General features: G+C 65.5%; 47 protein-coding genes, 1 tRNA gene and 2 pseudogenes. 35 read left to right on the top strand and 15 right to left on the bottom strand.

Annotated elements, in window-relative coordinates; translation table 11 throughout:
- Window positions 1-343 precede the first annotated feature (343 nt).
- Window positions 344-913, top strand: coding sequence for a LysE family translocator (locus O6X71_RS15445; RefSeq protein ID WP_435368500.1), 570 nt, complete (start codon window positions 344-346; stop codon window positions 911-913).
- Between the two features lie 165 nt (window positions 914-1,078).
- Window positions 1,079-1,324, top strand: coding sequence for a hypothetical protein (locus O6X71_RS15440; RefSeq protein ID WP_353466618.1), 246 nt, complete (start codon window positions 1,079-1,081; stop codon window positions 1,322-1,324).
- Between the two features lie 159 nt (window positions 1,325-1,483).
- Here the strand turns inward: O6X71_RS15440 and O6X71_RS15435 are convergent, their stop codons facing one another.
- Entirely contained in the window at window positions 1,484-1,675 is a 192-nt protein-coding gene (locus O6X71_RS15435) for a hypothetical protein (protein WP_353466617.1), read from the bottom strand.
- Between the two features lie 108 nt (window positions 1,676-1,783).
- Window positions 1,784-2,782 (bottom strand): 2-hydroxyacid dehydrogenase, encoded by a 999-nt coding sequence (locus O6X71_RS15430; protein WP_353466616.1) that lies wholly within the window; start codon window positions 2,780-2,782, stop codon window positions 1,784-1,786.
- 121 nt (window positions 2,783-2,903) lie between these two features.
- Between O6X71_RS15430 and O6X71_RS15425 the strand changes: the two genes are divergently transcribed.
- Entirely contained in the window at window positions 2,904-3,398 is a 495-nt protein-coding gene (locus O6X71_RS15425) for an SH3 domain-containing protein (protein ID WP_435368499.1), read from the top strand.
- A gap of 240 nt (window positions 3,399-3,638) precedes the next feature.
- Here O6X71_RS15425 and O6X71_RS15420 read toward each other — a convergent pair whose 3' ends face one another.
- The gene (locus O6X71_RS15420; protein WP_353466615.1) at window positions 3,639-3,887 is read right to left on the bottom strand and encodes an endonuclease domain-containing protein; all 249 of its coding nucleotides are present in this window, start codon (window positions 3,885-3,887) and stop codon (window positions 3,639-3,641) included.
- A 102-nt stretch (window positions 3,888-3,989) separates the two neighbouring features.
- Entirely contained in the window at window positions 3,990-5,183 is a 1,194-nt protein-coding gene (locus O6X71_RS15415) for an acetyl-CoA C-acyltransferase (protein ID WP_435368498.1), read from the bottom strand.
- 88 nt (window positions 5,184-5,271) lie between these two features.
- On the opposite strand from O6X71_RS15415, the gene O6X71_RS15410 reads away from it, so the two are divergent.
- The 9 genes from O6X71_RS15410 to O6X71_RS15370 all read left to right on the top strand — a co-directional run bounded on the left by O6X71_RS15410 (window position 5,272) and on the right by O6X71_RS15370 (window position 19,536).
- Window positions 5,272-5,523, top strand: a complete 252-nt coding sequence (locus tag O6X71_RS15410) for a hypothetical protein (RefSeq protein ID WP_165886453.1) — start codon at window positions 5,272-5,274, stop codon at window positions 5,521-5,523.
- Window positions 5,516-6,271, top strand: coding sequence for a prepilin peptidase (locus O6X71_RS15405; RefSeq protein WP_353466613.1), 756 nt, complete (start codon window positions 5,516-5,518; stop codon window positions 6,269-6,271). The genes O6X71_RS15410 and O6X71_RS15405 overlap by 8 nt, the downstream gene beginning before the upstream one ends.
- Window positions 6,268-6,714 (top strand): hypothetical protein, encoded by a 447-nt coding sequence (locus tag O6X71_RS15400; protein ID WP_353466612.1) that lies wholly within the window; start codon window positions 6,268-6,270, stop codon window positions 6,712-6,714. The genes O6X71_RS15405 and O6X71_RS15400 overlap by 4 nt, the downstream gene beginning before the upstream one ends.
- 94 nt (window positions 6,715-6,808) lie before the next feature.
- A complete protein-coding gene (locus tag O6X71_RS15395; RefSeq protein ID WP_353466611.1) occupies window positions 6,809-9,007 on the top strand; it encodes an autotransporter assembly complex protein TamA in 2,199 nt (732 codons plus the stop codon).
- Window positions 9,007-13,248 carry a translocation/assembly module TamB domain-containing protein gene (locus tag O6X71_RS15390; RefSeq protein WP_353466610.1) on the top strand — a complete coding sequence of 1,414 codons (4,242 nt, stop codon included), beginning with the start codon at window positions 9,007-9,009 and terminating at the stop codon, window positions 13,246-13,248. The genes O6X71_RS15395 and O6X71_RS15390 overlap by 1 nt, the downstream gene beginning before the upstream one ends.
- 69 nt (window positions 13,249-13,317) lie before the next feature.
- Entirely contained in the window at window positions 13,318-14,799 is a 1,482-nt protein-coding gene (locus O6X71_RS15385) for a flavin-containing monooxygenase (RefSeq protein ID WP_353466609.1), read from the top strand.
- 444 nt (window positions 14,800-15,243) lie between these two features.
- Window positions 15,244-16,596, top strand: coding sequence for an EAL domain-containing protein (locus O6X71_RS15380; RefSeq protein WP_435368497.1), 1,353 nt, complete (start codon window positions 15,244-15,246; stop codon window positions 16,594-16,596).
- 23 nt (window positions 16,597-16,619) lie between these two features.
- The gene (locus O6X71_RS15375; RefSeq protein WP_353466608.1) at window positions 16,620-19,079 is read left to right on the top strand and encodes an ATP-binding response regulator; all 2,460 of its coding nucleotides are present in this window, start codon (window positions 16,620-16,622) and stop codon (window positions 19,077-19,079) included.
- A 64-nt stretch (window positions 19,080-19,143) separates the two neighbouring features.
- Window positions 19,144-19,536, top strand: coding sequence for a response regulator (locus O6X71_RS15370; RefSeq protein ID WP_353466607.1), 393 nt, complete (start codon window positions 19,144-19,146; stop codon window positions 19,534-19,536).
- 1 nt (window position 19,537) lies between these two features.
- On the opposite strand, the gene O6X71_RS15365 is transcribed toward O6X71_RS15370, so the two are convergent.
- Window positions 19,538-20,389, bottom strand: coding sequence for a class I SAM-dependent methyltransferase (locus O6X71_RS15365; protein ID WP_353466606.1), 852 nt, complete (start codon window positions 20,387-20,389; stop codon window positions 19,538-19,540).
- A 60-nt stretch (window positions 20,390-20,449) separates the two neighbouring features.
- Here O6X71_RS15365 and O6X71_RS15360 point away from each other — a divergent pair, with 60 nt between their 5' ends.
- From O6X71_RS15360 to O6X71_RS15345, 4 genes and pseudogenes are all read left to right on the top strand, one after another.
- Window positions 20,450-21,172, top strand: a complete 723-nt coding sequence (locus O6X71_RS15360; RefSeq protein ID WP_353466605.1) for a ComF family protein — start codon at window positions 20,450-20,452, stop codon at window positions 21,170-21,172.
- Between the two features lie 32 nt (window positions 21,173-21,204).
- Window positions 21,205-21,459, top strand: a complete 255-nt coding sequence (gene grxC, locus O6X71_RS15355; protein WP_056063132.1) for a glutaredoxin 3 — start codon at window positions 21,205-21,207, stop codon at window positions 21,457-21,459.
- Entirely contained in the window at window positions 21,459-22,286 is an 828-nt protein-coding gene (locus tag O6X71_RS15350; protein ID WP_353466604.1) for a carbon-nitrogen hydrolase family protein, read from the top strand. Before grxC ends, O6X71_RS15350 begins: the two co-directional genes overlap by 1 nt.
- Window positions 22,283-22,713: pseudogene (locus O6X71_RS15345) on the top strand (DUF1178 family protein). Before O6X71_RS15350 ends, O6X71_RS15345 begins: the two are co-directional and overlap by 4 nt.
- A 28-nt stretch (window positions 22,714-22,741) precedes the next feature.
- On the opposite strand, the gene O6X71_RS15340 reads toward O6X71_RS15345, so the two are convergent.
- Window positions 22,742-22,831: transfer RNA gene (locus tag O6X71_RS15340), tRNA-Ser, on the bottom strand.
- Between the two features lie 118 nt (window positions 22,832-22,949).
- Here O6X71_RS15340 and O6X71_RS15335 point away from each other — a divergent pair.
- Entirely contained in the window at window positions 22,950-23,213 is a 264-nt protein-coding gene (locus O6X71_RS15335) for a hypothetical protein (RefSeq protein WP_353466603.1), read from the top strand.
- A gap of 4 nt (window positions 23,214-23,217) precedes the next feature.
- Here the strand turns inward: O6X71_RS15335 and O6X71_RS15330 are convergent, their stop codons facing one another.
- The gene (locus O6X71_RS15330; protein ID WP_253072287.1) at window positions 23,218-23,373 is read right to left on the bottom strand and encodes a hypothetical protein; all 156 of its coding nucleotides are present in this window, start codon (window positions 23,371-23,373) and stop codon (window positions 23,218-23,220) included.
- A gap of 160 nt (window positions 23,374-23,533) precedes the next feature.
- Between O6X71_RS15330 and O6X71_RS15325 the strand changes: the two genes are divergently transcribed.
- The 3 genes from O6X71_RS15325 to O6X71_RS15315 are packed head-to-tail and all read left to right on the top strand — an operon-like array spanning window position 23,534 to window position 25,966.
- Window positions 23,534-24,643: an acyl-CoA dehydrogenase gene (locus tag O6X71_RS15325; RefSeq protein WP_353466602.1), complete on the top strand. Its 1,110-nt coding sequence runs from the start codon at window positions 23,534-23,536 to the stop codon at window positions 24,641-24,643.
- Window positions 24,644-24,690: 47 nt separating this feature from the next.
- A complete protein-coding gene (locus O6X71_RS15320) occupies window positions 24,691-25,386 on the top strand; it encodes a PIG-L deacetylase family protein (RefSeq protein WP_353466601.1) in 696 nt (231 codons plus the stop codon).
- Window positions 25,376-25,966 carry an SAM-dependent methyltransferase gene (locus O6X71_RS15315; protein ID WP_353466600.1) on the top strand — a complete coding sequence of 197 codons (591 nt, stop codon included), beginning with the start codon at window positions 25,376-25,378 and terminating at the stop codon, window positions 25,964-25,966. The genes O6X71_RS15320 and O6X71_RS15315 overlap by 11 nt, the downstream gene beginning before the upstream one ends.
- Before the next feature lie 507 nt (window positions 25,967-26,473).
- Here O6X71_RS15315 and O6X71_RS15310 read toward each other — a convergent pair.
- Both O6X71_RS15310 and O6X71_RS15305 read right to left on the bottom strand, forming a co-directional pair.
- Window positions 26,474-26,842 (bottom strand): annotated as a pseudogene (locus tag O6X71_RS15310) (glycosyltransferase); the annotation flags it as partial.
- Window positions 26,843-26,889: 47 nt separating this feature from the next.
- Window positions 26,890-29,037 (bottom strand): catalase, encoded by a 2,148-nt coding sequence (locus O6X71_RS15305; RefSeq protein WP_353466599.1) that lies wholly within the window; start codon window positions 29,035-29,037, stop codon window positions 26,890-26,892.
- A gap of 170 nt (window positions 29,038-29,207) precedes the next feature.
- Here O6X71_RS15305 and O6X71_RS15300 point away from each other — a divergent pair, with 170 nt between their 5' ends.
- Genes O6X71_RS15300 through O6X71_RS15290 form a run of 3 tightly spaced genes read left to right on the top strand, consistent with a single transcriptional unit; the run spans window position 29,208 to window position 32,659 of the window.
- Window positions 29,208-29,999 carry a glucose 1-dehydrogenase gene (locus O6X71_RS15300; RefSeq protein ID WP_353466598.1) on the top strand — a complete coding sequence of 264 codons (792 nt, stop codon included), beginning with the start codon at window positions 29,208-29,210 and terminating at the stop codon, window positions 29,997-29,999.
- Window positions 29,992-31,827: a glycoside hydrolase family 15 protein gene (locus O6X71_RS15295; RefSeq protein WP_353466597.1), complete on the top strand. Its 1,836-nt coding sequence runs from the start codon at window positions 29,992-29,994 to the stop codon at window positions 31,825-31,827. Before O6X71_RS15300 ends, O6X71_RS15295 begins: the two co-directional genes overlap by 8 nt.
- A gap of 28 nt (window positions 31,828-31,855) precedes the next feature.
- Window positions 31,856-32,659: an SDR family NAD(P)-dependent oxidoreductase gene (locus O6X71_RS15290; protein ID WP_353466596.1), complete on the top strand. Its 804-nt coding sequence runs from the start codon at window positions 31,856-31,858 to the stop codon at window positions 32,657-32,659.
- Between the two features lie 163 nt (window positions 32,660-32,822).
- Here O6X71_RS15290 and O6X71_RS15285 read toward each other — a convergent pair whose 3' ends face one another.
- Window positions 32,823-33,926, bottom strand: coding sequence for an NADH:flavin oxidoreductase/NADH oxidase (locus tag O6X71_RS15285; protein WP_353466595.1), 1,104 nt, complete (start codon window positions 33,924-33,926; stop codon window positions 32,823-32,825).
- A gap of 179 nt (window positions 33,927-34,105) precedes the next feature.
- Between O6X71_RS15285 and glgX the strand changes: the two genes are divergently transcribed.
- The 5 genes from glgX to O6X71_RS15260 all read left to right on the top strand — a co-directional run bounded on the left by glgX (window position 34,106) and on the right by O6X71_RS15260 (window position 42,569).
- Window positions 34,106-36,205 (top strand): glycogen debranching protein GlgX, encoded by a 2,100-nt coding sequence (glgX, locus tag O6X71_RS15280; RefSeq protein ID WP_353466594.1) that lies wholly within the window; start codon window positions 34,106-34,108, stop codon window positions 36,203-36,205.
- Window positions 36,202-37,911: a malto-oligosyltrehalose trehalohydrolase gene (treZ, locus tag O6X71_RS15275; RefSeq protein WP_353466593.1), complete on the top strand. Its 1,710-nt coding sequence runs from the start codon at window positions 36,202-36,204 to the stop codon at window positions 37,909-37,911. The genes glgX and treZ overlap by 4 nt, the downstream gene beginning before the upstream one ends.
- A 74-nt stretch (window positions 37,912-37,985) precedes the next feature.
- Complete coding sequence (gene malQ / locus O6X71_RS15270; protein WP_353466592.1) at window positions 37,986-39,881, top strand: 4-alpha-glucanotransferase; 1,896 nt, start codon at window positions 37,986-37,988, stop codon at window positions 39,879-39,881.
- On the top strand, window positions 39,878-42,319 hold the full coding sequence (gene treY / locus O6X71_RS15265; protein ID WP_353466591.1) for a malto-oligosyltrehalose synthase: 2,442 nt from the start codon (window positions 39,878-39,880) through the stop codon (window positions 42,317-42,319). Before malQ ends, treY begins: the two co-directional genes overlap by 4 nt.
- Before the next feature lie 43 nt (window positions 42,320-42,362).
- Window positions 42,363-42,569, top strand: a complete 207-nt coding sequence (locus O6X71_RS15260) for a TOBE domain-containing protein (RefSeq protein WP_056063255.1) — start codon at window positions 42,363-42,365, stop codon at window positions 42,567-42,569.
- A gap of 47 nt (window positions 42,570-42,616) precedes the next feature.
- On the opposite strand, the gene O6X71_RS15255 is transcribed toward O6X71_RS15260, so the two are convergent.
- From O6X71_RS15255 to O6X71_RS15245, 3 genes are all read right to left on the bottom strand, one after another.
- On the bottom strand, window positions 42,617-44,779 hold the full coding sequence (locus tag O6X71_RS15255) for a TonB-dependent receptor (protein ID WP_353466590.1): 2,163 nt from the start codon (window positions 44,777-44,779) through the stop codon (window positions 42,617-42,619).
- A 268-nt stretch (window positions 44,780-45,047) separates the two neighbouring features.
- Window positions 45,048-47,942, bottom strand: a complete 2,895-nt coding sequence (locus tag O6X71_RS15250) for a PAS domain-containing protein (protein ID WP_353466589.1) — start codon at window positions 47,940-47,942, stop codon at window positions 45,048-45,050.
- 57 nt (window positions 47,943-47,999) lie between these two features.
- Window positions 48,000-48,824 (bottom strand): N-formylglutamate amidohydrolase, encoded by an 825-nt coding sequence (locus O6X71_RS15245; RefSeq protein ID WP_353466588.1) that lies wholly within the window; start codon window positions 48,822-48,824, stop codon window positions 48,000-48,002.
- Window positions 48,825-48,840: 16 nt separating this feature from the next.
- Between O6X71_RS15245 and O6X71_RS15240 the strand changes: the two genes are divergently transcribed.
- The 3 genes from O6X71_RS15240 to O6X71_RS15230 all read left to right on the top strand — a co-directional run bounded on the left by O6X71_RS15240 (window position 48,841) and on the right by O6X71_RS15230 (window position 51,044).
- A complete protein-coding gene (locus O6X71_RS15240; protein WP_353466587.1) occupies window positions 48,841-49,761 on the top strand; it encodes a transglutaminase family protein in 921 nt (306 codons plus the stop codon).
- A gap of 15 nt (window positions 49,762-49,776) precedes the next feature.
- Entirely contained in the window at window positions 49,777-50,619 is an 843-nt protein-coding gene (locus O6X71_RS15235; protein ID WP_353466586.1) for a transglutaminase-like domain-containing protein, read from the top strand.
- Window positions 50,620-50,708: 89 nt separating this feature from the next.
- Window positions 50,709-51,044 carry a hypothetical protein gene (locus O6X71_RS15230; protein WP_353466584.1) on the top strand — a complete coding sequence of 112 codons (336 nt, stop codon included), beginning with the start codon at window positions 50,709-50,711 and terminating at the stop codon, window positions 51,042-51,044.
- Window positions 51,045-51,073: 29 nt separating this feature from the next.
- On the opposite strand, the gene O6X71_RS15225 is transcribed toward O6X71_RS15230, so the two are convergent.
- Window positions 51,074-51,811: a Crp/Fnr family transcriptional regulator gene (locus O6X71_RS15225; RefSeq protein ID WP_353466583.1), complete on the bottom strand. Its 738-nt coding sequence runs from the start codon at window positions 51,809-51,811 to the stop codon at window positions 51,074-51,076.
- A gap of 92 nt (window positions 51,812-51,903) precedes the next feature.
- Entirely contained in the window at window positions 51,904-52,617 is a 714-nt protein-coding gene (locus O6X71_RS15220; protein ID WP_353466582.1) for an arylesterase, read from the bottom strand.
- A 25-nt stretch (window positions 52,618-52,642) separates the two neighbouring features.
- Between O6X71_RS15220 and O6X71_RS15215 the strand changes: the two genes are divergently transcribed.
- The 4 genes from O6X71_RS15215 to O6X71_RS15200 all read left to right on the top strand — a co-directional run bounded on the left by O6X71_RS15215 (window position 52,643) and on the right by O6X71_RS15200 (window position 57,508).
- Window positions 52,643-53,341, top strand: coding sequence for an ABC transporter ATP-binding protein (locus tag O6X71_RS15215; RefSeq protein WP_353466581.1), 699 nt, complete (start codon window positions 52,643-52,645; stop codon window positions 53,339-53,341).
- On the top strand, window positions 53,338-55,836 hold the full coding sequence (locus tag O6X71_RS15210) for an ABC transporter permease (protein ID WP_353466580.1): 2,499 nt from the start codon (window positions 53,338-53,340) through the stop codon (window positions 55,834-55,836). The genes O6X71_RS15215 and O6X71_RS15210 overlap by 4 nt, the downstream gene beginning before the upstream one ends.
- Window positions 55,837-55,943: 107 nt before the next feature.
- A complete protein-coding gene (locus O6X71_RS15205; protein WP_353466578.1) occupies window positions 55,944-57,089 on the top strand; it encodes a YihY/virulence factor BrkB family protein in 1,146 nt (381 codons plus the stop codon).
- Window positions 57,089-57,508, top strand: coding sequence for a reverse transcriptase-like protein (locus O6X71_RS15200; protein ID WP_353466577.1), 420 nt, complete (start codon window positions 57,089-57,091; stop codon window positions 57,506-57,508). The genes O6X71_RS15205 and O6X71_RS15200 overlap by 1 nt, the downstream gene beginning before the upstream one ends.
- The last annotated feature ends 163 nt before the right edge of the window (window positions 57,509-57,671 follow it).

Genomic DNA, 57,671 nt, shown 5'->3' with positions numbered 1-57,671 from the left:
GTCCGGCGTTCGAGCCGGACACCTCCCAAGTGAACACTTCCCCCGTCTCCTTAAGCCGCCCCGTTTCCCTAAGCCGCCCCGTTTCCCTAAGCCGCCCCGTCACCCTGAGCCGCCCCGTCACCCCAGCGAAAGCTGGGGTATCATCGTGAGGCTCAAGTCGCTCGCCAAACGGGGAGACCCCAGCTTTCGCTGGGGTGACGGGGCTGGCAGGCGGACGGGCCCGCTGGAACCGCCCGAACCGCCCGAACCGCCTCGTGAACAACAGGAGCCGTAAATGACGCTACACGCCTGATGGTTGTTCGTGGTCGCGGTGTTCCTATTATGCGGGACGCCAGGACCCAACATGCTGCACGTCATGACGCGCAGCATCGCCTTCGGCGCGCGGCGCAGCCTCGCGGCGATGGCGGGGTGCCTGACCGCGCTGGTGCTCGTGCTGGCGGCGTCCGCGGCAGGCGTATCCGCGCTGCTCGCGGCGTGGCCTCGCGTATTCGACGCGCTGCGTTATGCCGGCGTCGCGTACCTCATATTCCTCGGGGTCAAGGCATGGCGCGGGGCGGGGTCTCCGATCGACGTCGGCGACGATACGTCGCCGGTTGCGCTGCCTCAGACCGTGTCGGCGTGGCGCCTGTTTCGCGGCGGGTTCGTGATCGGGATCAGCAATCCCAAGCTGCTATTGTTCGCCGCCGCGTTCCTGCCGCAGTTCGTCGACCGCGCCTCACCGCAGGCGCCGCAGTTCGCGATCCTCGTGGTGACTTTCGCAGTGGTCGAGAGCTTCTGGTACGGCATGTATGCAGCCGGTGGGCGGACGCTCGCCCGCTATCTGACGCGTCCAGCCTTGCGGCGTGCGTTCGACCGGGCGACGGGTGCGATCTTCGTCGGGTTCGGTCTCGCTTTATTGCGCGTGCGAACGTAGCGGGATGACGTGCGTCGTTGCCGTTCCGGGCGATAGCGCGCATACGGACGTATCGCGGCGCTTCGTACGGGCAGGCTGCGACTGAGAGATGCTTTGCGCTCCCGCTCCGAGCCGGGAATGCCGCATGACGATCTCTTCTTACATTGCAACCGCGGTAATCGCATCGTGACGACCAGCGCAGACACGGTCGTGCCGATCTCGCGCGCGGTGAACGTCAGCGTCGAGCAGGCTCAGGTCATCGCGATGTGCAAGAAGCACGACGCGATCATCAGCGCGATCGAGACGCTGCCCTCGGGCGGAACGCGCGTCGTGCTGATGAACAGCGCGGACGCGGCCAAGATCATCAAGGCGTTCGGGTCGAAGGTACTGACCGGAACGGTAGCGCGCACCCACTGGATGCGCGCGGTTTAAGAGACTTGTTTATCCTCCCCCGCCAGGGGGAGGTGGCTGGCACTTGCCAGTCGGAGGGGGAGGAAAGCGAAACCTCTGTTCCCCGTCCTCCCCCTTCGCCACCTTCGGCGACACCTCCCCCTGGCGGGGGAGGATCGTCCATTTTTGTGCGGCGATCGATCAGTCCGCGACGGTGCCGACCACCGCGCCACCAGCACCACCGACCGCTGCACCCTTCTCGACGCTGCCACCGGTCGCAGCGGCAACGCCCGCGCCGCCGGCTGCACCGATGCCGGCGCCATTGAGCGTCGAGCAGGCGCTCATCGAGACGGCGGATGCGAGCAGCAGGGCGGAAACGGCAAACTTCTTCATCGTGGAAACTCCATCTTCTCCGGGGGTTCCCATCAAATGCTGCACTGCGGGATCGGTTCCCGGCGATTGATGCAGATTATAATTCCCAGCGTCTTATACTTCCCGGCGTCAGGCCCAGCCGTCGAGCACCTGGTCGGGCGGGCGGTGGCCGTCGGCCCACATCCGGATGTTCTGGATCACGCGCTCGCCCGACGCCATCCGGCCTTCGAGTGTCGCGGACCCCATGTGCGGCAGCATGACGACGTTGGGCAGCGCGAGCAGCCGGGGGTCGATCTCCGGTTCGTGCGCCCAGACGTCGAGGCCGGCGCCGGCGAGCCTGCCCCCCTCCAGTGCAGCGACCAGTGCGGCCTCGTCGACGATCCCGCCGCGCGCTGCATTGATGAGGTATACGTGCGGGCGCATCAGGCCGATCCGACGCGCATCGATCAGGTCGCGGCTGTCGGTGTTGAGTGGAGTGTGGATCGTGACGATGTCGACCGAGGCGAGCATGTCGTCGAGCGATGCATGGAACGTCGCCGCCAGTTGCGCTTCCCGTACTGCGGGCAGGCGGGTGCGATTGTGATAATGGATCGTCAGCCCGAACGCGCGCGCGCGCAACGCGACGGCCTGGCCGATCCGCCCCATGCCGACGATTCCGAGCGCCTTGCCGCCGATCCGGTGGCCCAGCATTCCGCCCGGGCTCCAGCCTTTCCACTGGCCTGAACGCACCAGCTTCTCGCCCTCGGCCAAGCGGCGCGGCACCGAGAGGATCAGCGCCATCGTCATGTCGGCGGTGTCTTCGGTGAGCACCCCCGGCGTGTTGGTGACGATGATCCCGCGTGCGCGCGCCGCCTTGAGGTCGATATGGTTCACGCCCGCACCGTAGTTCGCGATCAGCTTCAGGCGGTCGCCCGCGCCGGTGATCAGCGCCGCATCGATGTCATCGGTCACGGTCGGCACGAACACGTCGCAGTCCGCCATCGCCGCGGCGAGCTCGTCGCGGTCGAGCTTCACATCGGCGCGGTTGTTCTGCGTGTCGAACAACGCCTCCATCCGATCCATCAGCGTATCGGCCAGCTCGCGGGTGACGACGACCTTGGGGTTCGGACAGCGGCGTGTGTCGATCATGCGACCGGCTTGGCGAAGGCGCTCGTGCCCGTCAACGTCCCGTCAACGTCAGGGCCGCAACTTCGGTTGAGGAAAGCGGTTCGTCGCGATAGGAGTTCGGTTCGCCAGTTAGGATATGACCATGCGCATTCTCGCCGCCGCGCTTTCCGTTTTCGTTGCCACCGCGCTGGTGCCCGACCCGGTGGCGGCTGCCGACGCGATGAAGCGCACGCTGCCCTATTATGCATCGATCTCGGCATCGCGCGCGCGGATGCGAACCGGCCCTGCGCGGACCTATCCGGCGAGCTGGCTGTATCAGCGCCAGGATCTCCCCATCAAGGTGGTCGCGATCTTCAAGGAATGGCGCAAGATCGCCGATCCCGACGGGACCGAGGGCTGGATGCAGGCGAACCTGCTGAGCGGCACGCGCACCGCGATGGTGCATGGCGCGGGGCCGGTGGACCTGCGCGAGAAGCCCGATGCGGGGAGCCGGTTGCTGTGGCGCGCGGCGCCGGGGGTTGTCGGACGGCTGAGCCAGTGCGGCAATGGCTGGTGTCGGATGGATGTTAAGGGGCAGGCGGGGTTTGTTTCCGTTGGGGGGCTTTGGGGTGTCGAGGCTGGGGAGGTTTTGCCTTGAGGATTTGAGGGCGCGCTTTGCTGGCGGTGTTACGTGATACGGACGCCGACCCAACCCCCGGCCCCTACCTTTCAGGGAGGGGGGCAAGAAGAGGAGGCAACGTCCCCCCTGTAGCTGACTGCTCTTCTAGCTCCTCTCCCTGGAAGGGAGGGGGCGGGGGTGGGTTGGCCGCTGAAGACGGAGGACGCTTGCCAGGATCGTCTCGGCTACGCCGTCTGGATTGCGGGCAACGTCGGAGTTTCAGAACCGGATCACCGTCCACCCCAGCGCTTCCAACCTCCGCGTGCGAGCAACATCGCGAACCGAATCGATGTGTTGGCTGCCATCGAACTCCACCGCCAACCGCACCTCCCGGCACGCCAAGTTGACGATAAACCGCTCAACTACCAACTGCCGCGTAAACCGCGGGCGAAAATACGCGACTTTATGCCAGATCGCGATCTCCGCTGCAGTCGGATGATTGCGAAACTCCCGAGCGCGCCGCGTCATATCGGGAGGGATACGTGCCATCCCTCCAGACTGCGCTCGGGAGATGCGGAGGGCAACCCACCCCCTAGCCCCTCCCTTCCAGGGAGGGGGGGAGTCAGGGGATCAGTTCATCAGTTCTACCGCCATCGCGGTCGCTTCGCCACCGCCGATGCAGAGCGAAGCAAGGCCGCGCTTCTGCCCCGTCGTCTCCAGCGCCGACAGCAACGTCGCGAGGATCCGCGCACCGCTTGCGCCGATCGGATGACCGAGCGCGCACGCGCCGCCGTGGATGTTAACCTTGTCATGCGGCAGGCCAAGGTCGCGCATCGCGATCATCGCGACGACGGCGAAGGCTTCGTTGACCTCGAACAGGTCGATGTCGGACGCCGACCAGCCGGCCTTCTCCATCGCTTTCCGCATCGCGAACACCGGTGCGGTCGTGAACAGGGCCGGTGCATGGGCATGCGCGGCGTGCGCCACGACGCGCGCAATCGGCGTGATACCGAGCCGCTCCGCGACGCTCGCGCGCGTCATCACCAGCGCAGCCGCACCGTCGGAGATCGACGAGGCGTTGGCGGCGGTGATCGTGCCGTCCTTCGAGAAGGCGGGCTTCAGCGTCGGGATCTTGGCGACGTCGCCCTTGGCAGGCTGCTCGTCGAGCGAGACCGTCGTCGTGCCCTTGCGCCCCGCAATATCGACGGAGACGATCTCGCGGTCGAACGCGCCGGATTTCTGCGCGGCTTGCGCCCGGTGCAGCGACTCGATCGCGTAGTCGTCCATCTGCTTGCGCGTGAACTGGTATTCGTGCGCGGTGTCCTCGGCGAAATTGCCCATCAGCTTGCCGGGTTCGTAAGCATCCTCGAGCCCGTCGAGATACATATGGTCGTACATCCGGTCGTGCCCGATGCGCGCACCGCCACGGTGGCTCTTCGAGAGGTAGGGCGCGTTGGTCATGCTCTCCATGCCGCCCGCGACGAGCAGGTCGACCGAGCCCGCCGCCAGTGCGTCCGCAGCAAGGATCGCCGCCTGCATCCCCGAACCACACATCTTGTTGACCGTCGTCGCCTCGACGTGATCGCCAAGCCCGGCGTTGATCGCCGCCTGTCGCGCCGGCGCCTGGCCAAGCCCGGCGGGAAGCACGCAGCCCATGTAGATCCGCTCGATCTCCGCGGCCGACACGCCCGAGCGCTCGACCGCACCGCGCACAGCATCGGCGCCAAGCTGCGTCGCGGTCGCGCCGGCGAGCGCGCCCTGGAACGATCCCATCGGCGTGCGCGCGTAGGACAGGATGACGATGGGATCTCGATCGGCGGCCACTTCACTCTCCATATATTCTTCTGCCCCCGTATCTGGGGTTGATGTGCGGCAATACAAAGCACCGCGGGATGCGCCTAGACCTCCCGTCATGGAAACACTCATCGCGACGCTCAAATGGTGTGCAGCAGGGTCGGGGGTGATCGCCGCCTTCATGGTATCGCTCGACTTCGGGCGGCGCGTGACGGGGTGGGGGTTCGTGCTGTTCGTCGGCTCGTCGATCGCCTGGCTGAGCGGTGCGGCCTTGACCGGGGACTGGGCGCTGGGCACGCAGAACATCGTGTTGTTCGGGATCAACCTCCTCGGCGTGTATCGCTACCTAGTGCGGAAAACGGGTGTCTGAGGCTGCGTTCTGGGCGGTGCTGCTGGGGGTGCTCGGAGCGATCATCGGCAGCTTCGTCGCGGCCCTGGTGACGCGCTGGCCCGACGGGCGATCGGTGATGCAGGGGCGTTCGGCCTGCGATGGCTGCGGGCGAACGCTCGGCGCGGGCGAGCTGGTACCGCTGCTGAGTGCGCTCGTCCTGCGTGGCCGGTGTAAAGGGTGCGGCGTCGCGATCAGTCCGGTGCATTGGCGGATCGAGTTGGCGGGGCTTGCGATCGGCTTGGCTGCGGGGATCGTTGCGCCGGGACCGGTAGGCATAGCAGGCGCGGTGTTCGGATGGCTGTTGCTGGCGCTGGCAAGCCTGGACCTCGTCGCGTTCTGGCTGCCCGATCGGCTGACTATGCTTCTCGCCGCGACCGGGCTCGTCGGCGCCGCGCTCGGCATCGACCCACCGCTACAGGAACGGTTGATCGGCGGGCTCGCCGGGTTCGGAACGCTGTGGCTCGTCGCGTTCGGCTATCGAAATTTGCGTGGCCGCGACGGGATGGGCGGTGGCGATCCCAAGCTGTTCGGCGCGATCGGGTTGTGGCTCGGGTGGCAGATGTTGCCCGCCGTGCTGCTCATCGCGAGCATGATCGGGCTTGGCGTCGTCCTCGCCGCGCACCTCAAGGGGAGGAGCATGGCGGCGGACACGGCGCTTCCGTTCGGCGCGTTGCTGGCGATCGCGGCTTATCCCGCGTGGCTGTTCATGATAGGCCTGACGCCATGATATCGCTCGCTCTTATGCTCGCGCTGCAAGCCGCGGCGCCGTCGGCCGCGGCCAATCCGGGGGCGAATCCAGGTCCGGGTCCCCTCGGCGCGATCGGCCAGCAGAAGCTCCCCGCCAAGGGGTGCGCTGCGTATCTCTGGAGCATGGATGCCGGCCGCCAACTCGTCGCGATGGCGACCGCCGACCCCGCGCAGATACGTCTCACGATCGATGGCAAGACGACCGACTTCGCGGTGACGACCCAGTCGCCCGCGATCGGCTTCGGCTTTGGCGGCGTCACGCAATATCGCGGCGGCGACGTGACCGCGACGCTCGACATGGCCGTCGCGGTCCGCGCCGACATCTCGGCGGGCGCGACCGTGACGTCCGCGATGCTACGGATCGACCGCCCCGGACGGGATACTGTCGTCATGCCGGTCGGTGGCCTAATCGGCTGTGTCTGAGGTTAATTTTTGTGAAACTAAGCCGTCCTATGTGCGTTACGTGGACGAAGATGGGGGTGAATCGAGCACGATCGCTGCCTGTAAAGGGGATCGTGTGACAGCTTCGAACAGCCGGCATTATTGGCTCGCTCTGGCGTTGGTAGCGTCGACAACGGGATTCGCGGGCGTCGGTTCCGCGCAGTTGGTGAAGCCGGGTACCGCCCCTGCCAAGGGTCCCGACGCGCCCAAGCCGAGCGACCAGCCGCGGTCGAACGACCCGCGCTCCGACGCGCCGATCGTGCCAGACGCCGAGTTCGAAAGCGCCCTGCCGCCGTTGAGCGCTGACCTGAATGCGCCGCTGGAAGCGATGGCGCCGCTGCCCGCTCCATCGGCCCAGACACCGGCGACGCCCTCCGCGGCAACGACCCCCGCGACCACGCTCGCTGGCGACGTCCTGCCGCCAACCGGCCCGAGCGATCCACAACTCGCGCAACCGCTGACGCCGCTGTCGAGCTTCGACACGACTCCGCTCCAGACCGCGGCGGATATCAAGGACAAGGACGCGCCGGAGATCCGCTACGAGACCGCGACCAAGGGTCTCGACAAGGCGGGCGACGGGCTCGAAGGCGAATACAAGGCGCTGTCCGCACTCGCCGAGGGCAAGGGCAAGGCCGCGAACGCCACGCAGGTCGCAGCGCGTGCGCGTGAGGACGAGGCGCTGGCGGTGCGGCTGTTGAAGTCGCTCGGCTATTACGATGCGACCGCGATCTCGACGATCGAGACGATCCCCGATGCCGACAAGACCAAGCCCGCGCGGCTGAAGGCGACCGTCAGCGCGCAACCCGGCCGACTGTATTCGCTGTCGTCGATCACCGTGAAGGCGGACGCGACGACGCCGCCCGATCTCGTCCGTACGCAATTACCGCTGAAGGTCGGCGATCCGATCGAGGCCGCACGGATCCAGGGCGCGGAGGCGAATGTCAGCCTGACGCTGCCGCAGCAGGGTTATCCGTTCGTCAAGGTCGGCGAGCGCGACATCCTGCTCGACGACCAGACCCCAACCGGCGCGTACACGCTGCCCGTCGATACCGGTCCGCGCTCGTCCTTCGGGCAGCTTCGCACCGAGGGAGATCCGGTCTTCAACCTGGAGCATCTGAACCTGTTCCCGCGGTTCAAGTCGGGCGAACTCTACGACAACCGGATGACCGACGACCTCCGCGATGCGCTGGTCGCGACGTCGCTGTTCTCGACCGTGTCGGTCGAGCCGGTCCGCACCGGCATGATCAACCCCGACGGCACCGAGCAGGTCGACCTGCTGGTCCGCCAGAGCGAGGGCAAGCCGCGCTCGCTCGGCGGCAATGTCGGGTTCTCGACCGGGCAGGGCTTCCGCGCGGAAGGCACGTGGCAGCACCGCAACCTGTTCCCGTACGAGGGCGCGCTGATCGGATCGGTGATCGCGGGTACGCAGGAGCAGGGCCTGTCGGGAACGTTCCGCCGTGCCAATGCGGGCAAGCGCGACAAGACGTTCAGCCTGACCGCAGGCGCGAACCATTCGAATTACGATGCGTACGACGCGTTCACGACCAGTGTCGGCGTCCGCTGGAGCTATGATTCCACGCCGATCTGGCAGAAGCCGCTGACCTATTATTATGGCGGCGAGCTCGTCGGTACGAACGAAAGCGTCTATGATTTCGGTCGCGGCGAGAACGTCCGCCGCACCTACGGCATCGTCGCGTTGCCGGGCCAGGTGAAGTTCGATCGTTCGGACAGCCTGCTCAACCCGACCAAGGGGTATCGCCTGACGCTCAACCTCAGCCCTGAGACGTCGGTCCAGGGCTCGGTCAAGCCGTACATCCGGACGATGATCGAGGGGACGTTCTACTACCCCGTCTCCAGCAGCATCGTCATCGCCGGGCGCGCCAAGGCGGGCTCGATCCAGGGCGTCTCGCGCGACGATCTTGCACCATCGCGGCGCTACTATGGCGGCGGCGGCGGATCGGTGCGCGGCTATGGCTATCAGCGGCTCGGGCCGTTCGATCCCAACGGCGATCCGGTCGGCGGGCGCTCGCTCAACGAATTCGCGCTCGAGGCCCGCTACCGGTTCGGCGATTTCGGCATCGTGCCGTTCATCGATGCCGGCAACAGCTATGAGAGCAGCACGCCGAACCTGTCGTCCCTGCGCTACGGCGCGGGCATCGGCGGGCGCTTCTATACCAGCTTCGGCCCGATGCGTTTCGATGTCGCGACGCCGCTGAACCCACGTGAGGGCGACGGCAAGATCGCCCTCTATATCTCGATCGGGCAGGCATTCTGATGGCCGAAAACGGCACTCCGCACGTCGAGACGACGCAGGAAACGGTGATCGTCGAGCGGCGCCCGCTGTGGCAGCGCATCCTGAAATGGCTGGCGATCCTGGTCGTCGGTCTGGTCGCGCTCGTGCTGATCGTGCTGTTCGGGATCAACACCGATCCGGGCCGGCGTCTCGTCGCGGACCAGATCGGCGGCTACACCACTGCGTCCGGGCTGAATATCAAGGTCGGTCGGATCGACGGCTCGATCTACGGCGCGATGACGCTCAGCGACGTGCGCGTGTCCGATCCCAAGGGCGTGTTCCTGACCAGCCCGAAGCTCGCCGTCGACTGGCGCCCATTCGCGTTCGCCAAGAACCATGTCGACGTGCGCTCGCTGACCACGCCGCTGGTCACGCTGCAGCGCCGCCCGATACTCAACGCAACGCCGACCGACCCGAACGCGCCGCTGCTCCCCGATCTCGACATCGACGTGAACCGTTTGGTGATCGATCGCTTCCTGATCGCCAAGCCGGTCACCGGCCAGACGCATATCGTCAAGATCGACGGTGCGGTCCACATCGCCGACAAGCGCGCGCAACTGACCACCAACGCGACCGCGCTGACCGGCCCCGGCATCGCCGGTGGCGATCGCCTCGTGCTCAAGCTCGACGCTGTGCCCGAACAGAACAAGCTCGACGTCAACGTCAAGCTGACCGCGCCGGTCGGCGGCGTCGTCTCGACGATGGGGTCGTTCAAGGCACCGTTGACGGCAACCGTCGATGGTCGCGGGAGCTGGGCCTCGTGGCAGGGTCGCGCGGTCGCGACTTTGGGCGGCGGACAGTTGGCCAACCTCGGCCTGACCGCGAAGAACGGTCATATCGAAGTCCGCGGCTCGACGCGGCCCGGCCTGTATCTCGAAGGTCCGGTCGAGCGTCTGACGTCGCCACAACTCGACGTCGCGATCGATACCACGCTCAACGACCGTAAGGCCGACACGCGGATGACGCTGAAGTCGGATGCGCTTGCGGTCGACGCCGGTGGCCTGATCGATCTCGCCAACAGCCGTTTCGGCAATTTTGCCGTCAACGCAAAGCTGCTGACGCCAGGCGCGATCCTGCCGAACCTGCGCGGTCGTGATGTCACGGCACGCGTCGTCCTCGACGGCGCGTTCGCGACGCCGACGGTCGACTACAAGGTCCGCGCCGCGACGATCGCGTTCGGCGACATGGGCGTCGAGAACCTCTATGCCGAGGGTCTCGCACGCGTGAACTCGGACCGCATCCTGGTGCCGGTGAAGGCGCGCGCACGTCGCGTGACCGGTCTGAACGCGGCAGTCGGCGGGCTCGCCACGAACGTCGCGATCGACGGCGACTTCGCGATCTCGGGCGTGAATGTCCTTTCCGACAACCTCAAGATCCGGTCGGACAAGATCGATGCGACCGCGGTGGTCGTCGCGAACCTGTCGACCGGGCGCTACACCGGCGCGCTGAAGGGGCGGATCAACAATTACCGCGTCGACGGGATCGGCATCGTCAACCTGACGACCGACGCCAAGCTGGTGCCGGGACCCAAAGGTGGCTTCGGGATCACCGGTCGCGTCGTCGCGCAGACCTCGCAGATCTTCAACGAAGGCGCGCGCAGCTTCCTCGGCGGCAACGCGATCGTCCGCTCGGACATCGGCTACAGCCCCGAAGGCATCGTCACCTTCCGCAATCTCCGGATGAACGCGCCACAGTTCCGCGTGACCAGCGGCGAAGGCCGGTTCGATCCGGCCACCGGCGCCGTGCTGGTGAACGCCGATGCGTATTCCACCGCCTATGGCCCATTGTCCGCCCGCGTCACGGGCAGCGCGACGGCCCCCGTTGTCGTCCTGCGCGCACCGCGTCCGGGCGTGGGCGTCGGCCTCGTCAATCTCAACGCGCGGATTGTTGGCCGTGGCGGCGCCTATGCCGTCACCGCGAGCGGCGGCACCAATTACGGGCCGTTCACTGCCGACGTGCTGGTCAAGCCGGGCGCGCAACTCGCGGTCGACGTGCGCCGCGTGGTGTTCGCCGGAATCGTCGGAAGCGGCCGGATCGTGCAGACCGCCGCAGGTCCGTTCGCGGGTGCGCTCCAGTTCGCCGGGCAGGGCCTGTCGGGCAATGTCCGCCTCGCCAACCAGGGCGGCTATCAGCGTGCCGACGTCGCGGCGCGTGCCAACGGCGCCAAGATTCCCGGCATGGTCGACTTCACTATCGGCCGCGCGATCGTCAACGCCACCGCGGTGCTGACGCCGACGCCACAGATCGTCGCCGACGCACAGGTCGCGGACATGCGCTACGGCGCGATCGTCCTCTCGGCGGCACGCGCAAAGGTGAACTATGTCGGCGGCAACGGCACCGCGCAGGCGCTGCTGACCGGTTCGAACGGCGTCCCGTTCCGCCTCGCCGTCAATGCAAAGCTCAGCCCCAACAATTACCTCGTCGCCGCACAGGGCCAGGCGAACGGCATTGACTTCCGCACGGTCAACCCGGCGCGCATCCAGGCGGTGAAGGGCGAGTATCGCCTGTCGCCGACCCGGATCGACTTCGGTGGCGCAGGCGGTGGCTCGGCGCGCTTGGCCGGCAGCTACGGCCGCGGCACGAACGCACAGGTCCGACTCGATCGCCTCGACCTGTCAACGTTGTCCGCACTGGTCCCGAACCTCGGGATCGGCGGCAAGGCGACCGGAAGCCTCGACTTCTCGCAGGCGAATTCGGCCGCACTGCCGACCGCCGACGCACGCGTGACCGTCACCAACTTCACGCGCTCGGGTCTCGCCGCCGTCTCCGACCCCGTCGACATCGTATTCGCCGGGACGCTCGGCGGCGAGGGTGCGACCGGTCGTGCGCTGGTGCGTCGCGGGACGTCGGTGATCGGCCGCATGGTCGCGAACCTGCGACCGCTGCCAGCCGGCAACGGTTCGTGGAGCACGCGCCTGATGGCCGCGCCGCTGTCGGGCGGGATCCGCTATAACGGCCCATCCGCGGTGCTGTTCAGCTTTGCCGCGATCCCGAACCAGCAATTGTCGGGGCCGATTGCGGTCGCCGCCGACTTCTCCGGGCGCCTGTCCGCGCCGCAGTTGAACGGCGTCGTCCGGGCCGACAACCTGACCTACGACAACGAGACCTATGGCACGCGTCTGTCGCAGATGCGGATCGCCGGGCGGTTCTCGAACACCGAGTTGCAGCTGACCCAGCTCAATGCGAAGGCCGGCGACGGCACTCTGCAAGCGCAGGGCACGATCGGGTTCGCGGCGGACAGCGGTTTCCCCATCGACATCCGCGCGACGCTGAACAATGCGCAGCTCGCCAAGAGCGACGCGATCAGCGCCACGACTACGGGCACGGTCCACCTCACCAACGGACGCGATGGCGGCCTGATCCAGGGCGATCTCCAGATCCCCGAGGCGCGTTACCAGATCATCCGTCAGGGCCAGGCCGAAGTTCCCGAGCTGACGGGCGTGCGTCGCAAGAGCGACATCCGCACGCCGGTCTCGACCGATCGCTCGGACGTGCCGGCGATCGGCAAGTTCAAGCTCGACCTTCGCGTTCGTGCGCCGAACCAGCTGTTCGTCTCGGGCATGGGCCTCGAATCCGAATGGGAGATGGACATGCACATCGGCGGCACATCCGCCGCCCCGATCGTCACCGGCGGCATGGACGTGGTCCGCGGCACCTACTCGTTCTCGGGGAAGCGGTTCGAGGTGAACAAGGGCCAGATCCGCTTCCGTGGCGGCGCGCTGACCGATCCCGACATCAACATCCAGGCGACTACGACAACCAGCGACATCACCGTCGTCATCAACGTCACCGGGACCGGCCAGAAGCCGCAGATCGCGTTCACCTCGACGCCGGTCCTGCCGCAGGACGAAGTACTCAGCCGCCTGTTGTTCGGATCGAGCCCAGCCAACCTGTCGGCGACCGAGGCGATCCAACTCGCGTCCGCGCTGAACTCGCTGCGCGGGTCGGGTGGCGGTGGCCTGAACCCGCTCGGCAAGCTCCGCTCGGCGACCGGGTTCGACCGGTTGCGCGTGCTCGGTGCCGACTCGGCGACGGGGCGCGGCACCAGCCTGGCTGCTGGCAAGTACATCACGAAGAACATCTATGTGGAGATCGTGACCGACGCGAAGGGCTTCACCTCGACCCAGCTCGAGATCGCATTGACCAAGGCACTCAGCCTGTTGTCGGCCGCGGGATCGAGCGGCGGGCAGAGCGCGAGCGTGAAATATACGAAGGACTATTGAGTAAAGATCACAACAGGATAGGTTCGGTTATGAAACCTACGGCGTAACGCCGGGGCGTGAGGATGCAGCATGACCGAACATGTCGACGTGATCGTGGTGGGCGCCGGCATTTCCGGGATCGGCACCGGCTACCACCTCCAGACGCGTTGCCCCGACCGCAGCTACATGATCCTCGAGGGGCGGCAGTCGATGGGCGGGACGTGGGACCTGTTCCGCTATCCCGGCATCCGCTCCGATTCGGACATGCACACGCTAGGGTTCGTCTTCCACCCCTGGACGGCGGCCAAATCGATCGCCGACGGCCCCTCGATCCGCGCCTATGTCGAGGAAACGGCGCAAGCGTACGGCATCGACCGCAAGATCCGCTATGGCCACCACGTCAAGTCCGCCGCGTGGTCGACCGAGGACGCGCGTTGGACGGTCAAGGCGACCGGACCCGACGGCCCGGTAACGCTGACCTGTAACTTCCTCTCAATGTGCGCGGGCTATTACAATTACGCCAAGGCCTATTCGCCCGAGTTCGAGGGCGCGGACAGCTTTGCCGGGCAGATCGTCCATCCGCAATTCTGGCCCGAGGACCTCGACTATAGCGGCAAGCGAGTCGTCGTGATCGGCAGCGGCGCGACCGCCGTGACACTGGTACCGTCGATGGCGAAGACCGCGGCACACGTGACGATGCTCCAGCGTTCGCCTACCTATATCGTCGCGCGACCGGGCGAGGACGGCGTGGCGAACTGGCTGCGCGGGAAACTGCCGGCAAAGGCTGCGTATGGCATCACGCGTTGGAAGAACGTGTTGATGGGCATGTTCTTCTACCGGATGGCACGGAAGAAGCCCGCCGTCGTGAAGGAGCGCATGATCGGCATGGTTCGCGATCAGCTGGGCCCCGATTACGACGTCGCGACGCATTTCACCCCGCGCTACAACCCGTGGGACCAGCGCGTCTGCCTTGTCCCCGACGGCGACTTGTTCGCCGCGATCAACGCCGGCACAGCCTCGATCGTCACCGACACGATCGCACGGATCACGCCCGAGGGCATCCGGCTCGATTCGGGCAAGGACCTGCCCGCGGACGTGATCGTCACTGCGACGGGCCTCGAACTCCAACTGATGAGCGGGGTCGCGTTCAGCCTCGACGGTAAGCCGATCGAGCTCGCCGGGCGGCTGCAGTACAAGGGGATGATGTTTGACGGTGTGCCGAACCTGTCCTCGACCTTCGGCTACACCAACGCGTCGTGGACGCTGAAGGCAGACCTGACCGCGATCTACATGTGCCGGCTGTTGAACACGATGAAGAAGCGCGGCCTGCGGCAGGCAACGCCGTTCAACGACGATCCGACCATGAAGAGCGAGTCGTTCCTCGATTTCACATCGGGGTACGTGCAGCGCGCCGCTGCGGCTTTACCGACGCAGGGAGAGCGCAAGCCGTGGAAGCTGAACCAGAATTACGCCCTGGACGTGCTCGCGCTCAAGTTCGGCTCGATCGATGATGCGATGCGGTTCTCGAACCCGGTGCAGGCTCGTGCACGGCGGGAGGAAGTTACCGCCTGATGGTATCGTCTTGAGCCTAGACTAACAGTCGGCCCATTTAGGATGAGCGTGAGGTGTTGCCGAAGCGGGTCTACGCATCAGCGATGCGAAAACTATCCAGTAAACTCACCGTGTTGCAGCGCCTGCTCGCACCGACACGCACGGTCCAGGCATCAGCCACTATAAAGTGTCGGCCCGAACACCGAGGGGCGCCCTTATTCGACGCGTCCGCAATGTTCGAGCCGACTGGCATTCACCAGGGGCGAATGCCTTCGCCGTAAACGAGCGCGATAATGAGCTTCAGCATGTTTTGCTCCCTAATTGGCACCGAGAAGGTGCCGGTCCCGGATATCGGTTAATGAAGCGTTAAACAATAACATTTGTAACTTGTTAACCATCTTCTTGGCGTTGAGGCGTGCTAGGTGCTTAAGGGTATATTTATGCGCCCGAGCTATTCGGAGTGGGATGAGCCACATTCCGCACGGTCAGGTCGAAGGCAGCCCGCATTTAGGGGGCATTCGGCTGTTGGACGCCGACCTATCGATAAAGCGCACGCGGGATGCGATTTTCCAGGCCTCACAAGGGTCTTGGCGGTTTCTCGTACTCGCCGAGGTTGCGAATTTTGCGGTGTTGCGCCGTCATCTCGGACGATCGAGGGCGGACACCGTGATAGTCGATGTCGCGGCGAGGATCGCCGATACGCTGCCCGACGCCAGGGTCATGGTCGCGGGACGCGACACCGCGGAAATCGTCTTCGAGAGCGAGGCACGGCTAGCCTTGGACGTTGCGATCGCCGCGCTGGAAATTGCGTTCGAGGACCCGTTCGACATCGACGGTGAGTCGTATGTGATCCATATCCAGTTGGGTGCTGCCGCTGCCTCGGCGCACCGCGACGAGGTCCTGCTCATAGAAGAGGCCGAGCACGCGTTGCGCGAAGCCCGGGCCGAACGAATCACGATCGCGCGGGACGTGACCGGCAACCCGGCGGCAATGGATCGTGCTGAGCTATCGCTGGACCTGACGCGTGCGATCGAAAAGGAGGAACTGTTCCTCCAATACCAACCAAAGGTTCATCTCCGTCGCCAGGAGGTCACGAGCGTCGAGGCGCTGGTCCGCTGGAACCACCCGACACGTGGGCTCGTGCTGCCCAACGACTTCATTCCTCTGGCCGAGGAGTCGCGGGATATCGTCGCACTCACGTTGTGGACGATCCGCCGTTCAATTGCCGATCAGAAGGCGCTGGCTGCCAGTGGTCACGACCTCCGGATTTTCATCAACATCGCGGGGGCATTGCTCGCCGACAAGCGCTTCGTTCGTCGCGCCTGCGAGTTGGTGCAGGCGAGCGGGGCGCAACTCGGGTTTGAGATCACGGAGACGTCAGTCATCCGTGACCCGGAAAGCGCGATCGCGAACCTCAAGATATTCGCGGATATCGGGATCGTCATCGCGATCGACGATTACGGAGCCGGCTTGTCGTCGCTAGCGTATCTTAAGCAGTTGCCGGCACGCGAACTGAAGATCGACAAGCTTTTCGTGACGCAACTCACGAGTTCGAATCGTGATCCGTTGATCGTGCGCTCGACGATCGATCTCGCGCATGCCCTTGAAATGGAGGTCGTTGCCGAGGGAGTGGAGAGTCACGCTGCGATGGCGTTGCTGTCCGTGATGGGCTGCGACATGATCCAGGGGTTTCTCATCAGCAGGCCGATCAATCTCGACGCACTGATCCATTTCCTTGACGACGGAAAATACCAGGCGATGGCGGCGGATATTCGTGCGCCGTTCAACCGGCTGGCGACCGTCTGGAAGCGCGGTTGAAAATGACGGGATACCGGCGGACCGTGGCGGTCGCCGTCATAACATTGTCGATCATCTGTCGAGCTTCGGCCGGGTCTGCACAATCGCCTGATGTTGCCGTTACCGACACCGCCGTCGGCCGCTACGAGGTAACCGTGGCCGATGCCAATGCGACGATGCTGATCGATCCCGCGAAGGCGTTGCCAAAGGCGATCGTCGCGGAACGCTACGGGGCACAGATTGCGAGCGAGAAAGCGCGGGTGATCGCGATCGCCACTGCGCAGTGGCTGCAGGGCGAAGCCAATCTCCGCATCAACGACCCGGACAAGGCGGATCCGCTCGTCCGGCGCGCGCTGGCATCGGTAAAGCGGTTTCAGCCGAGATCGAAGCTGCATGCAGACCTGCTGATATCGATGGGCTGGCTCGACAGCTACCAAGGCCATGTCGGCAACGCGCTGATCGACTATCAAGTCGCGTTCAGCATTTACCGAAAGCTCGGCGACGCCAGGGGGCAATCGCGTGCGCTGGTGTTCATCGCGTTGCTTTATACGCAGGCGAAGGATCCCCAGACCGCGGATCGATATTATCAGCAAGCGCTCGATATCTATCAGGGTGACATCAATATTGCGGTGTCGGTCTACAACAACCGTGCCTTGGTTTTTGCGGAGGATCATCAGTACAAAAAGGCGGCGGATCAATTCAAGCAGGCGCTTGATCTAGCGAAGCGGCTAAACAGCCGAAATCTGCTCGAGCTGATCTACATGAACATCGCGCGCGTTCAGCTGGAGCTCGGCAATCTCACGCTCGCAGACCGGGCGATCGCGAATGGACGGGCGACGGCCGATCCCAGCGACCCAAGCCTCGCCGGGCGGCTGACTGCGACGGCGGCGCAGGCGGCGTTGCAGCATGGCGACCTGCCGCGCGCCAATCGGCTGATCCAAAGCGCATTGATCGGGATAGATCCGAAGACGACGGGCACGTCGTATCGCGATTTCCACGACACGGCGTACAATATCTTCAAGAAAACGGGCGATGCCAAGTCGGCGCTGGTGCATCTCGACGCGCTGAAGCGGCTGGACGACGCCGGCACGAAGCTGGCGACGGATACTAAAACGGCGCTGATGGCGGCGCGATTCGATTTCGCCAATCAGGAACTGAAGATCAGTCAACTCAAGGCGGCCGAACTGCAACGTAGCATCGCGTTCGAGCGGACCCGAGCGCAGACTCAGCGTAATATTTTTCTCGGGGTGGCGGGGGCAGTCGCGGTGGTGATCGCGTTATTGGCGATTGGGCTGGTTACGATCCGCCGGAGTCGGGATCAGGTCCGGGCGGCGAACGACGATCTGGCCATCACCAACAGCGCGTTGGGCAAGGCATTGGCGGCCAAGACCGAGTTCCTCGCAACGACCAGTCACGAGATCCGAACGCCGTTGAACGGTATCCTGGGCATGACGCAGGTGATGCTGGCCGATCTGAAACTACCGTCTGACATGCGCGATCGGCTCGGCGTGGTGCATGGCGCCGGTATCACGATGCGTGCGCTGGTCAACGACATCCTCGACATCGCCAAGATGGAAACCGGCAATCTGACGATCGAGGCCGCGCCCTTCGACGTTTGCGCGACGGTGACCGACGCGGCGAGGATGTGGGAGGAGCAGGCGCGAGCGAAAGGCTTGTCGTTCACCGTCGATGTCGGGGGCTGCCCCGCGATAATCATGGGCGACGCGGCACGAGTCCGACAGATCGTGTTCAATCTTCTGTCGAACGCGCTGAAATTCACCAAGGCGGGTCACGTGACGCTCAGGATAGACGTCGGCGACGACGACCGGCTGCGTGTCGCCGTCACCGATTCCGGGATCGGCATCCCCGCGGACAAGATCGAGGAGATCTTCGAATCGTTCCGTCAGGCCGATGCCGGGACGACCCGACAATTCGGCGGGACGGGACTGGGGCTGTCGATCTGCCGCAACCTAGCGCGTGCCATGGGCGGGGACGTATCCGTCAGCAGCACCGTTGGGCAGGGGGCGACGTTTACGCTAGTCCTGCCATTGGTGCGCGCTGAACCAACGGCGATCGAGGCCGTCGAGACCGATACGCGGCCGAGCACGCTGATCGTCGATCGCAATCCGATCACGCGCAGCATGTTCAAGACTTTGCTCGCACCGCACGGCGGGCCGATCGCGTTTGCGGCATCGGTCGACCAGGCTGTTGCGCGCCTTGCCGATGGTGACGTCGTGCGTGTGCTGATCGACGATGCGACGGTGCGCGGCGATGACATCTTCGGCGGACTGTCGAGGATCGCCGAAGCAGCGTCTGTTGCGGGTGCGGAGACGACGCTGCTCTGGCCGGTTGCCGCAGATGCGGAGCGCGAGGAACTGTTGCGGACGGGGATCACACGGGTTGTGGCTAAGCCGGTCAGCGGTGGCGCATTGATCGCAATGATGTTCGACGGATCGGTATCGACGAGCGGTGCTAATCCCGGCCTTGTATCGCATGCTGCATGAGGCGTAGAGGCCGCCATATGGCCACGATATATCCTCCTTTGACCTATGTTAAGTGGGGGCTGTGGTGAACGTTTTGTTCATCGAGGACGACCGGATGAACCGCCGCGTCGTCAAGGATATGCTCGATGTCGCGGGCGTGGCGATGGTCGAGGCGGAAAGTGCGGAACGTGGGCTTGAGATCATCGACGAGCAGGACTTCGCGATCATACTCGTCGACCTGCGGATGCCCGGCATGGATGGGATCACCGCCATCAAACATATCCGCGGACGCGGCGATACCAAGGCGAAGGTCCCGATCATTGTCGTGACCGCCGACATCGCCCCGGACCTGCGCGAGCGCTGTCTGGCAGCGGGTGCCGACGATGTGATTTTCAAGCCAGTCGCGATGGATTCGTTGTTCGAGTCGATGGGCGCTATCCTCGCCCGCGGTGTCGAGGGAGAGGGGATGATCGGCTAGCTCAACGTCGCAGCGCGTCGCCGAGCGAAGCGGTCGCGCTACCGCGTCGCGCCGGTTTGGGTTGCGAAGGATCGGGCGACCAGCCGGTCAGGAAGACGATCTGGAACGTCTCGTGCGTACGGCCGCGATCGTCGGCCGCGTCGGCGAACGCCGTCATGGTTCGACCGAGGGTGCCCGACGAAAGGGGCTGGCGTTGCGCGAGGATATTGCTTGCCCCCATTCCGCGCAGATCGCCGAGCAGCCGGCCGAGATCGCGGTACCCGACGTCGAGCGTCTCCACATCGGCCACGGGCAAGGCGAACCCCGCACGCATCAGCAGGTCGCCGGCGGATCGTACGTCGATCTGCGGGTGGAGACGCGCGGCAGGCCGCTCGCTTTCCGCGAACCTCAGCGCGCTGCGAAGTGCCGGCAAACTCCCCGCACCGACGAACGCGCCGAGAAACAGGCCGTCAGGACGCAGCACGCGGCGGATCAGCGTCAGCGCACCGGGCAGGTCGTTGACCTGATCGAGTACGCCGGCACTTACAACGAGATCGAACGAGGCATCGGCGAAGGGGAGACGATCCTCGTCGGCTTGCACGCCGTCCGGCTTGGCGGCAAACGCGAACCCCGCATCGCAGCGTGCCACGCGGGCGCCCGGCGGCGGGGTGAAGGCGCCGTCGAAACAGCCGAGATCGAGGATGTCGGTAAAGTCTCGCGTCACCGCATCCAGCCGTTCGCCGATCCCGTCGAGCATAGTCGCGCGCAGAAAGTCATGCTCGGCATACCCCGGCGCGGCGCGGTCCCGGCGGACACGGCGCGCGGCGCGGTCGAAGATCTCGGGGGCGGAGTTTTCTGAAACGATATCGGACACGTCTTCGCTTGTGCCGTGGTCGCCCGCCTCGGACAAGGGCTGGCACTCATGGGGGGCTGGATGAAGATACTCGCCCCGTTCCGCTTCATCGCCGGGATCGCCTTGCCGCCACGGTGCGCCGGTTGCGGCACGCCGGTTGCCGAGGATCACCGGTTTTGCGCGATTTGCTGGACGGGATTGCGGTTCCTGGGGCCGCCCTGGTGCGCCGGCTGCAACCAACCTTTCGCATTCGACCGCGGTGACGACGCACGATGTGCGGCATGCCTCGCCGATCCGCCGCGCCATGCCGGCGTCCGCGCTGCCGTCGCTTACGGTCCGATCGCGCGGACGCTGGCGCTGCGCCTGAAGTATGGGGGGCGTATCGCCTTTGCGGAGACCATGGCGCGACAGCTGCGGCGCTTGTTGCCGGACGAGGTCGACTTGCTGGTGCCGGTGCCGCTGCACCGCTGGCGAATATGGTCGCGCGGCTTCAACCAGGCGGCGCTGATCGCCGACGCCATCGCGAAGCTGTCGGGAGTAGGGCACGATCGCACCGTTCTGACGCGGCCCCGGCGGACGATCCTGTTGCGCGGGCTCGGCGGACGACAGCGAGCAAAGGCGGTGTCGGCCGCGTTCGCGGTCCCGTCGCGCGACCGCGTGCGGGGCAGGGCGATCGCGTTGGTGGACGACGTCTACACCAGTGGCGCGACCGCCGACGCGTGTACCCGCGCGCTGCTCAAGGCGGGCGCGCGATCGGTCGTGATCCTGTGCTGGGCGCGGGTCTTGCCGGCGTCTGACGATTGACAACGGCAAACCGAGACCACATTTCCCGCTTCATGGCTAAAGTCGAAATCTACACCAAGGCGTTCTGCCCGTATTGCACGCGCGCGCTGAAGCTCCTCGCATCGAAGGGGGTCGAGCCCGAGCAGTTCGACGTCACGATGGGGGGCCCGAAAAAGGCCGAGATGGTCGAGCGGTCGGGCGGCCGCATGACGATGCCGCAGGTCTTCATCGACGGTAAGCATATCGGCGGATCGGACGATCTGGCGGCACTCGACGCGAAGGGCGGCCTCGACGCACTTCTCGCCTGATGGCGAAGATCGGCGTCCTCCAGATGACGAGCGGGATCGATCCCGCCGTCAACGCCGCGACGCTGGTCGAAGCGGTCGGGGAGGCGGGCGCTGCTGGTGCGGTCGTGTTGTTCACCCCCGAAATGTCGGGACTGATCGACCGCGATCGGTCTCGCGCGGCTGGCTCGATCGTCTCCGAGGATAATGACCCGGTGCTGGCGGCCGTCCGTGATGCTGCGGCATCGGCCGACATTTGGGTCCACCTGGGATCGCTTGCCGTACGACGCGCGGACGGTAAATTCGCTAACCGTGGGTTCGTGATCGACCCGAGCGGCGCGATCCGCGCGCGCTACGACAAGCTTCATCTGTTCGACGTCGACCTCCCGTCCGGGGAAAGCTGGCGGGAATCGTCAGCCTATGTCGCGGGTGAGACGGCGACGGTCGTCGACACGCCCGCGGGCAAGCTCGGCACGTCGATCTGCTACGACCTCCGGTTCGCCGACCTATATCGCGCGTTGAGCGATGCGGGCGCCGCTATCCTGTCGGTCCCAGCCGCGTTCACGCGCCCGACTGGCGCAGCGCATTGGGAAATCCTGCTACGCGCGCGGGCGATCGAAGCAGGCGCGTTCGTCGTTGCAGCGGCGCAGACCGGCGTTCACGAGGACGGACGCGAAACACACGGCCATTCGCTTGTGATCGATCCATGGGGCGATGTGCTGCTCGACATGGGTGAGGGCGCAGGGCTGGCGTTCGCGGAGATCGACGTCGCTCGGATCGAGCAGGTGCGATCGCGTATTCCGGTTATCGCGCATCGTCGGACTATTCCGCCCGTCTCGATCGTCGAGTGATCGTATTCGACCTGAAGTGCGGTGGTGGCCATGTGTTCGAGGCGTGGTTCGGATCCAGCGAAGCGTACGAAAGCCAGCGCGCGGCGGGCCATGTCCGCTGTCCGGTTTGCGACGATGGCACGATCCCAAGGCGGTGATGGCGCCTGCGATCCCGGCCAAGGGCAATAGCAAGCCGGCGGCGCCGACCCCGGAAGCGGTCAAGGCGGCGATGAAGATGCTAGCCACGCGGCAGGCCAAGGCGCTGGAATCCTCGGAATGGGTCGGCACCGCGTTCGCCGACCGCGCACGCGCGATGCATCTCGGGGACGAGAAACAGGCGACCATCCACGGTCAGGCCAGCCTTGCAGAGGCGAAGGCGCTGGTCGACGAAGGTGTTCCGGTCGCCCCGCTCCCGATGCCGATCATTCCACCGGGGAAGGCGAACTGATCTCCGAGTGCGTTCGGGTTGTATGCAGTGGCGGACGGGGTGGGATTCGAACCCACGGTAGAGTTACCCCTACGACGGTTTTCAAGACCGTTGCCTTAAACCACTCGGCCACCCGTCCGGATGCTGGCTCGACGCGCATCTAAGCGGTGGTTCGTCGGATCGCAACCATATGGTTTGGGGCGGCGCCACGTCGAGGTCAGTTTGCGTTTGCGTCCCCATACCGGCATGGGGCGGCGATGGACCTAAACGCGATTTCGCACCACTTCTTCGGCACGTCCGACATCGATACGCTAAGCCCGGCCGCTCTGGAGGCAGGTCGGGAGCGTGTGTCGATCGCGTTCGGTACCGAGCGGGATGCTGGCCGAAAGTTCGCGCTTTGGGCCGTGTTGCGTGCGACCGGCGACGCGCCCGACCCGATGCGGGCGTTCAAGGATCCGCGGGAACAGCGTGCGGCGCAGATGTACGCGTCCGCGATCGGAGCCGCCGGCGCGGACGACTAAGCGGTCAGGCCGCGCGGCGTTCCAGCAGCGCGCGGTCGATCCGCCGGATCAGGTCCGCGATCGGCGGCATGTCGCTGTCGCCACGACGCCCGCGAAGCGACGGCTGGTCGATCTGCATACGCTTGCCGAGCAGCGTAAAGACATCCTGTTTGCGTGCCATCGAGTCCGATCCTTTCCGTTGGGTGGGAGTATGCCGGCCAAGCGTTAACCAAAGGTTCGGCCGCGGTGCCGGACGCGTAAATTAGTTCCGCGCTCCATGATGGCGATACGCAACGCTGGCGCCTGTCCCGCGTTCTGTGTGACGAAGCTGGCGTACCGCCATGGGTTTCACGGGGAGTCGGCCACTGACCACATATCCAACCGGCTGGACCGTCCTGGAGACCGTCCGGCACCTCGCCGCGGCATGGGATCAGGACAATTCGCACGAGACATTCCCGGCGGAGCGGATAGCCGACCTCCACGGCGCGGGCGCGCTGGCCGCATTCAAGACGCTTGGTACGGGCGTGCAGACCGACGCGCTGCTCGACGTTCTCCGCGCGATCGGCGGCGCCGACCTCAGCCTTGGGCGCGTGTTCGAAGGGCATGTGAATGCCGTCCAGCTCGTCGCGACCTACGGGAACGACGCGCAGTGCAAGGCGCTCGATGCCGATCTCGCAGCGGGCAAGGTCTTCGGCGTCTGGAATACCGAACCGGCGCCGGGGCTCGCGATCCACGCTGCTGGCGACGGTCGCTGGACGCTTGATGGCGCGAAGAGCTTTGCGACCGGGGCCGGGCATCTCGACCGCATCCTGGTGACGGCGCGCGACGCGAACGGCGACAAGCAGCTCGTGCTGGTCTCGATCACGGGCGAGACTACGCGGACCGACAATTCCGGATGGCAGGTGCGCGGGATGCGCGGCACATGCAGCGGGCGGTTCGACTTCACGGGTATGGAGATCGGTCGCGAAGGCGTGATCGGTGCGCCGAACGACTATGAACGCGAGCCACGTTTCAGCGCGGGCGCGTGGCGGTTTACGGCGGTCCAGCTCGGCGCGGTCGAGGCACTCGTCCGGCATCTGCGCGATCACCTCGTCGCGACCGGCAAGGGGGCGGACCCGATCCAGCGCGCGCGGTTTGCTGCCTGCCTGACCGAGACGCGGAGCGCAGGCTTGTGGGTGCGCCAGGCGGCGCATCTGGCCGAGGCGCAGGCGAGCGACGCCATCCCGCTGGTGCTGATGACGCGCGGCGTGGTCGAGGAAGCGGGCTTGAAGACGATGGAAGCGGCGGCGCGTTCGGTTGGCACCGCGTCGTTCTTCGCGGCTAGCCGGATCGACCGGATCACGCGCGATCTCGGGCTGTACCTGCGCCAGCCGGTCCCGGATCAGGCGCGCGACCGCGCGGCGGCGGCGTGGCTCGAGGATGATTGCTGGGGCGACGATCGGTGGTGGTAGCGCCGGGCGGCAGGGCCTGGAGCAATCTCACGCGGCGGGCCCGGCGGATGTCGGCCAGGACGGTGGCGGGGCAGGGGCCTTGGCTCGTGCTGGCGCCGCATCCCGATGACGAGACGCTCGGCTGCGGCGCGTTCATTGCCTCGGTAACCGCGGCAGGCGGCCGGGTTCACACCGCGTTCCTGACCGATGGCGCGGGATCGCATCCCGATGCGCCGGGCTGGAGTGGAAAACGGATCGCGGGGCTGCGGCGCGGCGAGGCGCAGGCGGCGTTGAAGGCCCTGGGTGGAGAGCAGGACGCGCTTTATCTCGATTGGCCCGACGCGTCGCCGGCTTCGAAGGGCGATCCGCTGTTCGTACGAAGTGTCGATCGACTGGCCACGTGGTGCAAGGCTCGCGGCGTCCGCCAGATCGCGGTGACATGGTCGGGCGAACCGCATTGCGACCACGAGGCCGCCGCCGCACTCGCCGAGGCGGTGGCACGGCGCGCGCATTGCCGTCTCTGGCAGTATCTCGTCTGGGGCTGGACCGTTCCCGACCTGACAGAGCGCCTGCGCGGCGCCCGCATAGTCTCGATCGCCACGGCATCCGGTCGTCCCAGACAGCGTCGCGCGATGGCGTGCCATCGCAGCCAGCGCAGCGGGCGGATCGTCGGCGCGCGCGAGAACTTCCGGCTGCCCGACGCGATGATGCGGCTGATGGACCGGCCGAATACCCTGTTGCTGGAGACCCGCGATGCGCCGTGAACATTCGATCGAACCCGAGTATTTCGAGGCGCTCTACAAGGACAAGGGCGACCCGTGGGCGTTCGAGACCAGCCCGTACGAGGCCGCGAAGTATGACGAGACCTTGGCCGCGTTGCCGAAGGAGCGGTTCGAGAGCGCGCTGGAAGTCGGCTGCGCAAACGGCGTCCTGACGGCGCGGCTCGGTGCCCGATGCGACGCGTTGCTCGCGCTCGACGTGTCGGAAACCGCGGTCGCGGCTGCACGGGCGCGGTGCGCGGACAAGCCGCATATTCGCATCGAGCAGCGCCGACTTCCCGAAGACGCTCCCGCAGGGACGTTCGACCTGATCCTGCTGTCGGAGGTAGTCTATTACTGGGACAGCGCCGACATCGTCCGGCTGGCCGCGTACGTCCGCTCGGCGGCGGCGTCAGGCGGGTATGTGATGCTGGTCCACTGGATCGGCGAGACCGACTATCCCAAAAGCGGGGACGATGCCGTCGCCGAACTGCACGCCGCGCTCGGTGATCGTGTCACGGTCGTTCGCAGCGATCGGCACGAAGCGTATCGGCTCGACCTCTGGCGGCTGGAAAACGCGCGTTAGGCGGATCAGCGTCTGCGCCTCGCGGATCGCCGCGGGCAACGTCGCGAAGCTGAGCTGGTCGCTCGGGTTCGCGGAAGCGGGATCGAGCGCTGCCGTCACCGCATAAGTCTCGTGGAGCGGCGCGTCGACAGGCTGGTCGATCCATCGCGCGACCGCATCCGCCATGCCACCCGGCGCTCGTCCCGAAATCCTGCAGGACGTGAAGACGCGGACGTCGAGCGGGTGCCGAACCTGCCCACCATGCGCCCGGATACGGTCGAACAGCGCGCGGTCCTCGGCAACGGGCGGGGTGGGGGCGCCACCGATCCGGCGGTACATGGCGTGCGTCACCGCGATGCTGGCGCCACCCTCATAGAAATGGCGTGGCCAGGGATCATGGGCTTCGGTCTCGACGCGCGCGCGCAGATAATCGAGCGCGGTATAATAGCGCCCGAGCTGATCGAGCCGCCGCCGTGCCGCCGTGCCAAGGCTCGCTCGGTCGGACCGCAGCGTCAGCGCGCGACCGGCCACGGCGTCGTTACCCGCGTCGAAGTGCGCGATGATACGGACGATCCAGTCGGCGGCCACGTTCGTGTCCGCATCGGTCGACAGCAGCAGATCGGTATGATGCGTGAGCAGCGCGGCCCCCGCGTCAAGCGCCAGCCGCCGGGCCCAACCGGCGTGCCGCGCACCCGGTAAAAGCGAAACGGCCGACCATGCGAGCGTCGCATGCGTCGGCCGCCAGTTCGTCAGGATATCGATCGTGCCATCGGTGCAGTCGTTCGCCATTGCGACGATGACTACCTTGCCGCCGTAGCGCCCCGCCGCACGATCCAACGCGTCGAGGCAGCCAGGCAGATACTGGTCTTCGTTCTTGACCGGAATGGCGATCGCCACCGCACGCTGAGCGTGTGGTGGCGACGATCCGGGTTTGAACGAAGCGATCAAGCCGCCTCGGGGTTTTCGAACGCTGGTGCGTCGAGGTCGACGTTCAGTTCGCGGTCCCAGATGCGGAGTTTGGCGAGCGTTTTCAGGAACGCTTCGACGTCGTTCTTGCCGCCCAGTGCGATCACGCCGTCGTCCATATCCTCGTCCTCGATGCCGGCCTTTTCCAGGAACGGCTTCGCGTCGGCGTTGAAGCCGATGAACTTGGCATGCCCGAACGCATCGCTAACGAAGTCCTTAGCGGTCTTGTCCTTGCCGAGCTTCTTCGCGCCGTCCGCCGACACGACGATCGCGACGGCATCGTAGAGCACCGACGGCGCGCCATCGATCTTCTGCTTTCCCTCCGCGAGCGTCCCGTCGTCGAGCGTCGCGCCGGCAACCTTCGGTGCGATGATCTCGTACGTGGCCTTCGCCGCGACGATCCCGTCGACCAGGGCCTGCACGATTGCTGCCGGAGCACCGTCGGTGACGAGAATGCCGAGCTTGCGACCCTCGAAACTGCCGCTGGTGTTCTTGAGGATGCTGAGGGCATCCGAAGCGGGCAGGTCGGTCCGCGTCTCGACCGCAGCCTTCGCCTTGGGCGGCATCGCCGTGAGCCCGAGACCGGTGGCAACCGTCTTCGCGAGCTTCTCGTCGATGTTGAGCAGATGCCCGACCATCAATTCGCGGATATCAACGCGCTCGACCTTGGACAACTCGAACGTCAGCGCATCGCCGATGTGCTTCTGCTCGATCTCGGTCTGGCTGATGAAGAACTGCCGCGCCTGGCTGTAGTGATCGGCGAACGTCGCCGATCGCACCTGAGCCTTGCGTCCCGTTTCCTGCGACGGGAAGTGCTTGTAGCCCTTCGATGGGCTCTCGCGCGGCGTGCCGGCCCAGCTGTTCGGTTCATAGTTCGCACGACCCTTGCGGGCATGCATCGCCATGTGGCCGTCCTGCTGGTAATTGTTCACCGGGATCTTCGGCGCATTGATTGGGATATGCGTGAAGTTCGGGCTGCCGAGGCGCTTCAGCTGCGTATCGAGATACGAGAAGTTGCGGCCCTGCAGAAGCGGATCGTTGGTGAAGCCGATGCCCGGCACGATGTTCTGCGTGCAAAACGCGACCTGCTCGGTCTCGGCGAAGAAATTGTCGACCAGACGATCGAGCTTGAAGCTGCCGATGATGCGGACCGGGATCTGCTCCTCGGGAATGACCTTGGTCGCGTCGAGCACGTCGAACTCGAAATTGTCGGCGAACTCGTCGTCGAACAGCTGCACGCCCATGTCCCACTCTGGGAAGTTGCCCTGATCGATCGAGTCCCAAAGATCGCGACGATGGAAGTCAGGATCGGCACCGTTGATCTTGACCGCTTCGTTCCACGCGACCGACTGAAGGCCCAGCTTCGGCTTGAAGTGGAACTTGACATAAGTGCCCTTGCCCTCGGCATTGACGAGGCGGAACGTGTGTACGCCGAAGCCCTCGACGAAGCGGAAGCCGCGCGGGATGGTGCGATCGGACATAATCCACATGACCATGTGCATCGATTCCGGGGTCAGGCTGATGAAGTCCCAAAAATTGTCATGCGCGGTCTGCGCCTGCGGGAAGCCGCGGTCGGGCTCTTGCTTGGCGGCATGGATTAGGTCGGGGAACTTGATCGCGTCCTGGATGAAGAATACCGGGATGTTGTTTCCGACGACATCCCAGTTACCCTCCTTGGTGTAGAACTTCACCGCGAAGCCGCGCACGTCGCGCGCGAGATCGGCCGAGCCCTTGTTGCCCGCGACCGTCGAGAAACGCAGGAACATCGGCGTCTGCTCGCCGACTTCGGTCAGGATGCCGGCGCTGGTGAACTCTTCCAAGCTCTCGGTCAGCGTGAACGTGCCGTGCGCGCCATAGCCGCGCGCGTGGACGACGCGCTCGGGGATACGCTCGTGATCGAAGTGGAAGATCTTCTCGCGGAAGTGGAAATCCTCGAGCAGCGTCGGCCCGCGATCGCCGACCTTGAGCGAATTCTGGTCGTCGAATACCGGGATGCCCTGCTGCGTCGTCAGGACGTCGCCGTCGTCGCTGGCGACCTGATGGAGTTCGCCGCCTTCGCCGATCTGCGTTTCAAATTTGGCGCCCTGCGGTGGCGTGCCGGTATCCTTGGCGATGGTCTTGGTCATGTGCCGTCCTCGTAGCTTCTCAGGACCCACAGCGCGCGGGGCGGGCTAAGAGTTGCACTGGAAACGAGGACTTAACGCAGATCAGCAAGATTGCGGGGGGAGGGCGTTGGCAGGGAGAAATGCCGGAGGGCGCGCGTTAAGCCGCGATAATCCCCAGCGAAAGACCAGCCATGCACATCGACCTGACAGGCCAGGCCGCGATCGTTACCGGCGCGAGTTCCGGTCTCGGCCGCGCCTCCGCCATCGCCTTTGCCAAGGCCGGTGCGAAGGTCGCGGTCAACTACAACAGCAGCGCGGACAAGGCGCGAGAGGTGGTCGAGGCGATCGAGCAGGCTGGCGGCGAGGCGTTCGCGTGCGAAGCGGATACGTCGGACGAGGCAGCGGTGATGAAGCTGTTCGACGCGACGGTCGAGCGCTTCGGTGGGGTCGACATCGTCTTCGCCAACGCCGGCATGCAGAAGGATGCGGCCTATGCCGACCTGACGCTGGAGGACTGGAAGCGCGTCATCGACGTCAACCTGACCGGGCAATTCCTGGTCTCCCGCGAGGCCGTCCGCCGGTTCCGCAAGCAGGGTGACCGCGGGTTTAGCCGGTCGATCGGGAAGATCCTGTTCATGAGTTCGGTGCACGAGGTGATCCCCTGGGCGGGCCACGCCAATTACGCCGCGTCGAAGGGCGGCAGCGGGATGCTGATGCGAACGCTCGCGCAGGAAATCGCCGGCGACCGTATCCGCGTGAACGGCATCGCCCCCGGCGCGATCGCGACCGAAATCAACGAGGATGCGACCGCCGACCAGGACAAGCTGCTCGAACTGATCCCCTACGGCCGCGTCGGTGACCCCGAGGACGTCGCCCGCGCGGCGCTGTTCCTGGTGTCGGACGCGGCGGACTATATCGTCGGATCGACGCTGACGATCGACGGCGGCATGAGCCTGTATCCCGGCTTCCGCGATAATGGCTGACCATGGGGATAAGCACGCCATATCGATCGCGGACCACGGCGCGATCGGTAATCTGGAGACGATCGCGCTGGTCGATACGGCCGGGACGATCGATTATCTCTGCTGGCCGTGCCTCGACAGCGCGTCGGTCTTCGCGCGGCTGCTTGACGGCGACAAGGGCGGGCATTTCTCGGTCGAGCCCGATCTGCTCGACGCGAACATCGTCCAGATGTACCTACCCGAGACCAACATCCTGCTGACCCGCTGGATGGCGAATGCGGCGAGCGTCGATCTGGTCGACCTTATGCCGGTCGGCAACGATGCCGATGACGCGCCGTCGCGGCTCGTTCGCCGACTGACCTGCACGCGCGGGTCGGCGACGGTCCGCGTCCGCTGTGCGCCGCGGTTCGATTATGGCGTGATGGGACGCATGGCCTCCGTCACGACCACCGATGCGGACGTGTCGCGCGGGCGGTTCGACCATGAAAGCGGCCTCGCGCTTGCGGTTCACGGTGCCGCGACGCTCGTCGCGGACGGCTGCGACCTGACCGCTGAAATCCACCTTAACGAAGGCGACACCGTTTCGCTGATCCTCAGCAACCCCGACGACGTCTCGCTCGATACCCAAGCGCTAGATGCGATCGTCGAGAAGGACATTGCCTATTGGCGCGCGTGGAGCCGCAAGTCGCGCTACCGCGGCCGCTGGCGCGAGACCGTCGAGCGCTCGGCGATGACGCTGAAACTGCTCACCTCGCGCAAGCATGGCTCGATCGCCGCCGCCGCGACCTTCGGCCTCCCCGAAGCGCATGGCGGCGTCCGCAACTGGGATTACCGCGCGACATGGATCCGCGACTCCTCGTTCACCGTCTACGCGCTGCTCCGGCTGGGCTATCAGGGCGAGGCAGTCGGCTTCCTCCACTGGGCGATGGACCGCGCGCAGGCGTGTTCGAAGGGCCATCTCGGCGTCATGTACGCGCTCGACGGCGGCGAGATCGCCGACGAACGCAAGCTAGACCTCGCCGGGTTCGAGGGCGCCACGCCGATCGTCGTTGGCAACGAGGCGAAGGACCAGACGCAGCACGACATCTACGGCGCGCTACTCGACGCGACCTATCTCGGCAGCAAATATGGCGAGCCGATCGCGCATGATTCCTGGGTCGCGATCGGGCGGATCGTCGACCAGGTCTGCGAGACGTGGGACACGCCGGACTCGGGGATCTGGGAAGTCCGTGGACCGAAGAAGCATTATCTTCACTCGCGCCTGATGAGCTGGGTCGCGGTCGATCGCGCGGTGCGGCTGGCGCAGAAGCGTTCGCTGCCCGCGCCGCTGGTCCGCTGGTCGGAAACGCGGACGGCGATCCACGACGATATCTGGGCGAACTTCTGGAACGACGATCTCGGCCGCTTCGTCCGCGCGATCGGCGATTCGCCCGAGGATCTGGCGGTCGACGGCGCACTGCTGATGATGCCGCTGGTCCGCTTCGTCGGCGCGACCGATCCCAAGTGGCTCGCGACGCTGGAGGCGATCGGCGAGGACCTGTCCGACGACGGGCAGGTCTATCGCTACCGGATCGACGACGGCTTGCCGGGGCAGGAGGGTACGTTCGTCGCCTGCTCGTTCTGGTACGTCGAGTGCCTCGCGCGGGCCGGGCGCCTCGACGAGGCGCGGCTGAACTTCGAGAAGCTGCTCGCGCACGGCAACCATCTCGGCCTGTTCGCGGAAGAAATCGCGCAGGACGGCAGCTTCCTCGGCAATTTCCCGCAAGGCTTCAGCCACTTGGCGCTGATCAGCGCCGCCTTCTACCTCGACCGCGCGCTCGACAGCGACGGTCCGCGCGAATGGGCATGATTTTTTTCACTGACGTAAGGACGACAGCATGAACCTTGATATCACAGGCAAGATTGCGCTCATCACCGGCGCGGACAGCGGCATGGGCAAGGAAACCGCCCGGATGCTGCTCCAGGAAGGCGTCCGCGTCGCGATCACCGACCAGCCCGGCGGCGACCTCGACGCCAGTGTCGAAGACCTGAAGGCGCACGGCGAAGTGATCGCGGTCGAGGCGGACCTGACCAAGCTGGACGACGTGAAGGCGCTGTTCGCCAAGGTCCGCGACCAGCTTGGCGAGCCGGACATCCTGGTCAACTGCGCGGGCGTGACCGGTGCGACCGGCGACTTTCTCGATGTCGACGATGCCGGCTGGCAGTCGACGCTCGACATCAACCTGATGGGCGCGGTGCGCGTCTGCCGCGAGGCGATCCCGGCGATGCGTGCCGCGAAATGGGGGCGCATCGTACTGATGAGTTCCGAGGACGCGGTGCAGCCCTATGTCGACGAGCTCGCCTATTGCGCGTCGAAGGCGGGCATCTCCAGCCTGTCGAAGGGGCTATCCAAGGCTTATGGCTGCGACAACGTGCTGGTGAACACCGTCTCGCCCGCGTTCATCGCGACACCGATGACCGACAAGATGATGGAGAAGCGCGCCGACGAGAAGGGCACGAGCTTCGACGCGGCGATCGAGACGTTTCTCGAGGAGGAGCGCCCGGGGATGACGCTCAAGCGTCGCGGGACGGCGGAAGAGGTCGCGTCGGCGATCGTGTTCCTGTGCTCGGAGCGCGCGAGCTTCATTAACGGCGCGGATATCCGGGTGGACTCGGGCTCGGTGATGACCGTCGCGGGGTGAGCGCTTAAGCATCGCCAGTCCGTAACTAAGAAATCCTCCCCCGCCAGGGGGAGGTGGCGCGGAGCGACGGAGGGGGAGGACACGGAACAGAGGTTTCGCCTGCCTCCCCCCGTCAGGCTACGCCTGCCACCTCCCCCTGGCGGGGAGGATTGCAGGAATCCCTCTACCCCTCGAACAAATCCTTAAACTGCCTCGGCTGCGACCGCAGATACTGCTTCGGCGCCTTCACCTTGCCCCCAAGATGCGCCGCCGCATGCCAAGGCCATCGCGGATCGTACAAAATCGTCCGAGCTAGCGCGATCATGTCCGCATCGCCCGTCCCGATAATCGCCTCGGCCTGCTCGAAATCGGTGATCAGCCCGACCGCGACCACCGGGATCGACACCGCCTGCTTCACCGCCCGCGCGAGCGGTACCTGATAGCTTGGCCCGACCGGGATCTGCTGCGCGGGCGTGATCCCACCGCTCGACACGTGGATCGCGCTGCACCCACGCGCCTCGAGCGCCTTCGCGAACGCCACGGTCTGCTCCGAATCCCAGCCGCCCTCGGCCCAGTCGGTACCCGACACGCGCATCGTCACCGCGCGCTCGGCCGGGAAGGCAGCGCGGACGGCGTCATACACTTCGAGCGGGAAGCGCATCCGGTTCTCGAGACTGCCGCCATATTCGTCCTCGCGCCGGTTCGACAGCGGCGACAGGAACTCGTGCAACAGATACCCATGCGCGGCATGCAACTGCACCGCGTCGATCCCGAGCCGCGCTGCGCGCACCGTCGCCGCCACGAAGGCATCGCGGACCCGCGCCAACCCCTCGGCGTCCAGCGCGACCGGAGCATTCTCCTCCAGCAGGAACGGCACTGTCGAGGGCCCCTCGGTCTGCCACCCGTTCGGCTCGCCCGGCGCGATCTGGAGTCCGCCTTTCCAAGGCACCTCGCACGACGCTTTCCGCCCGGCATGCGACAACTGGATCGCGATCGGCATGTCCGACCAGCGCCGCACGCTCTCGATCACGCCCGCCATCGCCGCCTCGGTCGCATCGTCGTACAGCCCGACGTCGCCATGCGTGATCCGCCCCTCGGGCAGCACCGCGCTCGCCTCGATCGTCAGCAGCGCCGCGCCCGACAGTGCAAGCTGCCCCAGATGGATCTGGTGCCAGTCGTTCATGCAGCCGTTTTGGGCCGAATACTGGCACATCGGCGCGATCACGATTCGGTTCGCGAGCGTCAGGTTGCCGATCTGGAGCGGCTCGAACAGTTTCGGCCCGCTCATGCGGCAATCAATCGGATGGAAGGCATACGCAGGTCCCTTGATCTGTGAGAAGGTGCGGCGAAAACTCGTTGCTGCTGGCGGAACATAGGAACGGGCGGGCGGGTTTCACGGCAAGGAATGCTGCACCGCGATAAAGCCGCGCCCGCAGCGACGATTACGACACGAAAAGGGTTCTCCCATTGCATCTACTGCCCGACACGCTCGACGCCGGCTCGGCCTATCCCCTCGGCGCGACCTTCGACGGCCTCGGCGTCAATTTCGCGGTGTATTCCGCCAATGCCGAGAAGATCGAACTCTGCGTCTATGACGAGACCGGCCGCCGCGAGCTGAAGCGCTATGCGCTCCCCGAATGGACCGACGAAGTCTGGCACGGCTACCTCCCCGACGCGCAGCCGGGCCTCGTCTACGGGTATCGGGCGCATGGCCGGTACGCGCCCGAGGAAGGCCACCGCTTCAACCCGAACAAGCTGCTGCTCGATCCGTACGCCAAGCAGATGATCGGCGAACTCCGCTGGACCGACGCGATGTACGGCTATCAGGTGAAGTCGCCGCGCGCGGACCTGAGCTTCGACAAGCGCGACAGCGCGCTTACGATGCCCAAGGGCGTCGTGACCGACAGCCATTTCGACTGGTCGCGCGACGTGCGCCCGAACACGCCCTGGTCCGAGACGGTCATCTACGAAGCGCACACGAAGGGCCTGACCAAGCTGTTCGAAGAGGTCCAGCCCTCCGAACGCGGCACCTTCGCGGCGCTCGGCAACCCCAAGGTCATCGATCACCTGAAGCACCTCGGCGTCACCGCGATCGAGCTTCTGCCGATCCACACCTACACCCAGGACCGCTTCCTCCAGGAAAAGGGCCTGCGCAATTACTGGGGCTACAACACCCTCAATTTCTTCACGCCCGAGCGATCGTTCTTCGCGACCGACAGCCACGACGAACTCCGCCGTTCGATCCGCCGCCTGCACGCCGCCGGGATCGAGGTTATCCTCGACGTCGTGTACAATCACACCTGCGAAGGCTCCGAACAGGGCCCGACGCTCTCGTGGCGCGGCCTCGACAACGCGAGCTATTACCGCCTCGTCAAGGACGACCCGCGCTATTCGATCAACGATACCGGCACCGGCAACACGCTGAACCTCACCAAGGCCCGCGTGATCCAGATGGTCGCGGATTCGCTGCGCTACTGGGCGACCAGCTTCGGCATCGACGGCTTCCGCTTCGATCTCGGCCTGACGCTCGGCCGTACGGATACCGGCTTCGATCCCGGCGCAGGCTTCTTCGACGTGCTCCGCCAGGATCCCGTGCTCGGCAGGCTGAAGCTGATCACCGAGCCCTGGGACATTGGCCCCGGCGGCTATCAACTCGGCAACTTCCCCCCCGGCTTCGCCGAGTGGAACGACAAGTACCGCGACACCGTGCGGAAGTTCTGGCGCGGCGATCATGCGCAGCGCGCCGATCTCGCCGCCCGCCTGACCGGCTCGGCCGACCTGTTCGACCGCCGCGCACGCCGACCCTGGGCAAGCGTCAACCTGCTCGGCGCGCATGACGGCTACACGCTTGCCGACACGGTTGCCTACGAGGAGCGTCACAACGAGGCGAACGGCGAAGACAATAACGACGGCCACTCGAACAACTGCTCGCGCAACTGGGGCGTGGAAGGCCCGACGGAAGACCCCGCAATCCTCGAAACCCGGTCGCGCGTGATGCGGTCGATGCTGACCACGCTGTTCGCGTCGCTCGGGACGCCAATGCTGGTCGCGGGCGACGAGTTCGGCCGCACGCAGAACGGCAACAACAACGCGTATTGCCAGGACAATGAGATCAGCTGGCTCGACTGGAACAAGGCCAAGTCCCCCGAGGGCGACGCGCTGATCGACTTCACCGCGCGCCTGATCGCACTCCGCCGCGACTATCCGATGCTCCGTGCCGGTAACTTCCTCTACGGCGAGGACACGCCCGCGGAAGGGCTGAAGGACATCGAATGGTGGGACGAGCGTGGCCTGCAACTTACGCCCGAAGACTGGGAGAACACCAACGGCCGCGCGCTGGTGATGCGTCGCGCGTGCGAGCAGGAGTCGGGCGAAGTGCAGGTTATCTCGCTCCTGCTCAACGCCTCGGAAGGCCCGCTGACGTTCTACATGCCACCCCCGGCAGACGTCGAACGCACCGTGCTGATCGACAGCAGCAAGCCCGAGCAGGGCACCACACCGATCAAGGACAGCTACGAGCTTCCCCCACAGGGTGCGGCACTGCTCTCCTGGACGATCGCAGCGTGAGTAGCTGGGGACCGACGCTCACCGGGAACGAAACGACGTTCCGCCTCTGGGCACCCGATCGCGACGCAGTGGCGGTCGAGATTGCCGATGGCCCGTCAGTCCCCATGATCCCTGAACCGAAAGGCTGGTTCAGCGCCAAGGCGCCGGTAGGGGCGGGGACCCTCTACCGGTTCCGCCTAACGGACGATCTCGCGGTTCCCGATCCGGCGTCGCACGCGCAGTCCGGCGGCGTCCATGGTTGGAGCGTCGTCGTCGATCCCGACGCCTACGTGTGGCGGACCCCGGACTGGCGCGGCCGACCGTGGGAAGAGATGGTCATCCAGGAGGTCCATGTCGGCACGCTCGGCGGCTTCGCAGGCGTCGCGGACCACCTCCCGGTGATCGCCGAACTCGGCATCACGGGAATCGAACTCATGCCCGTCAACGCGTTCGGCGGCACGCGGAACTGGGGCTATGACGGCGTGCTCCCCTACGGCCCCGCCGAGAGCTACGGCACACCCGACGAGCTGAAGGCGCTGGTCGACCGCGCGCACGAACTCGGTTTGGCCGTGTTCCTCGACGTGGTCTACAATCACTTCGGCCCCGACGGAAACTACCTCGGCGCCTATGCAAAGGGCTTTTTCCACCCCGAAGTCGACACGCCCTGGGGCGGCGCGGTCGCGGTCGACCAGGCGCCGGTCCACCGCTATTTCGTCGACAACGCGCTGATGTGGCTGAACGAATACAAGTTCGACGGCCTCCGTTTCGACGCGGTCCACGCGATCGAGAACGACGCCTTCCTCGACGCGATGGCCGCCGAACTGCGCGAGAAGACCGCCGGCCGCCACGTGCACCTCGTCCTCGAGAATGAAGGCAACGACTCCGACCGTCTCCGCCCCGCCGCGTTCGACGCGCAATGGAACGACGACTTCCACAACGTCCTCCACGTCCTGCTCACCGGCGAGACCAGCGCCTATTACGCCGACTTCGCCGACCGCCCCGCCGAACGCCTCGCGCGGTGCCTTAGCGAAGGCTTCATCTACCAGGGCGAAGGCTCCCCCAACCACGACGGCAAGCCGCGCGGCAAGCCCAGCGCTCACCTCTCGCCGACCGCGTTCGTCGCGTTCCTCCAGAACCACGACCAGATCGGCAACCGCGCGATGGGCGAGCGCCTGACGCTGCTCGCCGACCGCCATAAGCTCCGCACCGCCACCGCGTTGCTCCTGCTCGGCCCGCAAATCCCGCTGCTCTTCATCGGCGACGAACACGGCAGCGAAAGCCCGTTCCTGTTCTTCACCGACTTCCACGACGAGCTAGCGGACGCGGTGCGCGAAGGTCGGCGCAAGGAATTCGCCAAGTTCGCCGCCTTCGCCGACCCCGAAGCGCGTGAGGCAATCCCTGACCCCAACGCACACGAAACCTTTCTCCAATCGCGCGCACGCCCCGGTGCCGACGCGGCTAAGTGGCAGGACCTGTACCGGACGCTGCTCAAAATCCGACACGAGCAGATTATCCCCCGCCTGCGCGATACGACCGCCATCGGTGCCGAGGCGATCGGCGATGGGGCGGTCGTTGCGCGCTGGAAAATGGGTGACGGCGCAATCCTGACAATTGCGCTCAACCTCGGCGATGAACTCGTTGATTTTCCTGCAATAGAGGCTTCGCCGATCTTTAGCGATGGCGAGCCCGGCGAGGCAGCCAGCGTGGCAGTCTGGCTCGATCGATGAACAGTCTCCAAACACTCGCTGTCGCAGCGGGCTTGCAACCCGAATGGCAAGACGCGGCTGGTCATCGGCAGACCGTGTCGGACGGTGCCTTGCACGCGATCCTAGACCGCCTCGGCCACGCATCCGCCGATACGAAGCAGATCGCCGATAGTCTCGCTGCGATCACGACGCCAACATCGCGTACGCCGCGCTTCGTGTCCGTTAATGTCGGCGACCCGATCCAGCTTTCGATAACCCTATCGGGCAACGCCCAACTCACCCTCGAAAACGGTACGAGGACATCGGTCGCGATCGGCCGCGGTGCGCTCAAACCGATCGATCACACCGGCTATCACCGTCTTGAAATCGGCAACGACGTGATCGACCTGCTCGTCGCGCCGCGCCGCTGCTTCACGATCGCCGACGTCCTGCCGGGACGGAAACTCTGGGCGCCTGCGGTCCAGATCCCGAGCCTGCGCAGCGAGTCCACGAAGGCATTCGGCGACTTCGGTACACTCGCCGAAGCAGCGCGAGCGTTCGGCGAGCGGGGCGCCGACGCGCTTGCCATCAGCCCCACGCATGCGCTGTTCCCGGCCGATGCCAGCCGCTACAGTCCTTATGCGCCATCCAGCCGGCAATTCCTAAACGGCCTCTACGGTGATTCAGCTGTGTTCACCGGGACGTCGGACGAGCCGACTTCGGAGCTCATCGACTGGCAGCAAGCAATACCCGCGAAGCTCGCAGGACTTCGCAAGGCCTTCGACCAAGATGCGAAATCGCTTGGAAAAACTCTCGAAGCATTCAGACGGGATGGCGGCGAGAATCTCGACCATCACGCCGAGTTCGAAGCGCTCCATGCACATTTTTTCGCGCGCGACGGCGCGCGCGGCTGGCAGCAATGGCCCGCCGAGTATCACGAGCCCGCCAGCCCGGCCGTCCGCCGCTTCGTCACCGAGCACGCCGATGACGTCACCTTCTACGTCTTCCTCCAATGGCTCGCCCGCCGCGATCTCGACGCCGCGCAGACGGCCGCGAAGGACGCCGGCATGGCGATCGGCCTCATCGCCGATCTCGCCGTCGGCATGGACCCCGGCGGCAGCCACGGCTGGAGCCGGCGCAGCGACCTGCTGACCGGCCTCTCGATCGGCGCGCCGCCCGATCCGCTCGGGCCAGACGGGCAAAGCTGGGGCATCACCGGGTTCGATCCACAAGCCCTGCGCGACACCGGCTTCGCTTCCTTCATCGCGACGATCCGTGCCGCGCTCGCGCACGCCGGCGGCATCCGCATCGACCACGCGTTCGGCCTCCGTCGCCTCTGGGTCGTTCCCGAAGGCGCGTCTGCCGGGGAGGGCGCCTACCTCGACATGCCGTTCGACGATCTGATGCGGATCGTCGCGATGGAATCGCAGCGCGCGTGTGCGATCGTCATCGGCGAAGACCTCGGCACCGTCCCCGACGGGTTCCGCGAGGCGATGGACGCCCGCGCCATGCTCGGCATGCGCGTACTCTGGTTCGAGCGCGATGCGGACGGCTTCGTCCCTCCCGCCAAATGGTCGCCCGACGCGGTGGCGATGACCGGCACGCACGATCTCGCTACGATCGCAGGTTGGTGGAGCGGCCGCAATATCGACTGGACATGGGACCTCGGACGCAAGTCCGACGCTGCCGACAAACTTACAGACCTCGCTGCTCGCGCCGAGGACCGCGTCGCGCTCTGGTCTGCATTCGACACCGGCACCGAACAGCCAACACCCGAAGACACCGACCCGATCGTCGACGCAGCGATCGCGCACGTCGCCGGCACGCCCTGCGCGCTCGCCATCATCCCGATCGAAGACCTCGCCGGACTGGTCGAGCAACCCAACCTCCCCGGCACGATCGACGAACACCCCAACTGGCGCCGCCGCATGCCCGACACGACCGAGGCGCTGCTCGCCCGCCCCGAAGTCGCCGCCCGCATCGACACGCTCAACGCCACGAGACCCGCATGATCCCGCCTACAACGCCGCGCGCAACCTACCGCTTCCAGTTCCACAAGGACTTCACGTTCGCCGATGCCGAAGCGCTGGTGCCCTATCTCGACGACCTCGGGATCAGCCACCTCTACGCCTCGCCGATCACCACCGCGCGAAGCGGGTCCACCCACGGCTATGACGTCGTCGACCCGACCCGCATCAACCCCGAACTCGGCGGCGAACCGGTCTTCCGAAGCCTCGTTGCAGCCCTTCGCGCGCGGGCGATGGGCATCATCATCGACATCGTCCCGAACCACATGGGCGTTGCCGGTGGTGAGAACGCGTGGTGGAATGATGTCCTAACACATGGTGAAGCCAGCGAATTCGCGCGCTACTTCGACATCGACTGGCGCGAGAAGCTCGTCCTCCCGATCCTCGGCGATCCGCTCGCCGAAACACTGGCCAGCGGCGCGCTGAAGGTCGAGCAGGTCGAGGGCCGCTACGTGCTGGAAGCATACGGCGAAGATCGCTTGCCCCTCCGCGACGATGACCAGGCGACCGCGGCAACCGATAACATAGCCGGGCTCATCGACCGCCAGCACTACCGCCTCGCGTCGTGGCGCGTCGCGAACGACGAACTCAACTGGCGGCGGTTCTTTACGATCAACGACCTCGCCGGCCTCCGTGCCGAAGACCCCATCGTGTTCGACGCCACGCACGCACTCTATTTCCGCCTATACGCCGAAGGACTGATCGACGGCGTTCGCGTCGATCACGTCGACGGCCTGACCGATCCCGCCGACTATTGCCGCCAGCTCCGCGCGCGACTGGATGCGATCGATCGCCCCGCCGGTGCACCACCCGGTCCGGCGTATATCGTCATCGAGAAGATCCTTGCCGACGGCGAACCGCTCAGCACCGACTGGGGCGTCGACGGTACCAGTGGATACGATTTCATGGAGCAGGTCACCGCCTTGCTCCACGCCCCCGCCGGGGCAGAACCGCTCGCAGAACTCTGGGCCGACATAAGCGGCCGCTCCGCCGACTTCGCACCCGAGGAACTGCGCGCGCGGCAGGAACTGCTCGCGTGGCAGTTCGATGCGCAGCACCGCCGCTGCGTCGAGGCGTTCGTGGCGCTGGCCCGCTCGACACCCGACTGCGATGGACTGACGAGGGGCATGCTCCACCGCGCGATCGAGAGGCTGCTCTGGGTCTTCCCGGTGTATCGGACCTATGGAACGGGCGAAGCGGCGCCGCTCGCAGACGTCAGGATCCGCGACACCGTCCGCCAGCGGGTTGCGGAGTTCGTTCCGCCCGGCGAAGGCGCGGTGGTCGACCGGATACTGGGTTGGTTGGCAGGCGAGGGGCCAGGCGACGTCGCACTCGCCGCCGAAGCGGTGCGCAAATTCCAGCAGCTTTCCGCGCCGATCGCGGCCAAGGCGGTCGAGGACACCGCCTTCTACCGCTATGGTCGCCTGCTCTCGCGCAACGATGTCGGGTTCGATGCGGCGCGGATGTCGCTCGATATCGATGCTTTCCACGCCGCGATGATCGAGCGCGCTCGCGACTGGCCGTCCGCGATGCTCGCCACCGCGACGCATGATCACAAGCGCGGCGAGGACGTGCGCGCGCGGCTCGCGGTGCTCAGCGAGATACCCGATCTGTGGCGTTCGCATGCGGAGCATTGGCATGAACTGGCTGCCCCCTATGCGGAAGGCGTGGATCCTGCCGACACCTATATGCTGCTCCAGACGCTGTTCGGCACATGGCCTGTGGACCTAGATGCGTTGGATGCCGAGGCTCTTTCGGAGTATGCCGAGCGTATCGTCGCGTGGCAGGAGAAGGCATTGCGCGAGGCCAAACTCCGCTCTTCGTGGGAGGCGCCGGACGAGGCGTACGAGACCCGCTGTCACGATCTGGCGCGGGCGCTGCTCGATGCAGAGCGGTCGGCGGCGTTCCTCGGCGACATCACGGCGTTCGTCGATCTCGTCGCGCCGGCAGCGGAGGCGAACGGCCTCGCGCAGGTAGCATTGCGTTACACCGTTCCGGGCGTTCCCGACCTGTATCAAGGCACCGAGACCGCCGATCTGAGCCTGGTCGATCCGGATAACCGGCGGCCGGTCGACTATGCGGCCCGCCAGGAAATGCTCGCGACCGCGTCCGATCCGAAGGCGGCGTTGATCGCTCGCCTGCTGGCGCTACGGCGTCAGTATCCAGCGCTGTTCGCGAGCGGCTCGTACGAACCGATCGCCGTGACGGGTGCACGAGCCGAGCACGTCATCGCGTTTGACCGCGTGCATGACGGCATGGCAGTGCGGTGCGTAACGGCCCTGCGCGGCGCCGGACGTTACGTCGACGAGGTCGATGCCAGCGACTGGTGGGCGGATACTGCGCTGTCGTCCGGCGAAACGATCGCTGACCTGCTCGGCACGTCAGCCGTTTCGGTCGTCGTGTTGGACGGCGTGGCGAGCTGACCAAGTCGTTGCTAGACAGCGCTTTTTCAACAGGAGTACGTTCATGAAGATCAGCGCACGCAATCAGATTTCCGGCACTATCGTCTCGATCACGCCGGGCGCGGTCAACGGTTCGATCAAGGTCGATATCGGCGGCGGCAACGTCGTCACCGCCAACATCACTGAAGAAGCGATCGCCGACCTCGCACTCGCGACCGGCGATACGGTCACCGTCCTGATCAAGGCGAGCGACGTCCTGATCGGCAAATGATCACGTGCCGGCCGTTCCCGCTTCGATGCTGGAACGGCCGGTAGAGGTTACAGACCGAAGCGCAACGTCGCGCGGAAATCGCGACCCGCAAGTGGGGCGAAGTCCTTGAGGAAGCTCGTCGCGCGGCGTGCGTTCACGTCGAACAGGTTGTTCGCGCTCAGCAACAGCGTCGTCTTCGAGTCCTTGCCGAACGGGCTGAGCCCGATCGAGGCGTTGACCATCGTGTACTCGTTGGTCTTCGTCTCGAACGCGGCGATGCGGTTCTGGTCGAACACATGCTCGACCTCGACGCGCCCGTTGATCCGGTCGCCTTGCGCCTCGATTCCACCCAGCACGCGCATCGGCGGGATGCGCGGGACGGGGCCTTGGTCGACGATGTTGGCGTGGACGTAGTCGCCCAGCACGTCGGCGTTGACCGCATAGCCGCCGATCTGTGCGACCTTCACCGACGCATCTGCCTCGAACCCGTAATAGCGCGCATCGGCCTGCTGGTACTGGAAGCAGGGCAGGTCGACGGTGCGGCCCGACGGATCGGCGGCTGCCTGGCAGACCGTCGACGCGACTTGGTTCTCCGATATGTAGTTCGAGAACCAGTTGTAATAGGCCGACGCGTCGAAGCTGAAGCCGTCGCCATGTGCGTGCAGCGTGCCCTCCAAGCCCCAAGACTTTTCCAGTCGAAAGTTCGGATTGCCGAGTTCGTAGGCCTGCGTGCCGGCATGCGCACCGTTTGCGAACAGTTCCTCCGCAGACGGCGCGCGCTCGGTGCGCGAGCCGTTCAGGCCGATGCGGATGCTGTCGGTCAGCGCGTAGGAGGCGCCGAGCGAGCCGGACACCGAATGATAGCTCTGGCTGCCGCGGAAGAAGCGCAGATCGTCCTCGGGCGTGCGCGCGGCGAGATCGGTGATCTCGTAACGGACGCCGCCCTCGGCGTGAAACTTGCCCGACTCGTACTGCTGGAGCGTGAAGAGGCCGGTCTGGTTGGTCTCGTTCTTCGGCAGGAAGGCCTCGTCGCCGACCACGTTGAAGATCCGGTTGTAGAATTGCACGCCCGACGCGCCCTGCCAGCCGCCGCGGTTCGCCTGGACGACTTCGAGACGACCTTCGAGGCCCTTGTTATAGAAGGCGGTGCCGACGGAGTTGTCCTCCTCGAGTTCGAAATGGCGGTAGCTCGCCTGGCCGGCGCGGACGCGGATCTTGCTGATGAAATCGCCGCCGGTGTCGATCTCGCCGCGCAGGTCGACGCGGTTCTGCACGACGTCGAGGCGTGGCGCTTCCTGCTCCTGGCCGGGTTGCGTGGCGTAGCGGATCGGTACGCCATACAGGCTGTCGTAGTGGCTGTACGAGATGCCGAGATTGCCGTTGTCGGTGATGATCGACGCGCCTGCTCCCGCGGTCCAGGTTTCGGCCTGCGTGTTGGGCAGCTTGCCCTTCAAGCGCGCTGATGCGGCATAGTCGATCGGGTCGGCCTCGTTGGGATCGACGGGGAGCGCGGCCGTGGCCTGTGCCTGGGCGCGGGCGTCGCGCGAGAGGATGTAGCCCCCCGTACGCAGATCGCCGGACTTCAGGTACGAGCCATCGGCGTGCAGCACGAGATGCTGGCCTACCGCGACGTCACCGGCCATGCCGCCCGAGCGCTCATTGGCGGCCGAACCATAGTTGGCAATGCCGTTCACGCGGTAGCCGTTCTCGGGCACCGACCGCGGGATGCGCGTGTCGATGACGTTGACGACGCCGCCGACGGCCGACGTGCCGTACAGGAGCGCGCTGGGGCCGCGGAGGATCTCGATGCGCTCGGCGAGCAGCGGGTCGATGATGACGGCGTGGTCGACCGAGGTGTTCGAGACGTCAATCGAGCCGATCCCGTCGGTCAGCACACGAATGCGATCGCCTTGGAAACCGCGAAGGATCGGACGCGATGCGCTCGGGCCGAACGACGATGCCGACACGCCGGGCTGGCGCGCCAGGGTCTCGCCGATCGACGGACGCAGTTGGCGGGTGAGTTCCTGACCGGTCAGGACTGTCGTGCCCTGCAGGACGTCGCGCTCGCTGGTCTGAATCGGTGCGGTGACGATGATGTCGCGCTGGTTGGTTGAGCCGACCGACGTCGGTGCGGGGGCAGGGGCCGGAGCATCCGTGGCGACGGTTTGCGCATGCGCCTGCGAGGAAAGGAGCGCAGCCAGGGCGGTGGCGCCGAACAGCATCGTCTTCATGAAATTCCCTTGTGTCGTCCCTGTACGACACTTCGGGTAGATTTGATGATACATCATATCAAGTGACAATGTTGCCATGAACACGAATGGCGTCGCCACTGTTACCGCGATGCAACATGGTTTGACGTTCTCCGGGGATCAAAACATCCGCCGTCATCCGGACGAAAGTCCGGATCCAGAGCCACGATTGGCGGCGTCCGTTGCTGTGGATCCGGACGTCCGTCAGAATGACGGAGTGGGGGAGGATTCGACTACTCACCCCGCCCCATTATCCCGCGACGATCAAATCCTTGATACGAGTGGCCAAGGCTTCCATCGCGAATGGCTTGGTCATGACATGCATGCCGGGATCGAGATGCCCGTTGCCGACGACCGCGTTCTCCGCATAGCCGGTGATGAAGAGGATCTTCAGATCGGGGCGACCGACGCGCGCCGCGTCCGCCATCTGCCGGCCGTTCATCCCGCCGGGGAGGCCGACGTCGGTTACCAGCAGATCGATGCGGATGTCGGATTGCAGCAGTTTCAGCCCGGATGCGCCGTCCGCCGCCTCGATCGCCGCGTAGCCGAGTTCCTCGAGCACCTCCATCACCAGCATCCGGACGGTTGGTTCGTCATCGACCACCAGCACTGTCTCGCCGGCGTTCGCCCGCGGCGCTTCGCTGTGCTCGGCTACAGTCTCGGTATCCTCGGCCTCACCGAAATGCCGCGGGAGGTAGATGCAGACGTTGGTGCCTTCGCCCACCTCGGAGTAAATTCGGACATGTCCACCGGACTGGCGCGCAAAACCGTAGATCATCGACAGGCCGAGCCCGGTGCCGAGCCCGAGCGGCTTGGTCGTGAAGAACGGATCGAACGCCTTGGCGATCACCTCCGGGGTCATGCCCGTGCCGGTATCGGACACGCACAGCGACACATATTGCCCGGCATCGAGTTCGCGCTCGCGCGCCGTCCTGGCATCGATCCAGCGATTGGCGGTTTCGATCGTCAGTCGCCCGCCGCCTGGCATCGCATCGCGCGCGTTGATGCACAGATTGAGCAGTGCGTTCTCCAACTGGTGGGGGTCGACCAGGGTCGCCCACAGCCCAACCGAGGCGACGACCTCGACCTCGACTTCGGGACCGACCGTGCGCCGGACCATATCCTCGATCCCCCCGACGAGCCGATTGACGTCGGTCGGCTTGGGATCGAGCGTCTGTCGCCGCGAGAAAGCAAGCAACCGGTGGGTCAGCGCCGCCGCACGTTTTGCAGCACCCTGCGCGGCCAGCGAGTAGCGCTCGACGTCGTTCAGCCGGCCTTGCGCGATACGGATTCCGAGTAGTTCCAAGCTACCGGTAATGCCGGTCAGCAAATTATTAAAATCATGCGCGATCCCGCCGGTGAGTTGACCGACGGCTTCCATCTTCTGGCTTTGTCGCAGCGCTTCCTCGGCAACCATGAGTTCGCGCGTCCGGGTCGCAACCTGGTCCTCCAGCGTCTCGTTCCAGCGCGCGAGTTCGGCGGTCTGGCGGCGGCTGTCGTCGATGTCGGTGTTGGTCCCGACCCAGCGAAGGATCGTGCCGTCGGGTGCGCGGACCGCGTCCGCACGGACCAGGAACCAGCGATAATTGCCATCCTTGCCGCGCGCGCGAAACTCGACACCGTACTGATCACCGGTTGCCAGGGAATGCTGCCAAGCCTTTGCCGCTGCCGGATAATCGTCGGGATGAACGCGATCTTTCCAGGTGCCGATGCCATCGAGTGTGCCTGGCTCGAGGCCGTTGAACGCATAGACTTGGCGGTTGAACCAATAGAGATAACCATCGGGTCTGGCCGCCCAGATCTGGTTGGGCACGGCTTCGGCAAAGACCCGGAACTGTTCCTCGCTCTCGCGACGTGCCGCTTCCGCCCGCAGCCGTTCGCTCGCCGTCCTTACGCGCTCGGCGACTTCGCGCATCAGTGCCAGATCGTCGTCGGTCCAGACTCGCGGAGCCCTGTGGTTCACATACAGCAGCGCGACGAGATCGTCCTGTTCGACCAGCGGCATGTTCACGAACGAGGTCGCGCTTATCGCCTTCAGCATGTCGGCCGTATCGCGAGTTCGCGGATCGCGATCGGCGTCCGCGATGGCCACCGTCCGCCCCGCTTTCAGATCCTCGATATACGAGCCATAGTCGCGAAATTGGAGCGTCCCGGCCAGCGTCGTTATACCCGGCGCGTTCCAGTCGCGCTCAACCGCGATCGTTTCGCGGACCTTCTCGATCACGCCGTAGCCGACTCGGCTCACCTGCAGGGTCGTGCCGAGGATCGCCGACGCGGCATAGGCGATCACGTCGGGATCGGTCAGGTCGCGGATCGCGTCGCTCAGGTCCAGCAACGCGCTTTGTCGCAGGTCCGCCTGCTTGCGCTTGGTGATATCAAAACTGACACCAGGAAATCGTAACGGCGTGCCATCGGCGGCAAGCCTGCAACGGCCCTGTGCAGCGACCCAGCGGATCGCGCCATCGGGCTGGACGAGACGGTACTCGGCCGCGAAGTCGCCCCCGGTTTCGAGCGCATCTGCGATCGCCGCGCGCGTCCCGGGAAGATCATCGGGGTGAATGCCGCCGAAAAACCGTTCGAGTGGCGCGCCCTTGCGGCCGAGTTCGGCAGGAACCCCGTAAAGTTGCGAGAAGCGCTCGTCTGCCTTCACGCGGTCGTTCGGAACGTCCCAGTCCCACGTGCCGATGCCGTTGCCGGCAGCCAGCGCCTGATCGAGCCGTTCTTCGCTTTCCTGCGTGGCGATGGTCGCCCGACGACGTGCCGATACGTCGGTGAACAACACTGCGACAAGGTGGGGTGTCCCGCTACCGACCGGGAAGGCGTGGACGTCGAACCATCGATCCATCGCATCCGAACCGTGATCGAACCGCGCCGGTTCGCCCGTCAGCGCAACCTTGCCGTACGCATCGAACCAGAAACGTTCGAGATCGGGGACGAGTTCGCTGGCGGTCCGGCCGACCGCATCGACCAGTCCTGTCTGACTTTCGAACTGCCGATTGACCTCGACGAACCGGTAATCGACCGCATGATCGCCATCGAACACCACCTCGATAATGCAGAACCCTGCGTCGATCGCCCCGAACAGTGCATCATACCGCTCCTGCGCCGGGTTGCCGTTGTGAGGCTGGGTCGTCGGTCGCTGCATCGTATCTCAAAGGTCGGAGGACTCGACCTCACGCAACAAGGCCGGCGAGCAAACGCATCAAGCGGGAAACCGATCCCGCGGTTCGGCCTTGATCGCGACCATCCGCTCATGTGCTGCCGGCAAGATACGGGCAAGACGGTCTGCCCATCCTTTGCAGCCCTCGGTCGAGGCCAGCAAATCCTGTCGGATTTCGATCTCCGCATAGGCGCGGGCAGGGTAGGCGTGGCGTGGGATCGTGAAGTCTATCAGGTCCATGCGGTAAGGTTCGTTGTCGCCGACCGTGAGATCCGCCTCCATCCGCAACTCTGCGAGCAGGGCGTGCGCGAACAGGGTGTCGCCGCCGTCGTGCAGGATGCCGATTTGCCACGGGCGCGCCTGCTCCCGCAGCGGGCCGCTCATCATCGGTGTGAAGCTGTGGAGCGCGATCACCACCGTGGGGATGTCAAGTGCGTCTCGCCGTACCAACTCGGCGTTGATCGCGGCATGATATGGCTCGTGAATTTCGGCAAACCGTGCCGCGCGATCGTCTTCGTTCAGCGCCGCGTTCCCCGGCACCACCGTCCCGTCGCTGACGGCAGCGATGACGTCCGTCTGGTCGGGGCTGCGGTTGCAGTCGATCACCAGCCGCGAATAGGTCTGGCGCACGAACACCGCGTCGAGCCGCTCGGCCAGCAACGTGCCCAGTTCGCCAATGCCGATATCCCAGCCGATATGCCGGGAAAGGTCCGCGTCACTCAGGCCAAGCGATCCGAGACGGGCGGGCACGACTTTCCCCGCATGATCGCCGATCAGCAGGAACGATGACGCACCTCCCGGGTTGATCACCGTGACCGGAGAGGTATCCTCGGTCGTAAGCAGCGATTGGCTGACAGTGCTGTTCATGCGACACGGATCCTCGATGCCATCTCTAACGCTCTCTCACGTAACGAAATACTCCTACCGCCAGCCGGTGGCGTTTGGCGAGCACCGGATCATGGTCCGGCCACGAGAAAGCTACGACCAGCATCTTATCGACGCCCAGCTGACGATCACGCCGGAGCCGTCGGACGTGCGTTGGCTGCAGGACGTGTTCGGTAACTCGGTCGCGATCGCCACGTTCGACAAGCGCGCGAAGGACCTGGTCTTCGACAGCCGGATCCGGCTGAACCATAGTCCGGCCGAACTGCAGAACGTCGATATCGAGCGTTACGCACGCTTTTATCCGTTCACCTATTCGTCTGAGGAAATGCCCGATCTGCTGCGCTCGATCGAGCGCCAGCATCACGATCCGTTGCGCGAGATCGACACCTGGGCTCGGCGCTTCGTCGGTACCGGCGGGCGGACCGATACGCTCGCGATGCTGTCGGAGATGACCGCCGCGATCAAGCGCGAGTTCACCTATGTGCCGCGCCCTGAAAAGGGCACGCAGTCGCCGATCGAGACGCTCGCGACGCGAAAAGGGACGTGCCGCGATTACGCGATGCTGATGATCGAGGCGGTTCGTGCGCTCGGCTTCGCGGCGCGCTTCATCTCTGGCTATGTCTACAACCCGAGCAGCCGCGAGCAGCGTACCGGCGGCGGCAACACCCACGCCTGGGTCCGCGTCTACCTTCCCGGCTCCGGCTGGGTCGAATTCGATCCGACCAACGGCATCGTCGGCAATCGCGGCCTGATCCGCGTCGCGGTCGCGCGCGATATTTATCAGGCGGTCCCGATCTCGGGCACGTGGAGCGGGTTTCCGGGAAGCTTCCTCGACATGAGCGTATCGGTGAACATCACCGTCGACGACGCCGCCAACGAGCATCCCATCGATTTTCAACATGCGGCGCTAACAGCCTGAACCGGGGGAACTTCTATGCTGATTAGGGCAGGTTACGACATTCGATTTGAAACCGACGTTGCGACTCCGATGATGGCGATGCTCAGCCTGCATCCCTCGCGGAACAAGGACCTCGTTACTCCGCACCGGATCGTCGACGACCCCGACGTGCCGGCCTATGATTATCTCGATGCGTTCGGCAATGTCTGCACGCGGATCACGGTGCCCAAGGGCGGCTTGACGCTATCGTGCGACTTTACGGTCCAGGACAGCGGTGAACCCGATCCGGTGACGCCCGACGCGATCCAGCACGCGGTCGAGGATCTTCCCGACGACATCCTGATCTACCTGCTCGGCAGCCGCTACTGCGAGACGGACCGCCTTTCCGAAACCGCCTGGTCGTTGTTCGGCACTGTGCCGGCGGGTTGGCAGCGCGTTCAGGCGATCGTCGACTTCACGCATGACCATGTCGAGTTCGGCTATCACTTTGCACGCCCGACCAAAACCGCGTGGGACGTCTATCAGGAGCGCCAGGGCGTATGCCGCGATTTCGCGCATCTTGCGATCACGCTGTGCCGCTGCATGAACATCCCGGCGCGCTATTGTACCGGCTATCTCGGCGATATCGGCATTCCGCCGGTCGATGCACCGATGGATTTTTCCGCTTGGTTCGACGTGTATCTCGGTGGCACTTGGCATACGTTCGACGCGCGGCATAATCGTCCGCGGGTCGGCCGTATCCTAATGGCGCGGGGCAGGGATGCGACCGACACCGCGCTCACCACGACCTTCGGTCCGGCACGCTTGGTCGGTTTCGACGTCCATACGGACGAAGTCGGTCTCGAAGCCCGCGACGATGGTGGAGCATCTGCGAGGTAATCCCGTCAGAGCGTCAAGTTAGGTCTTGTCGCGGAGGACGCGATGGGCCTAACGCCACCGATCCCTTAACTTATGCTGCGATGCACAACATGACCTCGATCCCAGACCAGTCCGCCCCGGCCAACGCGAATGCCCTGTTGTTGCAGGCGATCGCGCTCCGCAAATGCATCACGGCTACCTACAACCGGATGGTCTGCACGCTGGCACCGCACATTCTTTATACCAAGCATGACGATGTATTCGTCGATGCCGTGACGCTGGAGCGCGATGGTCAGCCGCCCAAGGAGATCAAGCTCGGGACGTTCAAGCTCGCCGGGTTGAAGGACATCGAAGTGACCGATCGTCCGTTCGTGCCGGACGCGATCTTCAATCCCGGCGATATCAAGTACGACCGCGTCACGCTGTTCGTAGTCGATCGCAGCTGATTGCCGTAACCAACAATTTTCATTTAATTTCAGGCTCGCGCGGGCGGTAGCCAATCGGTTGCGATCTCGCCGTATCGATCGGTGAAACCGGTCGACTCGATCAGCGCCGCCTCATCGACGATCCTGACCCGCCGTCCGTTTCGTTCGATCACGCCGGCGCGTTCGAGGCCGCGGATCGTCCGGTTGACGTGCACCTTGGTCAAGCCAAGCGCATCGCCAATGTCGCTCTGGGTGAGCGGCAGATCGAAAGAATCGACGATGCCGCCCGCCGTGACGCGAAGCCGTGCGAGGATGTCGAGCAGCAGCGTCGACAGGCGCTCGGTCGCGCCCATCCGGCCGATCGAAGTCAGCCGATCGCTCATCGCAACGTTCTCCGCGGCGGCAATCGCATAGAGAAGCCCCGCGACACGCGGCTGCGCCAGGAACAGCAGGCCCAAATCTTTTTTGGGCAGGTCGGTGACGAGGCAATCCGAGATCGCCGTGAGCGTCGTCGAGGCCTGTGCCCAGGCGATGCTCGACGTACCGATCAGGTCGCCGGCATAGTGAAACCGCAGGATCTGGCGTCCGCCCGAGATCAGTCGGGTCGACGAATGCATCCAGCCCTGGCGGACGATATAGAGCGAGTTGCTGTCGCCCCCTTCCGCCATCAGCACGTCGCCCGCCTTGAGGCGGCGCTCACCCTGCTCGACATGCGCGATCGCCGCGCGCTCGGCGTCGGTGAGATCGAGACTGCGCCCTAGGCGAGCGGTCAGGCCACTGAATTGCATGTGAGTCCCTTTTCCTACGTCCTGCCCGCTGCGTGTTCCCGCCGCGTAGCCAACGTGCATTGCGTTCGACCCGCCGCTTCAGCGCGCCGCAGTCATTTGCCCTCTCCTAACGCCGTTTCAACCAGCGGCGCAACGCGCGCAGCAATCCGGTCGACTCCGGTTCGATTGGGATGAACGTGATCCGGCTGCATCAGTGCGGCGTCACCGATGACGCCATCTAGGATGAACGGGTAGAGCGTCGCATGATAGGTCTTGGCCAAGTCGGTCCATATCCCATTGAACTGCGAAGAATACTCCGGACCCAGATTGGGCGGCGCCATCATGCCGGTCAGCATCACCGGGATACCGCGCCGCTTCGCCTCGTCCATCATCGCCGTCATGTTGGCGCGCGTTTCGTCCGGCGAAATCTGGCGGAGAACATCGTTGCCACCGAGCCCCAGCAGGATGAGGTCGGGCTTTCGCTTCATGTTGTCGAGCGCGAACGCGAACCGCTGCCGTCCCGCTGCGCTGGTATCGCCCGAGACGCCGGCATTGACGATCGTCGCGTTGATTTCGTCCTTGCGCAACCGGTTCTGCAAGGCATCGGGCAGGCTTTGGCCGCGGTCGAGGCCGTAGCCGGCATACAGGCTGTCCCCGAAGGCTAGGATGAGGCGCTCGGGACCCTGCGGGGATGGGGTCGCAACAACCGGCGTGACCATGTTCGTCGCGGGCGGCGAGGCAGGGACTTCGGGTGTCCGATCGCAGCCGGCCAGCAACCCCGCTTGGAGAAGCGCCAGTCCGCCCCCATAAAGAGGCCAGAATCGCATCTGTTTCTCCAAGATATTGGTCTCCATGTCCGAACCTGCTTCCGCCGATATGGTGATCTCGGCGCGCGATGTCACGCTGACACTCGGCGCGTCGACTGCCGCGACGACGATCCTCAAGGGCATCGATCTCGACATCGCTCGGGGCACCAGCGTCGCGCTGCTCGGGCCATCCGGGTCGGGCAAGTCGTCCCTGATGGCGGTGTTGTCCGGCCTGGAGCGCGCGACCAGCGGCCGGGTCCAGGTGGCGGGCCTCGATTTCGGCAAGCTCGACGAGGATGCTCTGGCGCGCGCGCGGCGTGGACGGATCGGCATCGTCCTTCAGGCCTTCCACCTGCTGCCGACGATGACCGCGCTCGAGAACGTTGCCGTGCCGATGGAACTGGCCGGGATGCCCGACGCGTTCGAGCGCGCGGAAGTGGAGCTCGCCGCGGTCGGCCTTTCGCACCGGATCGGCCATTACCCCACGCAGCTCTCCGGCGGCGAGCAGCAGCGCGTGGCGATCGCCCGCGCGCTCGGTCCGCGGCCAGCGCTGGTCTTCGGCGACGAACCGACCGGCAACCTCGACGCGGCGACGGGCGCCTCGGTCATGGACCTCCTCTTCGACCGTCGCGCCGCGACCGGTGCCACCTTGATCATCATCACCCACGATCCCGCCCTCGCAGCCCGCTGCGATCGCACCATTGAACTTGCCGACGGCCTGATCGCCGCGGATCGCTTGCGGTGAGCGAATGGCGGCTGGCGTGGCGGCTTGCCCGTCGCGAACTCGATCTTCGGTTTCGCGGGCTGCGGCTCTTGCTCGCCTGCCTGTTCCTCGGCGTCGGCGCTCTGGCGGCGATCGGCAGCTTGACGCAGTCGATCGACGGCGAGCTCGCGGCCCGCGGCAGCGCGATCCTCGGCGGCGATATCGAGTTCGGCACGTCGCAACGCGCCGCCACGCCGGACGAGCGCGCCGCGATGGCGCGGTTCGGGACGGTGTCCGAAACCGTGCGGATGCAGGCGACCGCTATCCGCGGCACCAACAGCGTACCGGTCCAACTCAAGGGCGTCGACGCGGTCTATCCGCTTTACGGAACGCTGGCCGTACAGGGTGGTTCGGTCGCGAAGGTCGACGATCCCAAGGCGATCTGGATCGTCCCGGCCTTGGCGCAGAGGCTCGGCGTTGGCCGCGGCGCGCACGTCCGGCTTGGGATCGCGGACTTCACCGTCGCGGGCGTGATCGCGAACGAACCGGACCGGCTCGGTGAGGGCTTCACGCTCGGCCCCGTCGCGATCGTCTCGATGGCGGGCATCGCGCGCACGGGCCTAGTCCAGCCCGGCAGCCTGTACGAGAGTAAATACCGGGTTCACCTTTCGCCCGGCGCCTCGCCGACGACCGCGGTCGATCGGTTCAAGGCGGCGTTCCCGACCGGCGGCTGGGAAACCAAGACGCGTGATCGTGCCGCACCCGGTGCCGAACGCTTCGTCGAGCGCATGGGCCAGTTCCTGCTGCTGGTCGGACTGTCCGCGCTCGTCATCGCAGGAATCGGGGTCGGCAACGGCGTCTCATCCTATCTCGCCGCACGTCGCAGCAGCATCGCGGCCTTGAAGGTGCTCGGCACGACGTCCGGCCTGATTGCCAAAATCTACCTTCTCGAAGTCGCTGTCGTCGCCGCGATGGGGATCGTTGCCGGGTTGGTCGCGGGCGCGGTCACGGTGCCGCTGATCGTCTGGCTCGCGGGCGACGTCCTGCCAGTCGCGCCGCAATTCTCGCTTCAGTTCGCGCCGCTCGCGCTTGCCGCCGCATACGGCATGCTGATCGCGCTCGCCTTCACCGCACCTCCTCTGATCGAGGCGGGCAGCATTCCCGCAGCGGGCCTGTTGCGCGGTGTGTTCGGCAATCGGTCCGTCCCGTTACGCCGGACCTTGCCCTGGGTCCTTGGTGCAGGAGCCGCTATCGTCGCGCTCGCGCTGTCGACCGCGGACCAGCCCGGACTCAGCGCAGGTTTCGTTGCGGCGGTGGCCGGCGTCTTGCTGGTGCTGGCGGGGTTCGGTTGGGCCGTACGCCGGATCGCTGCTGCGCTTCCTCGCTCGCGCAAGCCGTTGTTGCGGCTCGCCATCGCCGGACTCCACCGCCCCGGCGCGCGGACCGGCACCCTGGTCGTCGCGCTCGGGCTCGGCCTGACGCTATTCGTCCTGCTCGCCGGCATCCGCACCAGTATCGACGCGAACATCGCGCTCACCGTCCCCAAGCGCGCGCCGGCGCTGTTCGCCTTGGACGTTCCGCCAGACCGCGAGGCGGAGTTCCGGCGGACCATCGAGGGCGTGGCGATCCATCCGGTCATCCGCACCGTACCTGCGATGCGCGGCACGATCACCGGCTACGGCACGACGCGCGTCGCCGATCTCAAGACGCTGCCCGATGGCGCATGGGCATTGCGCGGCGAACGCGGGCTGACCTATTCCGCGACCTTGCCCGAGGGCAGCGAACTCACCGCGGGTCGGTGGTGGCCGCGAGACTATACGGGTCCGCCGCTGGTCTCGATCGACGAGCGACTGGCCAAGGTGCTCGCGCTCAAGATCGGCGATCCACTCACCTACACCTTGCTCGGCGTCGAGCGGACCGCGCACATCGCTTCGTTCCGCCGGATCAGTTGGGATACGCTCGGCTTCAATTTCGTCATGGTCTTCTCGCCCAACGCAATCGAGGACGCGCCGCATAACCTCGCGGCGACGATCGAGCTCGCTCCAGGGCAGGAAGCGCTCGTCATGCGAGCGTTGCTGCCGCGCTTTCCGTCGGTTTCGGTGATCGAGGTTCGTGGCGTGCTCGGCCAGGTCCGCGACATCGTCTCGCAGATGGCGACCGCGATCACTGCCGCCGCGTCGGTGGCGATCCTCGCCGGGATCGCGGTGCTGATCGGCGCGATCGCCGCGGCGCGAGAGGCGCGTACCTATGATGGCGTGATCCTGCGTACACTCGGCGCGACCCGGCGGCAGGTGCTCGCGGTGCAAGCGCTCGAATATGCGTTCCTCAGTATCGTGCTGTCGGTACTCGCGTTGCTGCTCGGGCTCGGTGGTGCCTGGTATGTCGTCACGCAGCTCTTCAGTTTCGAATGGCGGCCGGATTACGCGACGGTGTTGGCGACGTTACTTGGCGGGGCGGGGTTGACGATGGTGATCGGCCTGATCGGTGCGTGGCCCATTCTCAGCGCGCGGCCTGCGCAGGCTTTGCGGCAACTCTGAGGGTCCGTTTGCGTCCGTGCGGCGTTGGGCCGCAATACACCGAAGGGGGCAAGACGCTGAGCACGCACGAAACACCATCCGAGCATCAGGCCACCAGCCCCTGGTCGATGTCGGCGCGCGAATGGTGGAAGGTCCTGAAGCGTACCTGGGCGGAGGGGAACGACGACAATATCGGCCTGATCGCGGCGGGTACCGCATTCTACGGGTTCGCCGCGATCGTCCCGCTGCTGGCGTCGGTCGTGCTGATCTACGGCCTAGTCGCCGACACCGCGACGGTGGTCGCGAACATCCGCGCGCTGTTCAACGTCCTTCCCGAAGATGCGGCAAGGGTAATCGGCGACCAGCTCGCGACAGTCGTCAACACGTCGGAGGGCAAGAAGGGTTTAGGCCTCGTCATCGCGCTGGGGATCGCCTTGTACGGCGGCACGAAGGGTGCGTCGTCGATCGTCACCGCGCTCAACATCGCCTATGAAGAAAAAGAAACGCGCGGGTTCATAACGTTGAACCTGCTCGCCTTCGCGATCACCGGTGGTGCGGTGATGCTGGCCCTGGTCGCGGCGCTCTCGACGGCGGCGTTCGCGCTGCTAGATAGCCTAATACCTGGCGCGCCGGAGATCCTGCTCCTGGCGATCCGTCTCGTCAGCTACGGCGTCCTTGCCTCGCTGGGCGTGACGGCGGCGGCCTGCTTGTATCGGTTCGGCCCCAATCGTCACAAAGCCAAATGGGCGTGGCTGACCCCGGGATCGCTGGCAGCGACCGTCATCTGGCTCGGTGCGACAATAGGGTTCGGCGTCTACGTGTCACGCTTCGGAAATTACGGCGCGACCTATGGCTCGCTGAGCGCGGTCATCGTGCTGCTGACGTGGCTGTGGCTCTCTGCCTACGTGTTCCTGCTCGGCGCAGAGCTGAATTCGGAACTCGAACACCAGACGACGAGCGATACGACGACCGGCGGGGCCACACCGATGGGAGCCCGAGGCGCGACCGTCGCGGATACTGTTGCGACAGACAGTAGTCCGAAGCCGATTGTCCAGCCTGCGGAGCCGGACAGGGCAGGGGTCTTGGCCCTAGCGCACTTGGGTGGCGTGCATGCAGGGTTGCCCGCATCGCTTCTGGCGCTGGGCGGTCTACGTTCGATCCGCCGTGGTTCGCCAGTCGCCGGCCTTGGCATGATCGCGATCGGCGCAGCGCTGGCACACAGGAAGCGTACCCCTTCAGGCCGAGGAACGACGAAGACGCGGGCGAATACCTGATGGCCTATGGACAGTCGATCAAGCTGTTCTTCGACGGCGGATGCCGGCCAAACCCCGGCCCGATGGAATGCGCAGTCGTCCGCAAGGGCGTCACCCATTACCGTCACGATCTGGGTAACGGCAGTAACAGCGACGCCGAATGGCTGGCGGCGATCCATGCGTTGGAGGTCGCGGCGCAAAACGGAGATCGCGATATAACGCTGCTTGGCGACTCCACATTGGTCGTCACGCAAGCCAACGGAACGGCACGGTGCCGATCGGTCGAGCTGGAAGCACACCGTGCAAAGTTCGGGGAACTCACGGGCGGTTTCGACCGGGTTCGCATACGGCACATCGGCCGAACACAGAACCTCGCCGGCATAGCGCTCGCCAAGCTACATCCTCGCGGAGGCAAACAGGGCGTCGCCGGAGGCTACTGAGTGCCTCGCCTCTGATTTTCCAGAAACTGACCTCAAACTGTAAAAAAGCGTTTGACGGGTCGGGGAGGTGGCCCTAGAGGGGTGTCACCGCAGCGGAGTGCCTCACCGGCTTCTGGAGCGGTCGCAAAAAACCGGATGCTGCAAGCTTCTCGAAAGGGAGGGG

The sequence above is a fragment of the Sphingomonas faeni genome, assembly GCF_040407505.1.
Taxonomy (GTDB): Bacteria; Pseudomonadota; Alphaproteobacteria; order Sphingomonadales; family Sphingomonadaceae; genus Sphingomonas; species Sphingomonas faeni_E.
Note: the sequence above shows the minus strand (reverse complement) of the source record. Positions and strands in the feature narration are given on the sequence as shown.

What these genes read in the sequence shown, in the direction of transcription:
- O6X71_RS15445 (WP_435368500.1), top strand. Translation starts at nt 344, where the DNA reads ATGCTGCACGTCATGACGCGCAGCATCGCCTTCGGCGCGCGGCGCAGC.
- O6X71_RS15435 (WP_353466617.1), bottom strand. Translation starts at nt 1,675, where the DNA reads ATGAAGAAGTTTGCCGTTTCCGCCCTGCTGCTCGCATCCGCCGTCTCG.
- O6X71_RS15430 (WP_353466616.1), bottom strand. Translation starts at nt 2,782, where the DNA reads ATGATCGACACACGCCGCTGTCCGAACCCCAAGGTCGTCGTCACCCGC.
- O6X71_RS15425 (WP_435368499.1), top strand. Translation starts at nt 2,904, where the DNA reads ATGCGCATTCTCGCCGCCGCGCTTTCCGTTTTCGTTGCCACCGCGCTG.
- O6X71_RS15420 (WP_353466615.1), bottom strand. Translation starts at nt 3,887, where the DNA reads ATGACGCGGCGCGCTCGGGAGTTTCGCAATCATCCGACTGCAGCGGAG.
- O6X71_RS15410 (WP_165886453.1), top strand. Translation starts at nt 5,272, where the DNA reads ATGGAAACACTCATCGCGACGCTCAAATGGTGTGCAGCAGGGTCGGGG.
- O6X71_RS15400 (WP_353466612.1), top strand. Translation starts at nt 6,268, where the DNA reads ATGATATCGCTCGCTCTTATGCTCGCGCTGCAAGCCGCGGCGCCGTCG.
- O6X71_RS15390 (WP_353466610.1), top strand. Translation starts at nt 9,007, where the DNA reads ATGGCCGAAAACGGCACTCCGCACGTCGAGACGACGCAGGAAACGGTG.
- O6X71_RS15385 (WP_353466609.1), top strand. Translation starts at nt 13,318, where the DNA reads ATGACCGAACATGTCGACGTGATCGTGGTGGGCGCCGGCATTTCCGGG.
- O6X71_RS15380 (WP_435368497.1), top strand. Translation starts at nt 15,244, where the DNA reads ATGAGCCACATTCCGCACGGTCAGGTCGAAGGCAGCCCGCATTTAGGG.
- O6X71_RS15360 (WP_353466605.1), top strand. Translation starts at nt 20,450, where the DNA reads ATGAAGATACTCGCCCCGTTCCGCTTCATCGCCGGGATCGCCTTGCCG.
- grxC (WP_056063132.1), top strand. Translation starts at nt 21,205, where the DNA reads ATGGCTAAAGTCGAAATCTACACCAAGGCGTTCTGCCCGTATTGCACG.
- O6X71_RS15350 (WP_353466604.1), top strand. Translation starts at nt 21,459, where the DNA reads ATGGCGAAGATCGGCGTCCTCCAGATGACGAGCGGGATCGATCCCGCC.
- O6X71_RS15335 (WP_353466603.1), top strand. Translation starts at nt 22,950, where the DNA reads ATGGACCTAAACGCGATTTCGCACCACTTCTTCGGCACGTCCGACATC.
- O6X71_RS15330 (WP_253072287.1), bottom strand. Translation starts at nt 23,373, where the DNA reads ATGGCACGCAAACAGGATGTCTTTACGCTGCTCGGCAAGCGTATGCAG.
- O6X71_RS15325 (WP_353466602.1), top strand. Translation starts at nt 23,534, where the DNA reads ATGGGTTTCACGGGGAGTCGGCCACTGACCACATATCCAACCGGCTGG.
- O6X71_RS15320 (WP_353466601.1), top strand. Translation starts at nt 24,691, where the DNA reads ATGTCGGCCAGGACGGTGGCGGGGCAGGGGCCTTGGCTCGTGCTGGCG.
- O6X71_RS15315 (WP_353466600.1), top strand. Translation starts at nt 25,376, where the DNA reads ATGCGCCGTGAACATTCGATCGAACCCGAGTATTTCGAGGCGCTCTAC.
- O6X71_RS15305 (WP_353466599.1), bottom strand. Translation starts at nt 29,037, where the DNA reads ATGACCAAGACCATCGCCAAGGATACCGGCACGCCACCGCAGGGCGCC.
- O6X71_RS15300 (WP_353466598.1), top strand. Translation starts at nt 29,208, where the DNA reads ATGCACATCGACCTGACAGGCCAGGCCGCGATCGTTACCGGCGCGAGT.
- O6X71_RS15295 (WP_353466597.1), top strand. Translation starts at nt 29,992, where the DNA reads ATGGCTGACCATGGGGATAAGCACGCCATATCGATCGCGGACCACGGC.
- O6X71_RS15290 (WP_353466596.1), top strand. Translation starts at nt 31,856, where the DNA reads ATGAACCTTGATATCACAGGCAAGATTGCGCTCATCACCGGCGCGGAC.
- O6X71_RS15285 (WP_353466595.1), bottom strand. Translation starts at nt 33,926, where the DNA reads ATGAGCGGGCCGAAACTGTTCGAGCCGCTCCAGATCGGCAACCTGACG.
- treY (WP_353466591.1), top strand. Translation starts at nt 39,878, where the DNA reads ATGATCCCGCCTACAACGCCGCGCGCAACCTACCGCTTCCAGTTCCAC.
- O6X71_RS15260 (WP_056063255.1), top strand. Translation starts at nt 42,363, where the DNA reads ATGAAGATCAGCGCACGCAATCAGATTTCCGGCACTATCGTCTCGATC.
- O6X71_RS15255 (WP_353466590.1), bottom strand. Translation starts at nt 44,779, where the DNA reads ATGAAGACGATGCTGTTCGGCGCCACCGCCCTGGCTGCGCTCCTTTCC.
- O6X71_RS15250 (WP_353466589.1), bottom strand. Translation starts at nt 47,942, where the DNA reads ATGCAGCGACCGACGACCCAGCCTCACAACGGCAACCCGGCGCAGGAG.
- O6X71_RS15245 (WP_353466588.1), bottom strand. Translation starts at nt 48,824, where the DNA reads ATGAACAGCACTGTCAGCCAATCGCTGCTTACGACCGAGGATACCTCT.
- O6X71_RS15240 (WP_353466587.1), top strand. Translation starts at nt 48,841, where the DNA reads ATGCCATCTCTAACGCTCTCTCACGTAACGAAATACTCCTACCGCCAG.
- O6X71_RS15235 (WP_353466586.1), top strand. Translation starts at nt 49,777, where the DNA reads ATGCTGATTAGGGCAGGTTACGACATTCGATTTGAAACCGACGTTGCG.
- O6X71_RS15230 (WP_353466584.1), top strand. Translation starts at nt 50,709, where the DNA reads ATGACCTCGATCCCAGACCAGTCCGCCCCGGCCAACGCGAATGCCCTG.
- O6X71_RS15225 (WP_353466583.1), bottom strand. Translation starts at nt 51,811, where the DNA reads ATGCAATTCAGTGGCCTGACCGCTCGCCTAGGGCGCAGTCTCGATCTC.
- O6X71_RS15220 (WP_353466582.1), bottom strand. Translation starts at nt 52,617, where the DNA reads ATGCGATTCTGGCCTCTTTATGGGGGCGGACTGGCGCTTCTCCAAGCG.
- O6X71_RS15215 (WP_353466581.1), top strand. Translation starts at nt 52,643, where the DNA reads ATGTCCGAACCTGCTTCCGCCGATATGGTGATCTCGGCGCGCGATGTC.
- O6X71_RS15205 (WP_353466578.1), top strand. Translation starts at nt 55,944, where the DNA reads ATGTCGGCGCGCGAATGGTGGAAGGTCCTGAAGCGTACCTGGGCGGAG.
- O6X71_RS15200 (WP_353466577.1), top strand. Translation starts at nt 57,089, where the DNA reads ATGGCCTATGGACAGTCGATCAAGCTGTTCTTCGACGGCGGATGCCGG.